This is a genomic window from Candidatus Mycalebacterium sp., from assembly GCF_977828045.1.
On the sequence record NZ_CDWCUL010000006.1, the window covers coordinates 1 to 55,937 of the forward strand.

Consider the following 55,937-nt stretch of genomic DNA (forward strand, 5'->3'; position numbering starts at 1 on the left):
AGACAACGGCGACAGGACAGACCGCAAACACGCGCGCATGAAATACGTTGTTGAGGAGTGGGGAATTGACAAAGTGCGCTCCGAGATTGAAAAACGGGTCGGTTTCAAGTTTGAACCCGTAACGGAGTTTTCCCTGCGCCAGCCCGAAAACCACCTCGGTTGGCACGCTCAGAGCGACCCCGAATTGATGTATGTCGGCATTTTTATTGAAAACGGCAGAATTAAAGACACTCCCGACGGCAAGGCGAAAACCTGCATAAGGGAAATTGTGAGGGACTACGGAGTGGGCGTCCGCTTGACCGCACTGCAAAACATCATTCTTTCCGGTATTCCGAAGGACAAAAAGGACGAAATCGCCGCGCGGCTTGAATCTGCGGGCGTTAAAACGGAGGACGAATACTCAAAAATCCGCCTGAACTCAATGGCTTGCCCCGCGCTGCCCACCTGCGGGCTCGCGCTTGCCGAAGCGGAAAGGTATATGCCGGACCTTCTTTCCGAACTTGAAAAAATGGGCTACGGCGATGAGAACATCAAAATCAGAATGAGCGGCTGCCCGAACTCATGCTCGCGCCCGCCCACTTCGGAAATCGGGCTGATAGGGGCGTCTCCGGGCAAATACAACATCTACCTCGGCGGCAATTTTGAAGGAACGCGCATGAACACGCTTTACGAGGAGCTGGTTTCCGAAAGCGAACTCGCGGCGGCAATAGCGGGGTTTATAGATTTTTACAGGAAAAACGGCAAACACGGCGAGGCGTTCGGGGATTTCTGCAACAGGGTGGGTTTTGATGAGATAAGAAAAGCAACGCGCCCGGAGGGAGTCGAACCCCCAACCTCCTGATCCGTAGTCAGACGCTCTGTCCAGTTGAGCTACGGGCGCTTGCAAGGTGTCATTTTAACAGAGTTGAGGAGATATGGAAAAGTTAGAGACACTTCTTGATGCCGAAATGGACGCTTTTTTGTCAAAAGCGCGCAAACTTGCCGAGGTTAAGGCGCTTATTTCGGGGAATTTGAGCAAACAGCAATATAAAAAACTGCTCAGAACCTTCTGTTTTGTTGAACAGATAAGCCACAGAGCGGTAAACACCGCCGCAATTTACGCCGGAGAAAAAGGAAACACCTATCTCGCGGGGCGGCTCGGCTCATGCGCGGCGGGAGAGTTGGGACACGCTGAACTTGCGCTGGAGGATTTGCGGGACTTGGGCGAAAAAAACGCGAAAATACCGACTGCGGAAAAGTGGGAAACCGAATTGCTTAAAAAAGCGCGCGAATTTCCACCCGCGATTGTGGGGCATTCATATCTGTTTGAAGGAGCGTCCGGAATTCTGTTTCAAAACGCGGTTGTCCCCAAAGGAATGCCGGAGCGGTTTGTTGTTGTCCACGCCAAGGAAGACCCGGCGCACGCAAGGGCGATTAAACGCACAATCCGCACAATGGTTAAAGATTTGTCACCGAAGAAAACCCGTGAAATCGCGGACTTCGCGCGAAAAAGCGGCGTGCGGTTGATGAAGATGTTTGAAGGGATGTAGAGGGATTGACAATATACCAATTTATGGGATATAATCACAGTCAAATGAGCAAGGAAATCAAAATTCACCATGACTTGGGCGATGTGGTTATTAAGCCCATCAGCAAAATTGATAGACTTAATACCGCACTTCTGAAAAGAATGATGATATCCACTTTGGATCAGTATCAGGACGAAGAATTAATTCCGGCAGAGGTAATTCTTCGACAAATAAAAGAGGAAGCGGGGGACTACTACGACACTCCGGGATTTAACCTTCGAGCATACCGCACACGTGCGGATTTAACTCAGGTGGCGTTGGCTAAAAAAACAAATATTCGCCAAACCCACTTGTCTGAAATGGAAAATAACAAACGCCCCATAGGGAAAGTTCTTGCGAAAAAACTCGCGAAAACGCTGAATTTTGATTATCGGAGATTGCTGTAATTCCCGCAAAAGCGACGTGCGGTTGATGAAGATGTTTGAAGGGATGTAGAGAGATAATTCAGACAACAAAAGAATTATTCTTCATCGTCAAAAATTTCTTCCTCGGTTATTTCGCCGTTTTCACTTGCAAACTTCTCGTACGAACCAATGCGGGCAAAGTCAATGTCATAAGTTTCACTATCAATTTTATAAATAACAACACTATCAAGTCCTATTGCCTGAAGTTTTTCATAGGTCAGCAATTCAAGATTTGGAAGATTGAGAATTTCGCGCAAAAGCCAATGACCAAGAGCGGAATTAGGATTGCTCATTAGGGCTTTGTCGTTGTCTTGGCATATTTTTGCTTTCATTACTTTTCTGTCTGGCAAAGTCAGATCAAATACTTCCTTACGTGAGGGAAAGAAATTTTGAAATTTGTTGTGTATCCATGCTGGTATTGGAATATAAATTTCGTCCGGATCACGAAGTCGCCCACTTGCGTTCCACTGATTAAGTCCGCTCTTTTTTGGAACAATTTTTTTATTTTCCCCCTTTGTTGAATATAGCGGAAGAAAAACATGGGGGTGGACTTTGGTAGGCGCAAAAATCAGATTGGTTTCATCTATTAGTTTCTCTATCTGGTTAAACGGGTCTTCAAGAATTCTCACAGGAAACTCCATCAAAATATTTTTAGGGGATATGAATCTTTTGTAAAGAGTGTTTTTTGTGACATTGAAAGAATATTCGGCGGATGGATCAGAAAATTGAATTGTATTACTTCTTTCTTTTAGGTTCTCAATCCCGTCAATCTGAATGAATGGAGCTGGAATTTCGTAAACAGTAATTTTCCCGACTTGGCGGGTTATGCAGTGATAAATAATTTCTTCAACCCCACAAATACGCTTCGTTGTTTCTATCCTGTCATTTCTTAATTCGGCAATTTTTCTGATTTTTTCCTCTGGCTTGAGCGGGTGAAGTAGGTGGTAGTCTTTGTTAAACTCGGCGATTTTTTCAAGAGTTTTTCCGTTCTTATGCAAAAATGTCTTGATGCCGAATCCAATTTTGCCTTTCGAGGCATCAGCAGAAACATCTGAACGCGAAAGATTCTTGGCTTCAAACGCTTTGCAAAATAAATTTTCCGCAACGCGGTAAGCAACATACGGCTCTGACGCTTCGGAAAACAACCTAGAGAGAGAACCTACTGCTTTAAGTAGCTTTTCATAATACTTACGCTGTTTTTCTGGCTGGTTCTGTAGAAACATATTTGTTGATTGATTGTAGGGCTTTCATCATTTGCTTCGCGACCCGTTCTATCACGGATACCGTGACAGAGTTGCCAAACTGCTTATACAACTTGGCATCTGACAAATCTTTCGGAAACTCATAATTTTCGGGAAATCCCTGCAATCTAGCACATTCCCTTGGTGTAAGTTTCCGAATTCCTTTTTTGTCCTTAATGAGAGGGACATTGTGTCCCCCCATTCCCATATTTGCGGTAAGTGTCGGACAAACTCCGCTTTTATTTTCACGGACATAAGCACGTCTCCACTGATAAACTGTATTCGAAGATTTTATTGCTTTTTTAAGTTGCTCATAAATTATACTGTCGTTGTAGTAATACTTGTCATCTACCCATTCCTCCAAAACATTGGAAATGTTTTTTGTAAGAGGTGTCAGATTAGGGAACTCAAAATCTTCGTGTGTTTCCTTTGACTTAAATCCGACAATGTATACACGCTCACGATTTTGCGGAACATTTCCGCACTCCATGCTATTGAGAACTTTCACTTGCACCTGATAGTCGAGATCAGCAAGAGCATCAGAAATAATTTTGAAAGTTTTTCCTTTGTCGTGAGATTTGAGATTTTTAACATTTTCAAGTAAAAAACCTGCGGGCTTTGTGTCTCGCAGAATCCTTACTATTTCAAAAAATAAATCACCCCTACCCGTGTCAAGGAACCCGCGCCGATAACCAGCAACAGAAAACGACTGACAAGGAAATCCACCAAGCAAAATATCAAAATCTGGCAGAGAGGAACTCTTTATTCTTTGAATATCTTCAACAACAAGCTGGGCTGTTTTGTAATTGAGATCGTATGTCGGTTTGCAGTACGGGTCAAAATCATTTGAAAAAACCGTTTCAAATCCAGCACGCTCAAATCCCATTCGCATCCCTCCAATACCAGCAAACAAATCTAAAGTCTTGTATGTTTTGTTATCCATAAAACACACCTCGGCTTGAGCGTTTTGACAATGCCAGATAACTATCATCCATGCTTCAATTTACTGCCATTATCAGAACAAAACAGCTAGTGTCTGACCTCCTACCTGTAGACTTTCACACTATCGTCATTTTAGCAACTTTTACCTGTTCTTACCATATCTCTTTTTTCTGTTTTCGCATTCATTCAGGTGAGCAGACAAAATTAGCGGAGGGCTAGGGATTTGAACCCACAAGCCCGTGAGGGTCTGATTCGCAAGACCAGAGCGCCCACCCGTTCGTCAAAAATACTGCCTTCCGTTTTATGCGTTACAGGCATTCGTTTCTTCAGACTGCCATACACTCAAACCGTTTTATTCTTCTTCGGTCTTTTCCTCATCCTCACCCTTGTATTCTTCGTGGTTTGGATTGAGTTGGTTTGAGTGATTGTCCGCATCAGACTGATGAGCGTCATTGTTCGGATTCATACTGTCGCTTCTGTCATCATTTGGTTCACGTTTCATTTCAATTCCTCCTTCTTGGCAAGTTGCCAATACAGAAAATTACTTTAACAGAGAGAACGAAATATCAAAAACCATTCAAAATCGCGGACAGCAAAACAACCTGCGGCAAGGCAATAAGCGGAATAAAGAGCGACAGTTTCCACGAGCGCGTTGTTTCCTTTACCGCCATAATTTCGGTGTAATCGGTCGCCGCGCCCGCCATTAAGAACGCAAACGCATTGCCCGGCGCGTTCGCGCGTGTAAGTAAATCAGCCGCAATCGGTGTTGAGCCCTCAGAGCAAACCTCAATCACGGTCGCGGCGACAACGGTCAATCCAAGCCCCACAAGCGTGGGACCGAAAAGGTCTTCATACCCGATATATGTCCCGAAAACCCTTATTACTGCGGCGAGAATTACACCGAAAAGAAGCCAGCGCAAAACGGGTTTTGAATCCCGAAATGCCGAGCGCAAAAGAAACATCGCCGTGTTCCGGTTCAGGCGCACAGAGCGAATAGACGCAAAAACCGCGCCAAAACCCCCTTCCGCCGGCTGAACCGCATTCGGATTGGACGGCAAAACCGCGTTTTTTTCAAGCCGTATAAAAATAAGCCCCGTAATAAACGCCACCACGGCGGAAAGAACGATAAAAACCACAGTCCACCAAACGCCCACAAGCGCGATAAGAACAAAAGTGAGCGAAAGCGAGTTCCACGGGCTTGCGAGCAGAAAAGCGGCAACCTGCCCCATGCTTGCGCCGCGCTCGTAAAGTTTCACTCCGAGCAAAACTATTCCGTGGTTGCAAACATCAAAAAACACACCCGCGAAAACCGCGCGCGCGATGCCGCCCGCACTGTGTCCCCCGCCGAGAACGGATGCAACCGCCTCGCGCGGCACAAGTGAGATAAAAGCGATTGAAACAACGCCAAGAGCAACTCCCGGCAGAACCGTGTTGGTTATTTCACGCGCGGCAAATGTTAAATCCGCGAACCATACGCTCTGTGCGGGCAGAAAATTCGCGCAGTAAAGCAAAACCACAACGGACAAAGACACCCAGAAAAACCAGTCAAAAGATTCAGAATTGTGGCAACCGCCGTGATCGTGTGCTTCGGGCATAAAACTTCCGCGGAGGGCGAGGGATTCGAACCCCCAAGTCCGTGAGGACGCCGGTTTTCAAGACCGGTGCATTAGCCGTTCTGCCAGCCCTCCGTTAATGGGGAAATTATACCGTATTTTAGACCGCAGCCCTGTCCGAAAGGGCCTCTTGTTTGAGCATCGGAAGAAACTTACCGCCGAGCATAACGTTTCCGCTCGCCGCGCCGTTTGACAGGCGGTCAACAAGGTATTTTCTGTCCGTGCCGACTATGTTCACCCCGTGGTCGCTCTCAACAAGGCACAGCAGTTTCATGTCGTGCCCCGCGGACGGAGTGTCCGCCACTTTATAGACCGCCGCGTAGTTCAAAAGCGCCGCCTCAACCGTTCCGCATGGCAGGGACGGGTTTTCCGCGCCTTCGCAGAACTCGCCGCTCTCAAACCACTGCGGAGACGGATAGCCGTGAAAATGCAGCACGGAAATGCCGTCTTTTTCAACCATTTCGGGCATATACATCGCGAACGAAAACGCCTGAGCGAGAATCACAAAAGTGTCAAAAGACGGCCTGATGTCGCGGCGGGACAGGTCCATTCCGGCCGGAATCTGCAGGTGGAGTTTGCCGTTGATAATCCCTATGCGCACAATGTCGGTCATGGGGTCAAGGTTCGTTTTGTCGCATCCCGAACGCGAGGTTACCGTCCACAGGTCGGGAATCTGCCTGAATTTTTCAGAACCCGCGACGCTGATTTTCACATACCATCTGCCGGACGGCGCTTCACGCACATCGGAAAGCCCCGAAACCGGGGTGAAGCCGTTCCACTCTTCGCTCGAAACCTCTTTGGCTCCCGTATATTCAGGCGGCTCAACAATGGCTATGAAGCCGTAGGAAACACCCGTTCTGCCATCAAGTATGTTGCTGAGAACATCACGGTGCGAAACGCGCCGAATGCGCTCGCTGAATTTGTATCCTGCGGGGAAAAGCCCCGTGGGCCTGACCGTTTTGCCGAGATTGGCAAGCGCCTCGGTGTTTTTGTTTTCCGCCGGATTGTATTCCTCTATTTTGAACCTGCTTAAAATCGGCGGTTTAATCGGAGCGTAAATCTTCGGAATAAGCGAGTTCAGAACAAAACCGTCAAGATGCCCGTGGGCGTAAACCGAATCGGACAGGTTCATGTTAATTATGGCGAAATTATCGTCCGAAACCCCGATTACAATCTCGGACATTGTGCCGATAAGATGGCTCAGCCCTATCTCTATTTTGATGTTGTATGTGGTCGCCGGGTCTTCAAACTCGCGCTCAAGCGGCACGATTGTTATGACCTGTGTGTTGAACGGGTCTTGAATGTATTTCTGCGTGAAGTCGTCCGCCCAACCGCTTATTTTGAGGATTTCCATGACCGACCTGCCGGGTTTGCGGATAAACCCGTAAATTATTTCGGCAAGCTCGCTCGCCGTCTTGCGCAGAATTGACGGGTTTCTTTTCACGTCCACAACGGCACTGATGTCTCTTTTGACCCGCCGGATTTTGAAAATGCGCGAAATAATGCCGAACGCGTTGTCCTGAACGGTCGCCTCCCGCCACGGCACAACCGTTACGCCGAGCCGCTCAAGGCTCGTTCTGAGTTTGCCTGAAAACGATTTGATGAGTTCGTCCGGATACCCGCCGGGAACGGGGCGGAACGCCACCCTCACACTGCCCGCCATCTCACGCGGGTCCATGGGATTGGCGGAGTTACGCAACTTCGGCATTCCCGTGAGGGAAACTATGGTCTTAATATCTATGTCGGCTATTTTGCAGCTCATTTCACCTTCCTTTTTTTATTGAACGGCGGACGCCTCTTCGTCTTGAAAACGCTCTTCCACCTTTGCGAGCATCGCGCCTCTGACCCCGCGCTCAAGTTTTTCAATCCTCTTCCTGCCCGCAAGCGATTTGTCGGGATAAAACGGCGGCAGAAACTCCACCGACATCCCTCCGCCGGGTTTGAACACCCAGCCGCTTTTCTTCTTGATGTCCTTTCCGCCCCAGATAATCACCGGAACAACCGGCGCGCCCGTGACTGACGCCAGCAGAAAACCGCCTTTTTTGAAATCAAGCAACCGCCCGGTCGCGCTGCGAGTGCCTTCGGGGGCGAGCGCAAGCGTTTGTTTTTTCTGACTTATTGCGCGCGACATAATTTTCAGTTGCTTTGAATCTCCGCCGCCGCCGTCTCTGGAAACAAAATAGTGCCCGCCGGCTTTTGAAAGCCATCCGATAAAAGGAATCATAAGAACCTCATTTTTCATAACCATTCTGTACTCCACGGGAAGCGAAGCGGTAAGGGCGGGAATGTCAAACGCGCTTTGATGATTGTACATTATAACTGACGGTTCGGACGGAATATTTTCAACCCCTTTAACACGCAGCCGTATGAAACAACCGGCGAGCACCGCTTTGCCCCACGGGCGAACGGCAAACCGTATTGCAAGATCTTGAGAGAAAAACGAAAGAACCAACCCCGTGCAACCGAACACAACAGTGGCGACGGAGGCAAAAAACATTGAGATGGCCGCTTTAAGCATACCAACGCAGATTACATACGCGAGCGCGGTGTTTCAAGAATCCCGTCCCGCGCCGCAGAGCAGGTTCAGCGCGCCCCGGCGGATTGAAATTTCGTGCCTGCCGGCGGACAGAACAAACGGCTCGCCGTCCATGTGGGCGGGGAGGTCTTTTGAGGTTTCAATCACCCCGCTTTGCGCTTGAAACCGCCCTATCCACCGTCCGCCGGGTTTTCCGGCGGCGACCAGCCCCAGAGCCGCGATTCTCTTGAGCGCGGACATATCCCTCACAAAGTGAAAATCAAGCAGTCCGTCATCCGTGCGAGCTGCGGGGGAAAGACTGAATCCGCCCTGAGTGGGGCCGTTTGAAACGCCCGTAAGTAAACAACCGCCCTCCGCCGCCGAGTCCGGCAGCGCAAGACGCGCGGAAAAACCTTCAAACTCAAACGCCTGCATAATCGCGGCGGCGAGATAGCCCGCAAAGCCGCCGAGAAATCTGTATTTTGGAAAACACCCGGCTATCGCGCCGTCCATTCCGATTCCAAACCCGTTTATAAACCCTTTGCCGTCAAGAACGCCCATGTCCACCTTGCGCGAGAAACTTGAAAAAACCGCGTCAAGCGCCTCCCCGCCGCGCGGCAGACCGCACGCGGAAGGAAAATCGTTTCCGCTCCCCGCCGCTATAACCCCGAACAGAACAGGGGTTCCCGCGAGCGCGCCAGCTATTTCGCTTGAAGTCCCGTCGCCGCCGACCGAGACAACGCGGGCAAAACCCTTTTTTACGCCGTCCGAAGCGAACTGTGCGGCGTCTCCGGGTGCGGTCGTGAAACGGATTTCGCACTGCGCGCCCTTTGAGCGGCATAAAGACGTTATTTCATCGGGCGAGACGGGCAAATCGCCCTTCCCGGCGGCGGGATTTACGATAAAAAGATGGGAAGCCGCTTTTGCCATTTCGGTGAAATATAACCTATCACACTTGATAAAAAGCCCGCGTTTGTGTAGAAAAATGGCTTGCGCTTGCACGTGGATGGCGTGAAAAAAGGAGAAATAAATGAGCGAAGAGACTCAAGAAATACCTTCGGGCGGCAATGAAGAGCTGAATATGAAACAGCTTCTTGAAGCCGGAGCCCATTTCGGACACCAGAAAAGTTACTGGAATCCGAAGATGAAAGACTACATTTTTGATGTGCGCAACGGCGTTCACATAATCAATCTGCAAAAAACCGTTGATCTTTTCAAAATCGCGTATCAGTTCATATTTGACCTCACTTCAAAAGGCGGAATCGTCCTGTTTGTGGGAACAAAACAGCAGGCGCGCGGCATAATCAAGGAAGAAAGCGAAAGGTGTTCAATGCCTTTTGTGAATGTACGGTGGCTCGGCGGAGCGCTCACGAATTTCAGCACAATCCGTTCACGGCTTCAATATATGGAGATGCTCAGAAAGTTGGAGGAAGAAAACAAAATGGACCTTCTTCCGAACAAGGAAGCCGTCAAACTGAGAAAGGAAGAAGCGAAACTTTCAAGCCTCATCGGCGGAATTGTCTCAATGAAACGGCTGCCCGACGCAATTTTCATCGTTGACACCAACAAGGAAACCAACGCTTTCAAAGAGGCGAAAAAACTCGGCATTCCGATTGTCGGTATGGTTGACACAAATTGCGACCCGACCGGAATTGACTATGTAATTCCGACCAACGATGACGCGATGAGGGCAATTAAACTGTTATCTTCAAAAATCGCCGATGCGTGCACAGAGGGCGCGAAAATCTACGCCGAAACCGTCAAAGATATTCCTGAAGAGCAACGCAGGGAGCAGAAAGAGGAAACGGGAGGCCCCATAGTTGAGAAAAAGGTTTATGTGTTCAAGAAATTCGACGAGGACGAAGACAACGCCAGACCCGCAGAAATCCCCGCGGCTGATGAAAGCGGACAAAAGCCGGAGCCGGAAACTCCCAAAGAACAGCCGGATTCGGACGGGGGCGGAGAGCAGAAATAATGGCGGAAGTTACTTCAAGCATGGTCAGAGAAGCCAGAGATCTCACGGGGGCCTCTTTTATTGACTGCAAAACCGCCCTGCAAGAAGCCGGCGGCGACATGGACAAGGCGATTGACCTTCTCAAAATCAAAGGCGCGTCCCGCGCTTCAAAGAAAGTCGGCAGAAACACACCCGAAGGCATCGTAACCTCATACATCCACCCGGGCGGAAAAATCGGAGTTATGCTTGAACTCAACTGTGAAACCGATTTTGTCGCCAGAAACGAGGAGTTTTCAAGCCTTTCAAAAGAGATAACAATGCAAATTGCGGCAACGGGCCCGCTCTACACTTCAAGGGACGAAATTCCCGCGAACATTCTTGAAAAAGAGAGAGAAATCATCACAGCCCGCGCCAAAGAGGAAGGCAAACCGGACAAAATTCTGAACAAAATAGTGGAAGGCGGAATTGAGAAATTCTGCAAAGAGGTCTGCCTTCTTGAGCAGGACTACATCAGGGAGCCGAAAACGAAAATCTCGGACCTCGTTTCGTCCGCGATATCCAAAACGGGCGAGAACATAGTAGTCAGAAGATTCACCAGATTTCAACTCGGAGAGTCTTAAAACTTGATTCCACCATGCCACCCAACCGGAAAAAACCTCTCTACAAAAGAATCCTTCTGAAGATAGGCGGCGAAGCGCTTCAGGGCAAAGATGAGTTTGGCATAGACACCAAAATGCTGGACAAGGTGTCAAAAGAGCTCAAAGATTTAACCCGGCTCGGCGTTGATGTCGCGCTTGTAATCGGCGGCGGGAACTTTTTCAGGGGCAGTTCGGACAGCGCGCGCGGAATGGACAGGTCAACGGCGGACTACATGGGAATGCTCGCGACCGTTATAAACGCCATCGCGCTCCAGGACTATCTGGAAAAACAGGGCGTTGACACGCGGGTTCAGAGCGGGCTTGAGATCAAACAGGTCGCCGAGCCGTTCATAAAGCGGCGCGCACTGCGGCACATTGAAAAAGGCAGGGTTGTGATTTTTGCCGCCGGAACGGGCAGCCCGTTTTTCACAACAGACACGGCGGCGAGCTTGCGCGCTCTTCAAATCGGCGCGGATATTGTTTTGAAAGGAACAAAGGTTGACGGCATTTACGACAAAGACCCGAAAAAACACAAAGGCACCAAAAGATTCACCGAGCTCACCTATATGGAAGTGATCCAGAAGGAACTGGACGTTATGGACACAACGGCGATTTCGCTGTGCATGGAGAGCGGAATTCCCATTGTGGTTTTCAATCTGTTCAAGGCGGGGAATATAAAAAAGATTGTGTGCGGCGAAAAAATCGGCACAAAGGTCTGGAGTGGCGCAAAATGAGCGGAACATCCGAGGACATAAGGAATCAGACGGCGGAAAGGATGGGGAAAACCATTTCCGCGTTGGAAGGCGAGTTGTCAAAACTGCGCACGGGAAAAGCGTCCACGGGTTTGCTTGAAGGACTGGAGGTTGATTATCACGGCTCTAAAATGCCGCTTAATCAGGTTGCGGGAATAAGCGCCCCCGACCCGCAAACGGTGATGATTCAGCCGTGGGACGAAACCATAATAGGCGAGATTGAAAAAGCGGTTAATCAATCAGACCTCGGTCTTTCCCCCGCGCGAGACGGAAAACTGATACGGATTTCAATTCCGCCGCTCAGCGAAGAACGGCGCAAGGAACTTGTAAAAGTTTCAAGCAGAATAGCCGAAGAACACCGCGTTTCCATACGGCAGGCAAGAAAGGACTTAAACACAAAAGTAAAAGCGATGGAAAAAGAGGGAATGTCCGAAGACGAAAGCAAAAAAGCGCTTGCCAACATTCAAAAATCAACCGATGAATTCATCGCCAAAATAAATTCGCTTGTAGAAAAGAAAGAAAAAGAGATTATGGAGATTTAGGCGGGGTTGTGCATGGAAAATAATTTTATGTGGGATTTCGAACGAACTCTATGGAGCGATTCTATTCACTCTGCTATCGGTCGCGCTCTCACCGTAGCAACTCGCTTTGAAAACAATTGCAAGGGCATTTCTATTTTGTTGGAATTAAAATCGCCAAAGGAAAAAACATCACCAGATGAAGATTTTATTTCTCTTGAATATGTTCAACAAATTGCAACAAAAACCTACGATGCCAAGTTAAATACAGTTATTTCATCGATAGCAAAATCTGAGTCTGATTTTTTCAAAATACTCAACAAGGCAAGAAAAGCCCGAAATGAAATAGCCCATGACCTTGCATCGGGAATGGAAAGCCAAGAATTAATTCAGTATTACAAAAAAAATTTTGTGGAGCAAATTCGTGAAAACTCTTTAGCAATTGCAGAAGCAGACAAAATTCTTTGTGTTTTATTGACTACCATACAAAAAGAACCTATGCCTAATGTTGATTTTGTAAAGAAATATCCCGACAGGATAGTAAACTGGGTGTGCGATATGAGTATTGATTAAAACTTGTTCAATCCTTCTTCCTCTCAATCCTCAACCCCATTCTTCTAAACAATACAAAACCCCCAACGGCAAGAAGTGCAATTATCAAGATTAACTTTTTATTGGAATTCCAAAAACTTTCCGGCGCGTAAGTAAGTTGTTTAATTCTCTCTTGGAGATAAGGAGGTAAAGACCGAAAACCGCCCATATCTATTGCTCTATGCCCGGAATTATTGATAATTTTGACATCGGCGCCGAGGTTAACAAGAGCAGAAATATTTTCAATCAAAATTGGTGTGAACGCGCTTGCGAAAGGATTAAGTAACTCCTTTTCTATTGAATACATGAGAGGGGTCCGTCCATCTTTATCTGTCGCATTCACATCTGCGCCGTGCTTAATAAGTGTAGTGACAACTTCAGGATTTTTATTCCCAATCGCCGCCCCATGCAAAGGGGTTTGGCCAGCATTATCTGTCGCACTCACATCTGCGCCGTAATTAATAAGTGTAGTGATAACTTCAGGATTTCCATTCCCATACGCCGCACTATGCAAGGGAGTTTCGCCACCCTCACCTTTAGCATTCACATCTGCGCCGTGCTTAATAAGTGTAGTGATAACTTCAGGGTTCTTATTCCTATACGCACTATACAAAGGGGTTTTGCCATTCTTATCTTTCGCATTTACATCTGCGCCATGCCTAATAAGAGTAATGATAACTTCAGGGTTCTTATTCCTATACGCCGCACTATGCAAGGGGGTTCCATCCTCATCTTTAGCATTCACATCTGCGCCGTGCTTAACAAGCGTAGTAATGACTTCAGGATTTCCATTCCAAGACGCCGCACTATGCAAAGGCGTTCTGTCATATTTATCTTTAGCATTCACATCTGCACCATGCTTAACAAGAGTAGTGACAACTTCAGGGTTTTTATTAGAACTCGCCGCCCAATGTAAAGGCGTTCTGTCAGATTTATCTTTAGCATTCACATCTGCGCCATGCTTAACAAGAGTAGTGACAACTTCAGGATTTTCACTTCTGCTCGCTACCCAATGCAAAGGCGTTCTGTCATATTTATCTTTAGCATTCACATCTGCACCATGCTTAACAAGAGTAGTGACAACTTCAGGGTTTTTATTAGAACTCGCCGCCCAATGTAAAGGCGTTCTGTCAGATTTATCTTTAGCATTCACATCTGCGCCATGCTTAACAAGAGTAGTGACAACTTCAGGATTTTCACTTCTGCTCGCTACCCAATGCAAAGGCGTTCTGTCATATTTATCTTTAGCATTCACATCTGCACCATGCTTAACAAGAGTAGTAATAACTTCAGGATTTTTATTATAACTCGCCGCCCAATGTAAAGGGGTACTGCCGTACTCATTTCTAGCATTCGCATATGCGCCGTTATCAATTTCCCTTTGGATATCTTCCACAGTTGCCGTTTTCATAAAGTCCCGATCAGTCAATTTATTCTCATCCGCATAAGCAAAATTTGCACTAAACGCAACCGCGATAATTACCAAAATTACAAACCTCTTTTTCATTTCCCCACCTCTACCCTCTCCACTCCCCCCATATACCCCACAAGCGCATCGGGGATTTTCACACTTCCGTCTTTCTGCTGGTAATTCTCAAGAATCGCCACAACCGTTCTTCCAATCGCAAGCCCTGAGCCGTTGAGCGTGTGAACAAAAGCCGTTTTTTTGCCGTCTTTGAATCTAATCCCCGCCCTTCTCGCTTGAAAATCCTCAAAATTACTGCACGAGGAAATTTCCCTGTATGCGCCCTCTCCCGGCAGCCAGACCTCAATGTCGTATGTTTTCGCGGCGGAAAAACCCATATCGCCCGCGCAAAGAGTTACAACGCGGTAATGAAGCCCCAACCTTTCCAAAATCCCGCAGGCGTCCGCAGTCAAACTCTCTAACTCATCGTGCGAATTCTCCGGACGCGCGAACTTGACCAACTCAACCTTGTTGAACTGATGCTGGCGCATAATGCCCTTTGTGTCTTTGCCGTATGAACCCGCCTCTTTGCGGAAACACGGCGTATAAGCGGCGTATTTAAGCGGCAAATTGCTTGAAATAATCTCATCGCGGTAAATGTTTGTAACCGGAACCTCGGCGGTCGGAATGAGAAAATAGTCCGTGTCTTTGAGTTTGAACAGATCGTCCTCAAACTTCGGCAGATTGCCCGTTCCGGTCAAACTCGCGGTGTTTACCGCAAACGGCGGAAGTGTTTCGGTGTAGCCGTTTTCCTTTGTGTGCACATCAAGCATGAAATTGGCGAGCGCGCGTTCAAGCCGCGCCCCCGCCCCGAAATAAAGCGCGAAACGCGAACCGGTGATTTTCGCCGCGCGCTCAAGGTCAAGAATTCCAAGTTTTGCCCCGATTTCGTCGTGAAGCAACGGCTCAAAATCAAATTCGGGCTTTTCGCCCCATTTTCTGACCTCAATGTTGTCGTCTTCGCCCGCGCCCGCAGGAACACTCTCGTGCGGAATGTTAGGAATTTCGAGCATTTCGGCCCGGATTTTCTCCTCAATGTCGGTCCGCCCGGCGTTGAGCAGTTTTACTTTTTCTGAAACGGCTTTGAGTTCATCTGAAAGTTTTTCAAACCCTTTGTCATCGCCCTTTTGTTTGAGAACCGCCACCGCGCGCGAACCCTCGTTGCGCTTGCGCTCCAGTTCCTCAACCTCGCCAATAACCCCGCGCCTTTTGCGCAAAAGATTGGAAAGCCCCGCGAAATCAAAGTCAAAACCGCGCGCGGACAGTTTCTCCTTCACTTCATCAAGATTTTGTTCAACAAATTTCCAGTCAAGCATGGAAGCAGTTCCGCCTGCAAATGAACATACAGGATAACACAAAACCGAACGGGAAAACCCCAACTCCGCCGCTTTGACAATGAAAAAACGCGCGGTTAGTTTGCTTTGACAACGCTCTTGTGAGGAGGAACAACGCTATGAGCAAACTTACCAACGGAACCGAAATAACATATTACGGGCACTCAACCTTTATGGTGAAAACGCCGAAAGGGAAAAACGTGCTGATTGACCCCTGGGTGAAAGGAAACCCCGCATGTCCGGAAAATCTGCACAATATTGAAAAAGTTGACATTATCGCGATAACGCACGGTCATTTTGACCACATCAGTGACGCCGTTGAAATCGCCAAAGAGCACAAACCGCAGGTGGTGGCGAACTGGGAAATCTGCGCGTGGCTCGGAACAAAAGGCGTTGAGAACTGCTGCCCGATGAACAAAGGCGGCGGGCAGACGGTTGAAGGCGTGAGGTTTGTGATGACGCACGCGCAGCACTCAAGCGGAATCGGCGAGGAAGACGGCACAACCTCAGACGGCGGCGAGCCGGGCGGTTTTGTGATTGAGCTGGAAGACGGATACCTCATGTATCACGCGGGCGACACGAACATCTTCAGCGACATGAAACTCATAAAAGAGATTTACGCGCCGAAACTCGCGTTTCTGCCCATCGGCGATCTGTTCACAATGGGACCGTTGGAAGCGTCATACGCCTGCAAGTTCATCGCTCCCGAAATTGTGATTCCGATGCACTACGCCACTTTCCCGCCGCTCACGGGCACGCCCGAAGAACTCAAAAAACTCACTTCGGGCATGAAAGGGCTGGAAGTGGTCGCGCTCAAACCCGGCGAGACCCTCTAATTAACGGCTATGAAAATAGGAATTCCCAAAGAAGTAAAAACTTCCGAATTCAGGGTCTCCCTGACTCCGCGCGCCATACGCACGCTTGCCGAAGCGGGACACGAAACAATCGTTGAAAAATCCGCCGGAAACGGAATAGGCATAACCGATGAACAATACTCCTCTGCGGGCGCGCGAATCGCCGGCTCTGCGGCGGAGGTGTTTGAAGAGGCGTCTCTGATTGTGAAGGTCAAAGAACCGCAAGAGAGCGAATATCCGCTTATCAACGAAAAACACACCCTTTTCTGCTATCTGCATCTTGCGGCGGAGCCGCGCCTGACCGAAGCCCTTATCGCTTCGGGCGCCAAAGCGGTCGCTTTTGAAACCGTGCAGACCGGAGACGGCGCGTTGCCGTTGTTAGAGCCGATGAGCCTGATAGCGGGAAGAATTTCCGCACAGATAGGCGCGGCGTATTTGCAGAAAGACAACGGAGGCAAAGGGATTCTGCTCGGCGGTGTTCCGGGTGTGAAACCCGCGAAAACGCTTGTGGTTGGGGGTGGAATAGTGGGCGGCGGCGCGGCTGAGGTTGCGCTTGGCATGGGCTCAGAGGTTACGGTCATAGACAAAAATCCGGCGAAACTCGCGCTTTTTCACGAGCGGTTCGGGGGCAGAATCAAAACGCTGCCGTCATACAACTCGCTCATAAACGAGGAGTGCGCGCGGTCTGACCTTGTCGTGGGCGCGGTTCTTATTCCCGGTCTCGCGGCGCCAAAAGTGATAACGGCCGAAGCAATCGCGGCGATGGAAGACGGCTCGGTTTTCGCCGATGTGGCAATAGACCAGGGAGGATGTTCGGAAACAAGCCGCCCCACTTCTCACACCGACCCCTTCTACAAAATAAGTGGTGTAACGCACTACTGCGTGACAAACATTCCCTCCCTTGCGGCGAGAACGGCGACCTACGCGCTTTCGGGCAAGATTATGCCGTATGTGCTGAAAATCGCGGATGGCGGCGAAGACGGGGCTCTCATAAAAGGCGTGAATATTGAAAACGGAAAACTGCTCATAGATTTGGGATTGTAAGGCGCGCCGGTCTTGACTGAGAACGCCAATAGTTGATATTTAGGACGGTCAAATGCTTCAAAAACGAATTTTTTTCACGCTCGCGGCCGCCGCGCTGATAATATCCTCATGCGGGGGCGGCTTTGACTACTCGTCAATGACGGCCGAGCAGATGTTCACCCAGTCGTCCGAACTTGAAAACAAAGGCTCATCTGCTTCGCACGAACGCGCACTCGAAATGCTTAAAGAGTTGCAGATAAGGCACGCTTTCAGCACTTATGCGCCGCTCGCTTCGTTGAAAACCGCCGACATCTACTTCGCCGGGGAAAAATTTGAGAGCGCCGCAGACCAATATCAGAAATTCATCACGGACAACCCCAAACACGCGGGGCGCGAACACGCGCTTTTTGGGCTTTCGGAGAGTTTTTACGGAATGAAGGAATCATACAAAAGGGATCAGGAACCGTGCAAAAAGGCTATTTACTGGTATCAGTCGCTACTGTCTTACCACCCCGAAACAGAGTACAAAGATGACGCGCTCGCGAAAATAGGCGTCTGCAACGAAGAACTGGCGAGAAGCGAACTGGAAATAGGCAAGTTCTACCTCAGGCGCAAACACTACAAAGCGGCGCGGCGCAGATTTACCTATCTGGCGAAAAACTTTCCGCAGACCGAATGGGCGGCGAAAGCCGCCAAGTTGCTCGCCTCACTCCCTCCCGATGATGAGAGTCCACAGGATGTCCAATAGAAGCAGTTTGCGATGTCTTTCAAAACAATTGAATGGAAAAACGGCGCGGCGGTCATTCTTGACCAGAGAAAATTGCCCGGAGAGAAAACCTATTTTGAGTGCAAAACTCACGAGCAGGTTGCCGAGGCAATACGCTCAATGGCGATAAGGGGCGCTCCCGCGATTGGCATCGCGGCGGCGATGGGATACGCCCTCGGCGCGGCGGAAAACAGGTCCGAAACAAAATCGGGTTTTGTGAAAAAAATGGCGCGAGTGCGTGAAACGCTGGCGCAAACACGCCCCACCGCGGTCAATCTTTTCTGGGCGCTTGAGAGAATGGGGAAACTGCTTTCGGCAAACCCCGAATCGGAGCCCGGAGAAATCGCTGAAATTCTGCGCGCCGAAGCAATCGCCATCTGCGATGAAGATTTGAATCTTTGCAAAAAAATCGGGAAAACCGGAGAGCCCCTCATAAAAAATGGCGCGACCGTTATGACTCACTGCAACGCAGGCGGCTTGGCGACTGCCGGATACGGAACGGCGCTTGGAGTTTTGAGAGCCGCACGGGACGCGGGCAAGGAAATAAGTGTCATCTCGTCTGAAACCCGTCCCCTGCTTCAAGGGGCGCGGCTTACGGCATGGGAACTTTCGGATGACGGCATACCGGTTCAAATCATAACGGACACCGCCGCGGGATATGTGATGAAAAACGGCGGCGTGGACGCGGTTATTGTCGGGGCGGACAGAATCGCCTCAAACGGAGATGTTGCGAATAAGATAGGAACCTATCAACTGTCCGTTCTGGCGAAACACCATAAAATCGCGTTTTATGTCGCCGCGCCGTGGTCAACGGTTGATATGAACTGCGCAAGCGGCAAAGACATTCCCATTGAGCAGAGACCCGAACGGGAGGTTTCCCACATCGGACAGACGCGCACCGCCGCGCAAGGCGCGAAAATCATAAATCCGGCGTTTGACATAACGCCCGCCGAAAATATTGACTGCATAATAACGGACAGGGGAATAGTGAAACCGCCGTGCAGAGAGAATATGGAGAAACTTCAGCCGACTTTTTCCATCTCTTCCTGAGCTTCAATCGTAAAACGGGCAAAAGGCATCACGCGCAAACGGTCCTGGCCAATTTTTTCGCCGGTCATCTCGCAAATTCCGTACGTTCCCTCATCAATGCGCTTCAGCGCGTCCTCAATCTGATTCAGTTTGTTGCGCTCACGCTCGGAAAAAGTTAATGACAGAATTCTCTCTCTGTCATCGGACGCCTTGTCGTAAAAGTCTCCCACATCAAGACTGGTTGCCTGTTGAGTAGAGCGTGAAACATCTTTCAGAAGCCTCTCTCTCATGAGTAGCAGCTCTTTTGTTATCTCGTCAAGAAATCGCTTTCCGTATTTGCCGGATTTCGCGGCGGTCGCGCCCTTTTTCGTCTGATTCGTCTGACCGGGGGAGGAGGGTTTTATCTTCGTGATTTTTTTCGTAGCGGGAGCCGCCTTATCCTTTGTTTTGGATTTTGGGGCTGTCTTCTTAACAACAGTTTTGTTCTTTTTCACCTTTTTTTCAGCCAAATTATGCCCTCTGTTTGTGTTTTTACGTGTTTGCAGAAGCACTTTAGTTATTTGAAAAACCCTCAATTGTCAAGCCCGCGCGGACTCAGATACTTGACTAAAAGTATTTATAATTATCCTGTATCTTACGATTCGTCTGTTTTTCCCGAAGGAAACCCGAATGTCATTATTCTCAAAATCGTTTCCAATACTTTCAGCGCTTTTCGCACTGTTTGTACCGCTCACGGCGCACGCGGACATTGACAAAACCATTGACCGGACAATCGCCCCGCTCGCGGAGATGTTGGGGAAATGGGTTTTCTTTTCGGTTCCACTTTTCGGAGGCGAAATCAAAATAGTGGTCGCGTTGCTCATAGGAGCGAGTGTTTTCTGTACGGTGTATTTCAAATTCATAAACATAAGAGGTTTTAAACACGCAATAGATATTGTGCGCGGAAAAACGGACGAGTCATCGCAACCAAACGCGCCCGGAGAAGTGAGCCACTTTCAGGCGCTCGCGACCGCATGCGGAGCGACTGTGGGACTCGGCAACATAGCCGGAGTTGCCATAGCAGTTTCAAAAGGCGGTCCCGGGGCGGCATTCTGGATGGTGGTGGCGGGTCTGCTTGGAATGTCGCTCAAATTTTGCGAATGCACCCTGGGAGTTAAATACCGTAAGGAAAATCCGGACGGTTCCGTGTCGGGAGGGCCGATGTATTACCTTTCGCGCGGCTTTGAAGAAATGGGAATGAAAAAATCCGGCAAGGTTCTCTCGGCTCTGTTCGCGGTGTTTTGCATAGGGGGAGCAATAGGCGCGGGATCCCTTTTTCAAGCAAACCAGTCTTTCACGCAGTTCAGTGAAATTTCAGGCGGAGGAGGCGCTGTTTCGGGTTGGATTTTCGGAGTGGTTACCGCCATAGTGCTTGGGCTTGTTATCATCGGCGGAATAAAACAGATAGCTCGCGTAACCTCAAAAATTGTTCCGTTTATGGCGATTATTTACGTGGGCACGGCGCTTGTGGTTATCGGGCTTAGGTTTGACCAGATACCCGAAGCGGTGTCGCTGATATTTCGGGGCGCCTTCACCCCCGAAGGGGTTGAAGGCGGAGTGCTGGGAGTAATGATATGGGGATTTCAACGAGCCGCTTTCTCCAACGAAGCGGGGCTTGGCTCGGCGGCAATCGCCCACAGCGCCGTAAAGACAAACTATCCCGCAACCGAAGGTCTGGTTTCACTTCTTGAGCCGTTTCTGGATACCGTCGTCATCTGCTCGATGACCGCTCTCGTGATAGTCCTGACCGGAGCCTATCAGCTTACAAACGGAGGAATGGGCGGGATTGAGATAACATCTGCGGCGTTTGCGTCTACAATATCGTGGTTTCCATATGTTCTGGCTTTCGCCGCGATGCTTTTCGCTTTTTCCACAATGATATCGTGGAGTTATTACGGGCTTAAATCCTGGACATTTCTGTTCGGCGAGACCAAAAACAACAAACTGACCTTCAACGCCATATTCTGTGTCAGCGCGGCAATAGGCTCGGCTATCAGCCTGTCATCGATTATTGACTTATCCGATTCTCTTATTTTTCTTATGGCGTTTGTGAATATGATAGGGATTTTCGCGATGATTAACAAAGTCAAAGGCGAATTGAAAGCCTACAAAGACAGTACGGGCGGTTTTTAGGACTCTTTGCGGGGAATCCGCCCCCGGATCCTGAAAATGTCCTCAAGTTGGTGAAGGAAGATTCCGACAAGTCCCATTGTTGTAACAACCAGAACCCACGGATAGCCGCCGACCGCCGCGAAAAGCAGAAAAGCCAGCGAGTAAAAGTTTCTCCTCATTACCGGGCGCAGGAAAGCCATGAGGCGCCTGACCGGTGAAAGAGAAGCGTCACCTACAAGTTCGTCAATGCGGTGGTATGAAACCAGACTGCCGGACTTCGTGTAGCGAACCATGAAAATGAAAGACCACACAAGAAAGAAAAGAAAAATGGACAGATTCAAAAAGCCCAGCCAAAACGCCAAATACTCGTTGTTTCCGTGAAGGTAGTAGCCGACCGGAACGCTGATGACAAAACCCCCGATTGTCAATTGGTCGCTTATTGTGTCAACCCATTCGCCTCTTTTCGTTTCAAGCAGTTTGAGGCGCGCCACCTCGCCGTCGCAACGGTCAAGAATCGCGGCGATTTGCATAAAAACCGCCCCATAAACCGGATGTCCCGTCAAATACGCGATTATGCACGGCACTCCCGCCACAATATTGGTCAGAACGCTTATCTGGTTAGGGGTAAGTGAAGTGCCGCGGGCAAGCCACAAACTTATAGGCAGTGATAACTTGCCGTTTAGATTTTTCGCTATCCACCCGGTTGAGGTCTTACCCACGGTTGAAGCAATAAGCCGCCGCGCTTCTGAAAGAGGCTCAATACCGAGATCTATGGCGTAAAGATCTTTGGGGGGTTCATACTCAGTGATGCCCTCCATTCTGTAACGCCCCACCCATCTGGACAGATTGCAGTCTTCAAGAAGGTCTGCCACGGCTTCGGGCTCAACAATCGCCGCGCCGAGCGGTTTTGTGATTTTTTCGCTCGCGGAGTCATCCTCGGAGGTTTTCATCAAAACCGCCCCGCCGGTGGAAGGATTTTCTTTGATGAATTTTTCCAGAAGAGGCATCTGAAAAAACAGGTTTGACTGCAATATCAGGACTTTGCCCCTCCGGTCACGTTCGGCAAAAACGGTGCCGGGAACTGTAAAAGTTATCTTTGCCTCGCCTGAAACGGATTCGGGAAGCATACGTCTGAGTGTGGATTCCGGAGCGGTTGAAACAACGGTGATGTCATCAATGCCGCTCTTCAGACACGAGCGCACAAGCCTGCGGACCTGCGTGAGTCCGCTCACGGGAACTTCAAGAAAATCTTCAAGGGACTCGCCTTGGAATCCTGTCCCGCAAGCCACAATCAGGGCGTCCGTCATTGCAGGTTTAGCCCGAAGAAACTATTTTTAGAGGGCTGCCGACTGCAGCGCGGCGTTCGCCACTGAACACAAATTTGTCAAAGTTATTTTTGGCGACAAACAGGTCTTTGGGATAATCAACATCCATCCAGAACATATCGCCTATGTCGAAAGGTTTTATTTTATAGCCCTTGTTCAAAAGCCTCTGTATGCATGACACATACCATTTCTGGCGCACGCTTCCACACCTCATCTCCTCTTCAGAAGCCCGCTTTATCATCTCAACGCCGGTACCTCTGAAAAGACGCAATCCCACCGACTCATAATGGATATGGTCTTTAATATCTTTTGTTACAAGCGACACGCAACCGTTTTCCATCCTTATCTTCATGTCTTCCTCATCGTAGTTCTCTTTCTTTTTGACCGGAAGCACAATGTTTTCCTTCCTCATGTTTATCATATTGTCCAGAATGTCTATCTCAAAGATGTCATCGCCGTTCATTATGACTAGGTCATCGTTCATCTCGCCCCGCGCCAGACAAAGAGACACAAGACTGTTGGTCGTTTTGTAGAACGGGTTGTAAATGGTTTTTATCCTTATGCCGAGGCTGTCATAATTGCGCAAAAACGCCTCAACTTTGTTGAAACCGAAGCCGACCACAATAACAACATCGTTGATTCCGCAGTCTCTTATGTGGTTTATCTGGCTCTTAAGAATTGAAGTGCCGCCTACGTCAAGCAAGCACTTGGGAACATATTCCGTATAGGGGCGCAACCTGCTCCCCAGACCTGCAGCAAGAATAATCGCTTTCATAAAACCATCTCTCCCAGAACAAACAGATAAATAAAATCGGAAGTCTATATAAAAAATCAACGGCCAAACAACGCCAGCCGTCAATTACCTTGTATTATCCCCCGTAAGAGAGGAAAATTCAAGAATTATTATTGTTTCTGGCCGACCTCCGGTATTGTGAAGGGGCTCACCTCGTGTTTTACCGCCGTGATGTTGTTGCGCTCATCAACATAAACAAACTTGGGCTTGTGGTTCTTGCATTCGCTCTCATCGTATGAGCCGAAACTCACGATAATCAACGAATCGCCCTCACGTGCCAGATGGGCGGCCGCGCCGTTCACGCACACCGCATTTGTGCCTCTTTCACCCTCTATCACGTATGTAAAGAACCTGTGACCGTTGGTAACGTTGAATATGGAGACCTTCTCGTGGACGAGCAAACCCGCCGCCTCGATGAGAACCGGATCAAGAGTCAAACTCCCTTCGTATTCAAGATCGGCTTCTGTAACAGTCGCCTTGTGAATCTTCGATTTTAGCAGACTTACTTTCACGGCAATATACCCCCTTTCTCCCCTTCAAAACCTTATGTTGTCTATCAGCCTGGCTTTTCCGACCCTCGCGGCAATTGCCGCCAAACTCCCTTTGGACGCCTTTTCAACCGGAACAAGCGTCTCGGGGTCACAAATCTCAAGATAATCCACCTCAACAATCCCCTCACCGGCGAGAAACTGCCCGCCGTCCTTCAAAATCTCCGCGCTCTCACGCATACCCGACTCAAAAAGCCGCTTCATTTTAAATAAAACGCGCGGAATAGCAACCGCCGTTTCCCTTTCCTGTTTGGAAAGATATTCATTTCGTGAGCTCATGGCAAGACCGGACGGCTCTCTCACAGTGGGAACGGCGACTATGCGAATATCAAGATTGAGGTCCCTGACGACTCTTTTGATTATCGCAAGTTGCTGAAAATCCTTCTCGCCAAACCCCGCCACCTCCGGGCTGACGATGTTAAAAAGTTTCACTACAACAGTCGCCACCCCTTTGAAATGACCGAGCCTTGAAGCGCCGCAAAGAAAATTCTGCAACTCGCCCACATCAACGGAGGTCTGAAACCCGGGCGGGTATATCTCGTCCGCAGACGGTAGAAAAACAGCATCAATTCCGGCGGCGGAAAGTTTCTCAACATCGCCCTCTTCGTCCCTTTTGTAACTTCCGTAGTCCTCTCCGGCCGAGAACTGAAACGGATTGACAAATATGCTCGCCACGCACACATCGGCATGGGGGGAAGTCTCCCGCACAACACTCAAATGCCCCTCGTGAATGGATCCCATGGTCGGAACAAGCCCGACTTTGCGCCCGTTCCGCGCGGCGGCGGACGAAAACCTCTTCATCTCGTCAACCGTTCTGATGATGGCCGGGGTTTTCACCGTTTTTTCCCGTCCGGAGAGGGAAAAACGCCTTGCCTGACTTCGCGGATGTATTCTTTGGTCGCAACGGAAAAGATTTCTCTTGCTGCGGCGTATTTCTTCACAAAACCCGGCAGCGGACCCTTTGTGAGACCCACCATGTCGTCAAAAACAAGAACCTGTCCGTCACATCCGCCGCCCGAACCGATGCCTATGACCGGTATGTCAACTGCGGAGGTTATTTTTTCCGTAAGAGAATGCTCAACACGCTCAAGAAGAAGCGCAAACGCCCCCTCGCCGGCGCATTCAAGGGCAAGGTCGTATATCAACTGTGCGGATTCGGAAGTTTTCCCCTGAACTCCGTATCCGCCGAGCATGTTGACCGACTGCGGACACAGTCCCACATGCGCTATAACGGGAACTCCTGAGTCTGTAACGGCGCGAACGGTTTTTGTGTAGCGCCTCGCGCCGACCTCTATTTTTACGGATTCCGCGCCGCCGAGTTTCATAAGATTTCCCGCATTCTTTATGGCGTCACGGTTGCTTGCCTGATACGAAAGAAACGGCATGTCCGCACACAGGTGCGCCGTTTTGACGCCGCGCGCCACATTTTGCGTGTGGTAAATCATTTCGCTCATGCGCACCGGAATTGTGCTCTCAAGCCCCTGAACAACATTGCCCAGCGAATCGCCCACCAGAACAATATCAACGCCGCACTCATCAACGATTGAAGCAACAGACCAGTCGTAAGCCGTGATGGCGACAATCTTGCGCCCGTCTTTCTTCATGCGCTTGAGATGGGTGGTTCGCACCTTTTTTGTCCGCTTTTTTTCCATTGAAAATAAATCTAACAGGCAAAAGCGGACGGGAAAAGTCCGAAGCGGCAAGTTGAAATTCAAGGGCGTTAAAATATAATCGCTTTATCATGAAAGGTTCGGGCGGGCGATGGAAGTCGCCTCTTATACAAAGCCTTCCGGAATACGTCTTCAGCACGGTTGACAAACTCAAGAAAGACGCACGGATAAAAGGGGAAGACATAATTGATTTGGGTATGGGAAATCCGGACCGCCCAACCCCCGGTCATATCGTTGAGAAACTGATTGAGTCTTCCGGCAACCCGCGCAACCACCGTTATTCGGCGTCCGCCGGAATACCGAACTTGAGAAAAGCGGTTTGCGACTGGTACGAGCGAAAGTTTAACGTAACGCTCAACCCCGAAAGAGAAGCGGTCGCCACAATGGGCATCAAAGAGGGAATTTCACACCTTATGCCGTGCCTCATCTCCGCCGGAGACAGCGTAATCGTTCCGGTTCCGGCGTATCCAATCCACCACTATTCGGTAACCATAGCCGGAGGCAAACCGGTTTCGGTTCCGCTTGTCTCTGACACGGACACACTTATCGGCTCAATAGAGAGAGCGGTGCGCAAGGGCGGAAAAAAGGTGAAGGCGATTCTGGTGTCGTTTCCGAACAACCCGACCACTCAAACGGTCGGCATTGATTTTTTTGAAAAGATTGTGGATTTGGCGCGTGAGGCGGGGATTTTGATTATTCACGATTTCGCCTACGCGGAGTTGTGTTTTAACGGTACGCCTCCGAGCATAATGCAGGTCAAGGGGGCAAGGGAAGTCGCCGTTGAGTTCTACTCACTTTCAAAAACTTACAATATGCCGGGCTGGAGGGTCGGCTTTATGGTGGGCAATCCGGAGATTGTGGCTCATTTGAAAAAGATTAAAAGTTATCTTGACTACGGAATCTTCCAGCCCATACAAATCGCGTCCATTCTGGCGATGAACGGTCCGCAGAAATGCGTTGACGAAATAAGAGAAACCTACCGCTTGAGGCGCGACAAACTCATAAAATCGTTTGCCAAAGCCGGTTGGAAGATTGAGCCCCCGTCCGCAACCATGTTCGTCTGGGCGGAAATTCCCGAACAGTTTAAAAAAATGGGCTCGCTTGAGTTTTCAAAAATGCTCATAAAAAAAGCGGGTGTTGTCTCGTCTCCGGGGGTGGGATTTGGCAAACACGGTGAAGGGTTTGTGCGTTTCGCTCTTGTGGAAAACGAAAAACGCATAGGGCAGGCGGCGCGAAATCTAAACAGAACGCTTGGCAAACGCTAAAAGGCGTGTCCCACGTCCAGAAAGAACTGATACCGTTTCAGGCGCGGGTCGTGGTTGAGGGCGTAGCCGAAATCAAAAGCAATCGGAATTCCCGCAATCTTATAACGCATCCCCGCGCCAATGGCGTATCGCAGGTCATCAAGCGGATAGTCAAAACTTTTCGGAAAAACATTTCCGTAATCAAGAAAAGCCACTCCGCCAAATTTCTGCCATATGGGAAAGCGCATCTCAAACGCTCCGGTTACGAGCGAGTTTCCGCCAACGGGGTCGCCCCGTGAATCAAGCGGGCCCAACTCCTGAAACGGAAAACCCCTCATGCTTTTGTTACCGCCCGCGAACAGTCTTACAAACGGCGGAACGTCATCGCGGCCCGTATGTCCGAACGGAGACAGAAACCCCAACTGAAACTTCTTGGCGAATACAACCCCGCCTGCGGGGCTGAAATATCCGGCGACCTCAAAAACGGTCTTCACATACTCCTCATCGGAGCCCAGAAACGCGGGCGAAATCTCAACATCGGCGTTCATTGTGAAGCCGCCGGACGGATCCACCGGATTGTCGGTCGCCGTTATATCAAAACCGCCCGTAAGCGTGGATAGAAAGATGTCATGAAGTCCGCGCGCAAGATTTGTGTCCCCCGCTTGCGATCTTATTTCAGACCTGATTGCGGCGGGATTGAAATGGACGGAAAACAAGCCGTGCGCAAAGTCCTTTCTGATTTCGGGAGAAAATATGAGAAAATCCGCCTCATAACTCGGAAAATCGTCTCTGCGGATGTCAAAAAGCAACGAGAGGTTTGAGTTCGCCCCCAGAAATCCGGTCTGCTGAATACTAACGGCGGCGCCCTGAGACGCGAAAGAAGCCCGCGCGGAAAGTTCCAAAGTTCTGTTCAGATTCAAAAAATCGCGGTTTATCAGTTTCACGCGGCCGCGCAGTTTGTCCACCGACCCGGCCCCGACTCCGAACTGGAAGGTCATGGTTTTTCTTCGCACGGGAGTAACAACCGTGGAAACCACCGCCGCCTCGCTGTCAATCTCCGAAGTTATGGAAACGGACTCAAAATACCCCAGTGCGACAAGCCGCCTTTTTGATTCAAAAAGCTTTGACGGCGAACTGGGCTCTCCGGTGCGGTAGGTAAGGTTTTCTATCACAAGGTTGCGCAGGGTTTCATCTTCGGTGCGAATCCCTATGTTGCCGAAAATGTGCGGCGGACCCGGCTCAATGGCAAACATCACCTCCGCACGCCTCTCTTTGCGCCTGACCTCTCCTTTTGAATCCACCGACGCCGAGGCGTAGCCCATCTCAAGCAGGGTGTTCTTCACAACCCCTTTGGCTTTTTGAAAACGCTGTACGGAAAACCTCTCGCCCTCTTTGAGCGGCACGCCGTAAATGGCTTCCCTGATAAGCGCTATCTGTTCGGGCGCGAGCGCTCCCTTGATGTCAATCTTCACCTCAGACACAACCACGTGCTTGCCGAGTTGAATATTTATCTCTATGGCAACCCTTTTTTTGTTTTTTTCATAAACCGGACGCCATGTTACTGAAGAGCGGTAATACCCGTTGCCCACAAGAAACTGCCGCAGGTATTCCATATTTCTCTCAACCTTGAATCTGTCGAATTCGGGATAGGTTCTGCGTAAGAATTTGCCGCTCGGAACAATCTCCGAGATAACGCTTTTCATCTCGGAGTGGTCAATCTCTCCGCCACCTCTTATGGAAACTTCCGAGATTGCCAGCGACTGACTTTCCTGAGCCGCTCCCTGTGCGGGGAACGAAACCAGCAGAAAAGCGAGAACCAGTGGAACTGCGAGTAGGCGCATGTTTGCCCGTTAAAAACAACGGCTACGGGCGGATAATGCCCGGATTACCGCCCTTTCAATATATTGTATCCGGTAATTGACATGCTTTTTTCAGCCATTGTTTCAACGTATGCTGATCAATCATTCCGGCGTTCAGGGCTTTTGAAATGCGCATAAGCGCGATTTTCGCGGTCGCTTCGTCAACCATCTGCCCGGTTTCGGGTCAAACATGCTGCCGCCGCCCTGTTCATGGTAGAAATCAAGCTGGTGCCTGGCATCTTCTATTTGCTTGTCGGTCGGAGAGAATGCCGTGTTGGATATCAGAGCCTGTTGCGGATGGATAACCCAGGTTCCGTCCATTCCAATATCCGCGGAGCCCGCACATTTTTTCTCAAGACCCTTCTCAATCTCTTTTATGGTTTCGGGCTTGGCATCTTTTCTCCAGATTCTGAGATAGACGTTGTCTATCGCGTGAAGCCCCGCCGCTTTCGCCGCCGTAACAACGGCTTTTTTCTCGTAGTAAAAAACCTCGTTCTGCCTTTCCAGAAGAAGGTCGGGGTCAAGACCGAGTTCGGCCGCGTAATCGGCTATTCCGAAAACAAGTCCCGCCATTCTCGGAGACGCAGTCGCTATCTCGTAGGCGTATTTCACGGCGCGCGGGCGCTCAATCAGCGCCTCTATGCCGACCTTTGTTTTCCAGCCGTGCTTCTTCTCCAACTTGTCCAGCAGGTCCGAGACGATTTTAATGTCTTCGGGGCCGTTTGACTTGGGAACGATAACGCCGTGAAACCTGTCCACGGCACCGCTCATAACCGCCTCAATGTCGCCTTTGAAGAAATCTGAACGCACGTTGTTGGGACGAACCGTTACAACCTTTTTGCCGAAATCAAGCGTGTTGAGCGCTTCAACCATAACCGCCCTGCTTTTGTCGCCTTTGAACTCATACGGGCAGGCGTCTTCAAGATCCGCCATCACGTGATCAACAGGCGCCTTTACGGGGTCGGCGGCGTTTGAGTGAAGTTTCATATTGTGCCCTGGATAGGTGAGCTCCGTTCTCGGAACCACAACTCTTGAACCGTTGTCTAATACAAACATTTTTTCCTCCTTGTTTTTTTCGTCCTGAAAGGTTTGTCAATAAATCTCAAGAAGCCGTCTGGCGATTACTTCATGCTGAATTTCGCTTGTGCCTTCGAAGATGCTGAACACGCGCGCGTCCCGCCAGAATCTCTCCATGGGATATTCCGAGGAATATCCGTAACTGCCGAATATCTGCATCGCCTCTCTGGTCACGAACTCCGCCATTTCCGCCCCTTTGGCTTTGGCGATTCCGGCTTCAAGGTCGCAACGTTTGCCGCTGTCTTTCTTCTCCGCGGCAACATAGGTCAAATTGCGCGCGGATTTCCAATCTCAACCCACATTTCGGACAGTTTGTGACGTATAATCTGAAAATCGCTTATCGGTTGCCCGAACTGCACACGTTCTTTGGCGTATTTAATTCCCTCCTCAAAAGCCGCTTGCGCGACCCCGACCGCCCTTGCCGCGGTCTGTATCCTCGCCGCCTCAAAAGTGGTCATAAGGTGGTAAAACCCCTGGCCTTCCTCAAGCCCCAGAAGGTTTTCCGCCGGAACCCTGCATTCATCAAAACTGACGGTGAAAGACTTCATTCCGTGATAGCCAATCGTGGGAATGGGACCGCCCGCGATGTTGGGGTGGTCAAGATGCTCTGACGGCTCCTTCTCAACCAGGAATATGCTCAAGCCCTTGTGCCTTTTGGACGCATCCGGATCCGTTCGCGCGAGCACGGCGAGAACATTCGCCCTGTTGGCGAATGTACACCATGTCTTTTCTCCGTGCAGTATGTAGTGGTCACCGTCTTTTGTGGCGGTAACTTTGACTCCCGCAAGGTCTGACCCGTTGTCGGGCTCAGTGAAAGCCGCGGCGGACATCAGTTCCCCACTTGCGAGACCCGGAAGAAACTTCTTTCTCTGCTCCTCCGTCCCGCCGTTTTGCAGAAGCGTTCCGGTGATGATGTTGCGCGTCATAATGCTTCCGGCGCTGAGCAACCCGCGGCTGAGTTCTTCGGTAACTATCGCCATGCTAACGTAGTCCAGCCCGACCCCGCCGTATTCTTCGGGGAAAATCATCCCGAAATATCCGAGTTTCCCCATCTCCCTGATTATCTCCGGCGGAATTTCCTTGTTTTCATTGTGGATTTCCGCCGCAATGGGAACAATTCTTTCCTCGGTAAATTTGCGCACCGACTGTCTTATCTCTTCATGCTCGCTTGTGCATAGGGGCATAACCGCTTTCTCCTGTTTCCTACTCTTTTACGAAACCGCAGTGTTTCCACTGCTCACTCTGAAACAAAAACCGCAAGTATGAAACCTGAACGGCTCGCTTTGTCAATACGCGCCGCCCGCTTCGTATATCAGGTATTTAATCTCCGCCCCCTGTTCCCTGAATATCTTTTCAAATCTGGTCTGCGGTCTGTCGCCCGGATACGAAAGCGGCGCCTCGCCGCCCGAAATCCTCCGGAACATTTTTGAGCGCGTGAAAACCTCCGTGCACCGCTCAATGTATTCATCATGGTCGCTCACGATTTCAAAGCGCCCGCCCCCGGTTATCACGCGGGCAAGAACGGACGCAAAATCGGCATTCACAATTCTGTGCTTGCGATGGCGGTCTTTGGGCCAGGGATCGGGGAAATTTATGTAAACGCGGTCAAAGGTCGCAAAGGCGAAAAGCCCCACCGCAAGCAAGCCGTCAAGATGGATGTATTTGAGGTTTTGTGCGCCGCTTTTTTCCGCGTTTCTCACGGCTTTGACGAATCTGCCCGCTTTAACCTCAACCCCGACGTGATTAAAATCCGGCATCAGCCGCGCAAGTTCAAGCAGAAACTCGCCGTCGCCACACCCGATGTCCAGAGTTACGGGTTTTGAGTCGCCAAAGAGGGTCTGTTTTGAAATGGGCGGCAGGTGCTCCGAAACATCAAATGCCGCGCTCCGCAGGTTCATAAAACGCTCTCATCAACGGCGATGCAGTGGCTCCCGCCCACGGTCGCCATTTCGCCTATCGCACGCGGCAAAGCCATTTCCACGTTGCCCGCGCGGACTTTTTTGTCAAGTTTCATCGCCTCAAAAAGCCGCGCCCCGTCCATTCCAGAGGGAATCTCAAACGGAAGACCCGCGGACTTAATCAGATCTTCAATCCTCCGGGTTTCACTTTCGGGCAGAAGCCCCATCGCCTGTGATATTCGCGCTTCGGCAACCATTCCAATCGCGACCGCGCCGCCGTGCGGTATTGAGTAACCCGAAAGGTTTTCAACTGCGTGCCCGACCGTGTGTCCGAAATTGAGGATTTTCCTCAAATCCGCCTCCTTTTCGTCCTCTTCCACAACGCGCGCTTTGATTGAACAACCTCTCTCAATTATATGAAGCAGCGCCCGCTCGTTACTGTTGAGAACCGCGTCCATATTTTCTTCAAGAAACGCGAACAGTTCCGGATCTTTGATGACTCCGTATTTTATGACTTCGGCAACCCCTTCAACAATGTGCGCGGGCTCAAGAGTGGAAAGAAGCTCCACGTCCGCATAAACGGCTATTGGCTGATGAAACGCCCCTATGAGGTTTTTTCCGGAGGGGGTGTCAACGCCGGTTTTTCCGCCAACCGAACTGTCCACGCAGGCAACAAGGGTTGTGGGAACCTGAACATAAGGCACGCCTCTGCAATATGTCGCCGCGACAAATCCCGCAATATCCCCCACAACGCCGCCTCCAAGCGCTATGACGGCGCAGTCCCTTCCGAGAAGGGATTTCTGCATCATATCCTCAATGCTCTGTTTTGTTTCCCTTGTTTTGCTGCTTTCCCCCGCCGGAAATTCAAAAATTTCGGCGCGGGAGACGCTCTTTTTCAATTCTGAAATAAGCGCCGGAGCGTGAAGGCGCGCAACATTGGAATCGGTTATAACCGCCCAACAGTCCACGCCGGGTATTTCCGCGAGTTCCGAAGCGATGAGCGTAAAAAGCCCGTCGCCGATTTTAATCTGATACGGGCTGCTTGTCCGGGATTTTACTTGTGATTTTACGGGCGTTTTTCAGCACCTCAAACTTTAAACTGGATAACGGAGAACACCGGCTCTTCCAGTTTGGACGCGCCATCCAAACCGGTGAGCTCAATAAGGAAAAGATAGCCCGCGACCCGCCCCCCGATGCTTCTCACAAGCCGACCGGACGCCTCCGCCGTGCCTCCGGTGGCAAGCAGGTCGTCCACCACGAGAACCTTTTCACCTTTGCCAACCGCATCCTTGTGTATTTCAAGGGAGTCCGTTCCGTATTCAAGATCGTAGGATTCCGCTTGCGTGGAGTGCGGCAGTTTTCCCATTTTTCTTACCAAAACCATGCCCTTGTCCATCTTTGAGCACAGAGCGGATGCGAAAATAAAACCGCGCGATTCTACGGCGACGATTTTGTCAAAATCAACGCCTTCCACCATTTCCAACATTCTGCCAACGGTTTGTGAAAATGCCTCGCCGTCCTGAAGCAAAGGTGTGATGTCGTGAAAGCATATGCCCTCGCGCGGAAAATCAGGCACATCTCGTATGCGGCTCTTGATGTCAATCACAGTTTTTGTATTATAACACGGATGATTGAGTTTTCTCTGAGTCGGTACGGGGGACAAAAAACAGGAGGTTTCGCGGCTGTTTTCGCCGTATTCTTCTGCCTTGCGTTTACCGCCCCGGCGGCATCCGGTGAGCCGCTTCTGGGTTTTGATTTGATGACTCCCTCAAAACACGCTTTTAAGAGAGCGGCCGATATGGGTCTCCAAACGCTTGAAAAAGGCAAAACCAAGAACGCGAGAAAAGAGGTGGTTTTCTCCGGTTCGGCGGCTCAAATTCCGGTCGGCACAGAGGAAACAATAACGAGGCTTTCCTTCTACAAAGACAAAATTGAGGCGGTTACCTTGCTCGGCAACGGCGCGGATGAGAAAGACGCGCTTGCGGTTGAAACGGCGATTAGAGAACGATACGGCGAGCCTGACGCCGAAGAGGAGATTTTTTCTTACAGAGTCAAATCGTGGGACCTCCCGGACTCCAAACTTGTTTTCAGTTATTCGGGCGACACGCTGAAAATCTCGCAGACCCATCTCCAAACCAGAAAGAAAAGGTATGAAAGGGATTTCGCCAGAGAAAAACTCAAAGATAAACGGCATCCCGTGCAAAAGATGCTTGACGGCGATTTTTCAAAGCCGGAATACAAGTGATCTACGACCTGCTTTCAAGAACAAGTTCCGCGATGTCATTCATTATGTTGGTCAGGGAAAAATCTTTCGGCGTGTAAACCTTTCTCACCCCTGACTTCATAAGTCTTTTCGCGTCTTTATCGGGAATAATGCCGCCCATGATGACGGGGATATCGGACATTCCCCTGTTTTTGAGCATCTTCATTATCTTTGGAACCACCGTATTGTGCGAGCCCGAAAGTATGCTCAAGCCTATCAAGTCAACATTTTCCTGCTCCGCCGCGCTCACTATCTGTTCGGGCGTGAGGCGGATTCCCTGATACAAAACCTCCATTCCCATGTCTCTTGCGCGAACGGCTATTTGTTCGGCGCCGTTGGAATGTCCGTCAAGCCCGGGTTTGCCTATGAGAATTTTTGGCGGCCTGCCGAGTTTGTCGCGTATTTTTTTGACGGAAACCCTGACGCGCTTGTCCTCATCGTGTTTTATACCGCGCGATAACTCAACGGACGCTCCCGTGGGAGCCCTGTATTCACCGAACTCTTTTCTCAAAGCGTCCGCCCACTCGCCGGTGGTAACGCCCGCGCGAGCGCACTCTATTGATACGGGCATTATGTTTTTTCCATTGCGCGCCGCAGAGGTAAGTGCGGACAGCGATTTTTTCACTTTCGCGGCTTTCCTTTTCTTTTTGAACGCAGCGAGCCTGTTTATCTGATCTCTAATGAGTGCGGGCGAAGATTTGTGAATTGAGGTTTCGAGCGACTTCGTGAGAGGAGACTCTTCGGTTTCGGTAAAGCAGTTCACACCAACCCGCATAATGTCGCCCGATTCAATGGCGGCAACGCGCAAAGCATTTGAAGCAACAAGACTCTCCTTCATATACCCGATACTCTCAAGCGCGCCGCCCATGTCCGCGATCTTGCCGGCTTCGGCAAGCGCGGCTTTTTTGAGTTCGCGCGATTTGGCGTTAATCACCTTTGAACCGTCAAGGATGTCGGGGTATTCAAGAATGTCGGTCTCAAAAGCGAGAATTTGCTGAAACCGCAGAGACCACTGCTGGTCCCACGGGCGGGGAAGCCCGAGCGCTTCATTCCATGCGGGCAACTGAATGGCGCGGGCGCGGGCGTTTTTTGAAAGCGTAACGTCAAGCATTTGCAGTATGATTCGCGCCACATTGTTTTCGGGCTGGTCTGCGGCAAGCCCCAGAGAGTTGACCTGAACACCGTAGCGAAACCGGCGAAAATTTTCATTTTTGACACCGTATCTGTTTTTGGTCAAATCGTTCCAGATTTCCGTGAACGCGCGAAGCTTGGAAACCTCTTCCACAAAACGGATTCCCGCATTCACAAAAAACGACACCCTGCCGACCACGCCCGGAAAATCTTTTTCCGAAATAGCGCCGCTGTCTCTCACGGCGTCAAGCACGGCAACCGCATTTGATATTGTGTAGGCAATTTCCTGAACGGGAGTCGCTCCGGCTTCCTGCAAGTGGTAACTGCATATGTTGATGGGGTTCCATCTCGGAACGTTGCGATAGCAGTGCACCACCATGTCGGAAGTAAGACGCATTGAGTGCGCGGGCGGGAAAATGTAAGTGCCGCGCGAAAGGTATTCCTTGATTATGTCGTTCTGGGTGGTGCCTTGGAGCAGAGACGAGTCCGTGCCGCGCTTTTCGGCGACCGCTATGTAAAGCGCCAGCAGCCATGCGGCGGTCGCGTTTATCGTCATTGAGGTGTTCATCTTTTCAAGCGGTATGCGGTCAAAAAGGGTTTCCATATCCTCAATGTGGCAAACGGGAACGCCCACCTTGCCGACTTCGCCCTCGGCAAGCGGGCTGTCGCTGTCGTATCCGGTCTGGGTGGGCAAATCAAAGGCGACGCTGAGCCCCGTCTGCCCTTTTTTAAGATTTTTTCTGTAAAGCTCGTTGGACGCCTTCGCCGTTGAATGCCCGGCGTAAGTGCGCATTATCCACGGGCGGTCTTTCGTTTGCGGCGCTTTTCCGTTTGTCCGTTTAGTGCTTGGCGGCATCACTCTTCCCCTTATCGGTAATTGTAAAAGTGCCAAAGGGCAAGTCAAGGAAAACGGGGACAAGTTTTCAGGTTGTGATATAGTGTTTGCCCGTATTAAAGGAAGAAATTAGAAAATGATAATTGTAATGAAGAACTCCGCGACTGCGGGGGAAATCAACAAAGTTATATCCGTTATTGAGGATTTGGGCTACAAAGCGCAACCCATAGAAGGGGTTTTGCGCACGGTCATCGGGGTTGTCGGAGACGACAGAGACAAAACCGCCCACAGGGAAAACCTTGCTCTACTCAGTGGGGTGGAGAAGGTTGTGCCGATTCTCCAACCCTACAAACTTGCGAGCCGCGAAGTAAAGGATATGACTTCCGAAGTAACGGTTGGCAACACAAAAATCGGCGGCACGGAGATCGGCGTAATCGCGGGGCCGTGCTCGGTTGAGAGCGAAAACCAGATTATGGAAATTGCAAAAGCCGTCAAGGCGGCGGGCGCAACGATGCTTCGGGGCGGAGCTTATAAACCGCGCACTTCGCCCTACTCGTTTCAGGGTCTCGGACGGGAAGGGCTTGATCTTATGCTTCAGGCGAAAAAGGAAACGGGGCTTATGCTTGTTACCGAGATAATGGACGTCGGCGACATTGATGAACTTGAGCAATACGCCGATGTGCTTCAGATAGGAGCGAGAAACTCGCAAAACTACTCTCTGCTGAAGGTTGTCGGCAAAACCAGAAAGCCGGTTCTGCTCAAAAGAGGGCTTTCAACCACCATAAACGAGTTCCTCATGTGCGCCGAATACATACTTTCCGAAGGCAACCCCGACGTTATGCTGTGCGAAAGGGGAATACGAACTTTTGAAACGGCGACCAGAAACACATTTGACCTGAACGCCATACCGGTTTTGAAGGAAAAAACCCATCTTCCGGTTATTGCCGACCCAAGCCACGGAACCGGATACTGGAACTACGTTACACCCGTTGCACTGGCGGCGGTTGCCGCAGGAGCGGACGGACTGATGGTGGAAGTCCACAACGAGCCGGAAAAGGCTTTCAGCGACGGCGGGCAGTCTTTAAAACCCGAAAAGTTTGAAGACCTGATGAAAAGAACCGCCATGGTCGCAAAAGCGGTCGGCAGAACGATGAAATCGTCCGCTAACTGACGACAACCTTTCCGCCGTCAAGTTTTATTCGCCCTTCGGCAAAAAGCGCTATTACTTCGGGATAGATGCGGTGCTCCTGAGCGTGTATTTTCTCAGTGAGCGTCTCTTCGGTGTCATCGGGTGCGATTGAAACATCCGCCTGTTTTATCACCGGACCCGTGTCAACGCCTTCATCAACGAAGTGCACCGTGCACCCCGTCCGCCGCGCTCCGGAATCAAGAGCGCGTTTTACCGCCCGCATTCCCGGAAAATCCGGCAGTAAAGACGGATGTATGTTGATTATTCTCCCTTCAAACCGCTTTATAAAATCGGGAGACAGTATCCTCATAAAACCCGCAAGCGCTATCAAATCGGGGCTGTGCTTGTCAAAACGCGAGATTATTTCCGCCTCGAAATCCTCACGGGAGGAAAACCCCGTGCGGTCAACAACCTCAATCGGCAAACCGGCGGCGCGCGCGCGCTCAATGGCGCGGGCGTGTGGATTGTCGCACACAACGGGAGCGATGCGCAACCCCGCGATTTTGGCGTCCATAATTGCCTGGAGATTGCCGCCGCTGCCAGAAACAAAAACAGATATTTTGCAGACGGCTGACATGGGAAATGTTGTCAGTATATGGAAAGAACCAAGGCGGCAACCTACTTTCCCACCCCCGCAGGGGGCAGTATCATCGGCCCAAAAGAACTTAACTTCCGGGTTCGGAATGGAGCCGGGTGTTTCCTCTCTGGTATAGCCACCCAGATTCAAGCCTCAATTTATCACGGGGATGAAAAACTGTCAATCCGCATAGAGGCGGATTTGCGATTTTCTGCTGCTTCTCTTCAGTTTGGCAAGCGATTCAACCTCTATCTGCCTGACTCTTTCCTTTGTAATTCCAATCTGCCGCCCTATTTCCTCAAGGGTGTGCTCCTTCTTTTCTTCACCGATACCGAAGCGCATGCAAATCACCTTCTGTTCATTTGGTTTGAGCACCTTAAGCGCCTTGTGAACAATCTCCCGAAACTCTTCTTTCTCAAAAATCTCAGACGAACAACTGTCCGGACTTTCGTCCTCCACAAAATCCATTATCGTGCTACTGTAATCCTCGTTTCCAACCGTGACATCAAGCGAGAGAGTGCCGTTTGCAAGACGCATCGTTTTTGAAACCTCGCCGGGAGTCTGCTCAAGTTTGCGTGCTATGTCGTCAATAGATGGCGACTTCCTCATTTTTTGAGACAAAGCCCTCTTTGTTTTGTATATCTTGCTGACATTTTCCACCACATTGACGGGAATCTTTATCACCCTTGACTGCTCGGCAATGGCGCGCGTTACCGCCTGCATTATCCACCAACTCGCGTGAGTGGAAAACTTGTTGCCCCTGCGGTATTCAAACACGTCAACTGAATGCCTGAGCCCAATGTTGCCCTCCTGGACCAGGTCAAGAAGCGGCAACCCCCTGTTTTTGTATTTGTTCGCTATGCTCACGACAAGACGCAGGTTTGCTTCAACAAGCTTTTTTCTGTTCTCTGAAACATCATTGCATGAGGTGCGCAGTGCGGACAGAGAAGCGGCAACCTCGTCTTCTTTCTGCGGAACATACCGCTTGCGGAGTTTTGCCAGAATTTTCTCACACTCGTCTTTGCGTTTGCGCGAGCGTGTGGATTTATACAGCGCGGATTTCTCATCAATTTCGGAAAGAACGTCCGCCACCGCCTGCTCAACAGCGTCAAGGCGGCGCTTGAACAAAAGGTTGTTCTGGCGGTTCATATCCTTGATGATTTCCATTTTTTTCTTCATATTGCGTGATTTCCTACGCGAGAACGCCCTGAGTTTCTCGCCGGATTGTTTCATTTTGCCAATTTTTTTCCCAATCTCCACGCCTTGCTCAATATATCCGGCAAGCGTGACAAACATTGTTTTGTAACGGTTCTTCTCCACCTCTTTTTTGCCGGGCACGGCGAGGTCGGCCTTTTCATCGGAGCAAAATTCGTGCTTCATAAAATTGCAACTCAGAATCGCCTGTGCGACCCTTTCTTTGGATTTTTCAAGGTCTTTGGCAACCCTGATTTCCTGCTCTCTTGTCAGGAGGGGATGCATACAGATATCCTGCAGATAGGTCCGCATCGGGTCTTTCTCCGCTGACCCTCTGACATCGGGCACGGTCTCCGATGTTTCCTCCCCGTAAAACTCTTCCTCTTCACGTGTCGTGTCTTTTACTTTGGACTCTATGATAAATCCCCCCGTGTAAGTTTTTTCCGCTCATCAAGCAAATCCCTGTAACGTTTCATAAGCTCGCCGCCACGGGCATCATCATGAGAGTCGGTCTCAAGAACCCGCAAACTTTCGCGCACGGATTTGAGTTCCCTGCCTATTGCGTCCAGTTTGAGTTTTACAAAACACTTTTCAACCTCGCGCCTAACATTGCTTTCGTCCATAAAGTCAATCTCTTCAAGTGTGAAATACGCGCGGGAAAGCAGTCCGCCCGCCGCCCCCTCGGAAGCATGCTCCGAGCCTGCAATACCGGAAGCACGGATTGAAGATATGATGTCTCTCACTTCGCCCCGGGGAATGTATTTCATAATCTCTTCGGCGCACAGAAATTCAGCCATTTCGGGAAACTTGAGCGCAATCTTCAGCAACATCATCTCCGCCGAACCAACCTCCGGGACCGATGGCGCGGCCGGCAAATCACGAACCGGAGTGCGCGGCTTGCCGGCGGACGAAGCCAGTGAATAGAGGTCGGCTTCCCTGAAGCCGAATCTGCATGAAACCTCTCTCACATAGGGACCCACTTCTGTGCTGTCTCCGAGAATTGGAACAATCGCCATAAGTTTTTTCGCCGCCGCTGACTGTGAAATCCGTTTTTCCGCAAGCACCGCCGCTATGTCTTCCATAAGAACCTCGGTAAGCGGAAGGGCGCTGTCAAGAACCGCACACAGAGCATCCGTGCCATTGTTCCTCACAAACCCGTCCGGATCAAGCCCTTCGGGAACCCGCGCCACACGCGGAACAACACCGCTCGCCATAAAAACCTCTCCCGCGGAAAAAGAGGCGTCCATTCCGGCGCGGTCACCGTCATACAAAATCACAATGTCGTCCGCGTAGCCTTTAAGAATGCCCACCTGCTCTCTTGTGAGAGATGTGCCGAGAGACGCCGCAACGTTTTTAACGCCGCCCGCGTAAACTGACAAAAGATCGGTGTATCCCTCAACCAGCACGGCAACGCCCTGTTTTCTAATCTCCTGCCTTGTTTTGTTCAGTCCGTAAAGAGAGCGTCTTTTTTTGTAAACCGGCGACTCCGCGGAATTCAGATACTTCGGCGCGCGCACGTTTTCGTCAATTATCCTGCCGCCGAAACCGATAACTTTGGAATCCGGGCTGAATATCGGAAACATAATGCGGGCGCGAAACTTGCAGTAAAGGTCGGACGAGCCCTCTTTGGAATCCACGAGTCCCAGTTCCTTCGCGCGGCGAAGCGGCAAGCCGAGTTTTGATAGAAACTCCGGAACAGCGGAGCCCGAAGCCGGAGCATAGCCGATTGAAAACTGCTCAATGATTTCGGAATTAATTCCCCTCCGCCGGAGATAGGAAAGCGCCTTTTTGGACTCTTCGGTTCCGTTTCGAAGGGATTTGTGGAAGAAATCGCAGACCGACCTGTTAATCGTGAAAAATTCGTCGTTGGAGGTTTTGCGCCCCGCGAAACGCTCTACACTGACACCCGCCTTGTCCGCGACTTCGTGAAGAGCCTCTTTAAAGTCGCACCCCTTGACGCGCTGGAGAAACGCGAAAACATCTCCGCCCGCCCTGCAACTGAAGCAGTAGAACATCCTCTTTTCATCACTTACGTGAAGGGACGGATTTTTGTCATCATGGAAAGGGCATAGCCCCGTATGGGACCTGCCCGCCTTTCTCAGGGACACATAGTTGCTTACGACATCAACTATGCTAACCCTGCTCTTCAGTTCCTCTGTAGAAACTTCCGCCATTTTTCCGCAAAACGGGGAACAAATCCCCTGTTAGCACTCAAAACCCCGCGCCGCATGATAAGCAACCCGCTCATCATCGTGACTTCTTCACACGTTTTATAGCAGCCAAAACCTTTTTTTTCCTTTTCTGACTGGGTTTTTCGTAGAACTGCCGCCTGCGAATCTCCGAAACAACACCCGCTCTTTCAACCTGTTTTTTGAAACGCTTGAGAGCGCTGTCTATGCTCTCGCTGGAACCTACAATTATGCCGGGCATAAGCTTTTAGCCCTCTGCATACTGTTTGGCGAAAAAATCATTACGTTCCAATGGTAAGGAAAAAGCCCTCAATGTCAATGGATTTTTAATTATTCCGGTTTGCCCCCGTTAAAAACTTTCCCGAACATTTCCCGCTTTTTGCGAACCTCTTCATTTTCATTTTCGGGCTCGTTCGGACTGTCGGAGTCATCACTTTCCTTTCTCTGCTCCTCAAGCCGGACGCTCCACGGGTCCCTGACGTCTCTGATTTTGCGTATTAATCCCAACAGTTTTTCCCTTCCGCTCTGCGTTGCGTGAGGTTGTTTAGCCCCCCGCAAGCATATAGATTTAGCGCCAAATGGCAAAACTTATCGCGGATGTCATAGAAAACTATCTAGACATCCTTTCAAACACAATACCCCGCATGGTTTCAGGAGCGAACGCCGAGGCGCGCTTCGGCATTTACTGCGCGGCGGTGGTGATTTACCCCCTTGCGCTTTTGGTTCTTTTAGTCCTCGTAACGGTTGCGGTGAGCGCCGTTTTCATTGTTCATCCTCTAATCGCCGGGAGTGGCAAAACTCCCTCTCCATGAGCAAAACCAACCTGACTCCCCGCCATGTTGCCATCATAATGGACGGCAACGGAAGGTGGGCGCGCAGCCGTGGAATGCGCAGAATAGCCGGACATCTTGCCGGAATGAAATCGGTTCGGGCAATTGTTGAAGCGGCCGGCGAAATGGGCGTTACGCATTTGAGTCTTTACGCATTTTCGCTCCAAAACTGGGGGCGCCCGAAGGACGAAGTGCGGGGGCTTATGGAGTTGCTCGCACAGTATCTTGAAAAAGAAACCGCCACACTTGTAAAAAACGGCATACGGCTCAACCCCATCGGGCGGCTTGACCGCCTTCCCGCGGGCACGCGCGCCGCGCTTGAAGAAACGGTCAAAAAAACGCGGGGCGGAAAAAAACTCACTCTAACGCTGGCGATTAGTTACGGAGCGCGCGAGGAGATTGTGGAAGCGATGAAAAAAATCGCCGCGGCGGGAACAAAACCCGAACGCATAACAAAGAAAACCGTTGAGGCGAACCTGCACACCGCCGGGCTTCCCGAACCCGACCTGCTCATACGAACGGGCGGGGAGATGCGGCTGTCAAACTTTTTTCTGTGGCAGTCCGCCTACACCGAAATCTATGTTGCCAAAACCCTTTGGCCGGATTTCAGAAGACGGCATCTGAAAAAAGCTGTTGAAACCTACATGAGCCGCGAAAGGCGTTTCGGGCTCACAAAACCCTCAGGCGGCGAACACAAAAAGAGGCGCGAAAGTTGAAAAAAATCTCCATTCTCGGCTCAACGGGCTCAATAGGCAGGCAGGCGCTTGAAGTAATTGAGTGCTTCCCCGACCGCTTTGAGGTGTGCTCCCTGTGCGCGGGCTCAAACATCGCTTTGCTCAAAGAGCAGATTGAAAAATTTTCCCCGTCCGCCGTGTGCGTGAGCGATGAGGAAAAAGCGCGCGAACTGGAAAAAACCGCGCGCGGCAAAACAGACATCGTCTTCGGCAAAAAGGGGCTTTGCGAACTCGCGGCGGACGAGTCCGAAACGGTGATTTCCGCGATAGTGGGGGTCGCGGGGCTTGAGCCGACCCTTGCCGCCGTGCGAAAAGGCAAGCGGATAGCACTCGCCAACAAAGAAATTATCGCGGCGGCGGGGAAGATTGTGATGGACGAGGTGCGCGCGAGCGGAGCGGAAATTGTTCCGGTTGACAGCGAGCACAGCGCGGTGTTTCAGTCAATACGCGCAGGCGGAAAGGTGAGGCGGCTCATAATAACCGCTTCGGGCGGACCCTTCCGCAACGCTCCGCAAGACACGCTTGAAAAGGTCGCGCCCGCGCAAGCGCTTGCCCATCCCACATGGGATATGGGAGACAAAATCACGATAGATTCGGCGACAATGATGAACAAGGCGTTTGAGGTGATTGAGGCGCGGTGGCTTTTTGATGTTCCGCCTGAAAAAATCGGGGTCTGGATTCATCCGCAGAGCATCGTCCACTCAATAGTGGAGTTTGAGGACGGCTCGGCGGTGTGCCAGATGAGCGAGCCCGATATGCGCGTGCCGATAGCGTTCGCGCTGTCATACCCCGAACGCCTCGCGCTTCAAACTGAAAGATTAAATCCCGCGCGGCTTTCGCAGACCTCTTTCGAAGAGGCGGACATGCGGAAAATCATCCCGCTCGCGCTCGCCTTAAGGGCGCTTGACGAAGAAGGAACAATGCCTGCGGTAATGAATGCCGCGAACGAGGAAGCGGTGAAATTTTTTCTGGACAACCGTATAAAATTCACCGATATAGTTAAGATTGTGGAAACCGTCATGGACGGCCATAATACCTCACCCGCCGAAACGGTGGAGCAGGTTCTGCAAGCGGACGCGCGTGCGCGCGAGGAAGCCGGACGCGCCGCCGAAATGAATGAAAAATGAATTCCCTAACGGCTTTTCTTCTGCTCATAGCTCTGCTCGTATTCGTCCACGAGCTGGGGCATTTTCTGGTTGCTAAATGGTGCGGAGTCCGGGTTGAGCAATTTTCTCTCGGCTTCGGGCCCGCCATTTTGAGTTTCACTCGCGGCGAGACCACATACAAAATCTGCCTCCTACCGCTCGGCGGCTATGTGAAAATGACCGGAGAATCGGACGAGGGGGGCGCGTTTGTGGAAAATGTCCCCGGCGGAGCGGAAACGCCGTTTGAAAAAGGCGACATGATTCTCTCAATTGACGGCGCAGACATTGCGCCGGGGGTGCGCTGGAAAGAAATAATGAATTCTCTGCGCGGCAAGGATGCGCCGGGCGAAACCGTTGTCAGAAGAAACGACTCCGAGATGCTCATCAAAGCCTCCGGCGAGGATTTTGAGCGCATTGAGGCATACTCCGGGGGCGAATACCCCCGCTCTTTTTCCAAGAAAAGCGTCTCGCGCAGAATGGCGATTGTAACGGCGGGGCCTCTGATGAATTTCCTGTTGCCGTTTGTTCTCATACCCCTGGCTTTTCTTGCGGGGGTGTATGTTCCGGCTTACACGGAATCCGAACCCGTTGTGGCACGGATTGTGGACGGCGCGGACAAAGCGGTTCGCAAGGGCGACAGGATAGTTTCGGTGAACGGCGGAACGGTGAAAAAATGGAGAGATGTGTCTTCGGCGCTGAGCGGCGCGGATGGCGTTGTGCGCGTTGAAATTGAGAGGGGAGGCGCGATTTTTCCGCTTGAAGTCAGCGCGCGCGGCATAGCCCCCGAACTTATCGCCGAAGAGCGCAAGGCGGTGGTCGGCGGTGTGGCGGAGGGTTCGCCCGCCCGCAGTGCGGGCATAAAAACCGGCGACAAAATAGTGTCAATCAACGGGCGGAAAATCAGCGGCTGGGACCACATGGCGCGCGTCATAAGGGAAAGCGCGGGACGCGAAATTGATTTGACGCTTAAAAGAAACGGCAAAACTGTAAAAACATCCGTAGTCCCCATAACGATGCCCGGCAGTAAGCACGTGGCGATAGGCATAATCCTCAAAAGAGAGGAAACCTTGAAAAAGTTCGGGGTCGTTGAGTCCGCGACCGGCGGAATAAAAAGGGCGGCGGAAATAACCGTTCAGGTGGTTTCGGCTTTTTTCCTCCTGCTCTTTTCGCTCATCGGAGGCGAGATGTCTCTGGGACAGATAGGCAAAACGGTTGCGGGACCGCTTTTCATAGCAAAAATGTCCGGCGCGATGGCGGAGCAGGGAATCGCGAGTTTACTGATGTTCGCATCTTTTATAAGCGTGAACCTCGCGGTGATAAACCTTCTGCCAATCCCCGTGCTTGACGGCGGGCATATGGTCTATCTGACCATAGAGGCGGTAAGAAAAAAACCGCTCTCCCGCGCCACCCTTGAAACGGCACAGAGAATAGGATTTTCTTTCCTCATAGTTATAATGCTGGTTGCCACCTACAACGACTTTACAAACCTGTGGGGCGACATCGCCGGGTGGCTGAAAAGTTTGACCGGCACGGTGGGAGGAAACTGAAATGTCCGACAAAGAGGAAATCCTCAAAGCAAATGACGACTTCTACTCGGCTCTCGCCACAAGAGACCTGAAAGCGATGGAAAAGGTGTGGCAAACCGATGAAAAGGCGGGTTGCGTCCACCCCGGCTGGACGATAATGCGGAACTGGGAAACCATAATGCAGAGTTGGGAAAGCATCTTTGATCCTCATGACCAGGCGGACATCAAACTATCTCACGTTTCGCTTGAAATAAGCAGCGATATGGCATGGGTAACCTGCGTACAGGAAATGACCTACATAAAAAGGGAGCCGGTAACCTTCAACATCTCACAGTCAACAAACATCTTCAAAAAAAACGCGGGTCGCTGGGTGATGCTGATTCACCACGCTTCGCCCATAATCGTAAGCGGTTACCGCCCGCAGGTGTCAAGCATTCAGTAATGTCTTTTCAACCCAAAAAGCGTTTATTCGTGATATAGTTTCAAGCACGCACCCGGAGGGGCGAAAAATGAGCGAACAGGAAACCTATATTTATGAGCCTTTTGCCGAGACCGAAGAATACAAAAAGGTCAACGGCGAAATAATCACCGAGTGGGTCGATCTGATGATTGACCGCGGCACTGAGCGTGTTGACAAGATAGTTGACATCGCGACCGGAGTCGGCACGATGGTGCAGTTGTTTGTGTCAAAACTTCCCGAACAGTTCAAATATTCTGAAATCGTGTGTCTTGACCAGTCCGCCGAAGCGCTCAAAAGAGCGGCGGAAAAACTTGGAAATATCGTCCCCGCGATGAGTTTCATCAACGCGAAGGTTCAGGACGCGGAATTGGAGAAACAGTCCATTGACGTTGTCATCTGGGGCAACGGCATACACTACCTCACGCAAGAGGAACAGATAGAGAGCCTGATAAACATAAGAAAGGGAATGAAGGAAGGCGGCTGGCTTTTCTTCAACACGGCCTTCTATGAGGGTTCCAGACCGCAGGACACCCTCTCGTTCTACCGGACGCAGGTTAAAAAGGCGGTTCAAAGCCTGCGGGCGCGCGGCATACAAAGGGAAAAAGAGCACAAAAGAGCCGAAGCCGCGAGTTTCCACCCCAGAGGCCATTACGAAGATCTTGTCTCGTCCGCGGGTTTTAAATTCGTAGAGGCAAAAGAATACGCCGCAAGTTTGAGCAAAGAGGCATGGGAATACATCAGTTCTTTCCAGCAATACGCCTCGGGCGCGCTCGGCGGCTATCCGGTTGAAGAAGCATCCATCGCCATGAGAAACGCCGTGGAACCGGCGATAATGGAGCACGGCCGCAAGGAAAACGGCACGTTTGTCGTAACAAGAAACTGGCTGTCGGTCTGCGCGAGCGCTTAAGAGTTCGTCCGTAACCGGACCGTCGCCCCGGCGACAAGCAGATACGCTTCATCACATAAAGACACAATGCGTCTGTTAAACGCGGCAAGTTCGTTTGCGTAGGCGCGGGTCTGTTTTTCCGGCGGAATAACGCCCATTCCCGTCTCGTTGGTTACCGCGATGACAAGTCCCCGGAAGTTCTCAAACTGTTCGCAAAATTTCTCCTTCTCACGTCGCGATTGCTCTTCTCCGGTTTGCGAAAGATTGGCAAGCCAGACGGTCAGACAGTCAACAACGGCGAGGCAACGCGGGTCGCTCGCGAACCGCTCAAGCGCGCCGCCGGGAGAAAGCGGTTCCTCCACGGTTTTGAACCTCTCGCCGCGCTCAAGTTGATGCAGCCGTATTTTCTCCCTCATCTCATCGTCAAACGGGATCGCGGTCGCGATGAAAACGCGCTCGGGAAACTCCGCACTCTGCTCGGCTATTTCAAGGGCGCGGAGACTTTTCCCGCTTCCAACCCCGCCCGTGAGCACTATCTTTTTTCCCATTTTTCAATCTCCGAATCCACAATCTTTTTTGACGGGAAAAAGTCCTCTTCGCCAAACATCTCAATCGTCAAAACCCCTTCATATCCGCTTGACAGAAGTTCGCCCGTAACACCGGACACAAAATCCGGCGGCGCATCCTGAAAACCCAGATGCCTGCCCGAATCGGGGTCGTGCATATAGAAATGAACAATCCCCGTTTTGTCGCCGGACGCGAGGTATATCTCCTTCCAGTCATCACCCGCCTTGTGCGCGTGCGCGATGTCAAGGCAGAGCCGCGCGGGCGAACACTCAAAAACCGGTTCAAGCCGGTTGAAGGGATATGACGCGAGATTTTCAACAAAAAGGTTTCCGCCACACGCGGCGAAAATCTTGGACGCGGCGGCGCAGGCGGCGTCAGTCCAACCGGTTTCCGCAGTTTCCCCTCCGGGAAGGTGTAAAACATACCCATAGGGGCTCAAAGGCGCGGTCAAATCCGCTATCTGTGCGGCGCGGCGAAGCGAAAAACTTCTGAAATTCCGGTCTTTTGAGCAAACATCAATATCAAGCGGAAGGTGAACCGTGTATGAAAAACCGCCGCTTCGGGAAATCTCTCCGAGGCGGTCAATTTCCCCGGCCGAAGGCAGAGAGTCATCACATGCACCTTCAAATATCAGCAGTTCTATGTCGTCAACAAGACCGGCGAGTTTTTCAACATTTGACACAATGTCCGCCGGATATACATACGAGGTGCATCCGAGCTTCAAAGCATCTTACCCGCGACCATAAAACCAAAGACCTCACATATTTCAATCACCGCTCCGTGAACATCTCCGTTCGGTTCGCCGAATGCGGTTTTGAAAAACCTTGTGAGAAAAAACGCCGCCGCGAACACCACAAGTGCGATGCCAATTCCCCCGAATCCGCAGAGAACAAATGCAATGGCAAAGGCGACAATTGCGGCTCTGAAAGCAATTTCCGAGTCTCCGCTGAAGTTGAATCTGCGGGCGAGCCCCCTTGAGTCCGACCATTCACCGTTCGACATATACGACACAATCACCGGTCCGAAACGCGAAATGGCGGGAATCGCCACAAGCGCGGCGGTGAAAGAGTCGGGCGAAACCGAGCCGAGCGCAAGAATTTTCGCGGCAATAACAAAAGCAACCGCCGAGACGCCGAAACTCCCGAGTCTTTTGTCTTTCATCACCGCAAGCGCCCTGTCCCTGTCACCAAAGTAGTGAAGAGCGTCAAAACAGTCTCCCACGCCGTCAAGATGCAAACCCCGGGTTACAACCGCGAGCCCGGCTACCGCGATAGCCGCGAGAACAAAGGACGACTCCACAAAAACAGACAGAACAATCACAGCCGTCGCACTGACCGCTCCGGCGACAACCCCCGCAACCGGAAAAAATGGCAAAGCCGCGGCGGCCTTTTCCTTCGTTAAATCACATGAAGAACCCCACGGATTGAATATGGTGAGAAAGCGAACGGCGGTCTTAACCCCGCCAAAGTTGTAACCCTTCATGGCAGGAAGGATAACAAAAAGAAGTTTGGATTGCGAAAGACCCTAATGAGACGCGCCGCTGACTTTTCCTTTCTCAAAAGTCGCCATGCGGTTAAAAAGATCCAGCGCCGCCTCAATAACGGAAATCATTATGAGCCCGCCCGTGCCTTCGCCGAGGCACATTCCAAAATCCATGGGAGCTTTCACTCCGAGCGCCTTGAGAACTCCGGCGTGCCCTTTCTCCGCGCTTTTGTGCGAAAAAAACAGATAGTCCGCGACTGCGGGCGCGATTGTGCGCGCAAGCACCGTTCCGGCGGTTGCCACAAAGCCGTCAACAACAACGGGAATCCGGCGCGCGGCAAGCCCGATAGTCATTCCCGCTATCGCGCCGATTTCGTATCCGCCCACTTTGCGCAGTATGTCAATCGGGTCCTTCGCACGCGAAGGAAAATGTTTTTTCAGCGCCGCAGACACAACGGCGGTTTTCTTCTTTAATCCGGCAGAATCAACCCCTGTTCCGGAACCGACAATATCTGTGGGCGAAAGCCCTAAACAGGCGCACATAACCGCAGACGCCGAAGTGGTGTTCGCTATGCCCATGTCGCCCGGCACGGCAAGCGAGTATCCTTTTTCCGCGAGTTCAAATGCAGTCCCAATCCCCGCTTCAACGCTCATCACGGCTTGTGCGCGCGTCATCGCCGCGCCGCGCGCGAAGTTTCGCGTTCCCTTTGAAACTTTTTTTGAAATAACCCCGCTGCGGACGGGGAAATCAAAATCCACCCCGACATCAACCGCGAAAACATCCGCGCCGACCCTGCGGGCGAGAACGTTCACCGCCGCACCGCCGTCAAGAAAGTTTTGAACCATTTGCCGCGTAACCTCTTTGGGAAATGCGCTCACGCCCTCGGCGGCGACTCCGTGGTCCGCGGCAAAAACCACAACCGCCTTTTTGCCGACCCCCGGACGGGGTTTGCTCGAAATTGCCGCCATTCTCGCGGCGATGTCTTCAAGAATTCCGAGACTGCCGGGCGGCTTGATTAGCGAATCGCATCTCGCGAGCGCCTTGTCATAAATGGCACGGTCGGGAGGAGATATTGTGGAAACTGCCTTTTCAAGCAGACCCATCTATCAAAATCCGGCGCCGAAGCGGTTAAGTGCGTTTGGCGTGCGATTCCGTAACAACAAAAAGATTTTTACCGTGGCGAACACAATTGCGGTTGCCACAAACACCTGCGGCACAATGGTTTCATAAGTTGGATAGATGCCCAGTGTGCTCAAACGCGGCACAAAACTCGCGACCGTTTCCGATATAATTCCAACTTCCTGCAACTCGTGAATTCCCTTGCCGACAAGTATAAAACTCAATCCGTAGAGGACAAGGCCCGTGATTGAAAACATGTATTTAACGGGCAGACGCACGGAAAGTTTGAATATCGCAATCGACAAAACCGCGACCGACACAACACCTACGATGAGCCCCCACATCACAAAATTTTTGAACACTTCGGCTTGAAAAAGAAGCGCCTGATAGAAAAGCACGGTTTCAAGCGCCTCGCGGTAAACGGCGAGAAAGGAAACGCCCGTTATCGCCATCATGTTTTTCGCGCCCATCGCCTCTCTGATTTTGGAGTCTATGTATTGCTTCCACTTCTCAACTTCAATTTTTGATATGAGCCAGTAACTGACATAAAACAGCACCAGCGCGGCAAGCAAAGAGGTTACGCCTTCTATAATTTCCGCCTGCGCACCTGAAATTCTTATCACGGTAACGCTCGCCCACCACGTTAACAGACCGGCGGCGATCGCCGCAATCCAGCCAAAATGCACAAACCTGACCGAATTCCGCGCGCCCATCGCGTATAGAGCGGAAATCATCGCGGCTATAATGAAGACGGCTTCAAGCGATTCCCTGACTATGATTGAAAAAGAACTGATAAAGGCGACCGTTCCCGATGTGGTCATGGCGGGGGTTACCGAATCGGCAAACGCCGCAGCCGGCAATGCCGTAAAAGCAAACACAAGCAAACATTGAAACCGCTTCTTAGACATCTCTCATCCTCCGTGTTTGGTGTAACAGCGGCAAAGTCTATATTAAAGACCTAAAATGTAAAGAATAAAAACCGGCGCTTGAGTTTTTTGCAAAAAGAAACCGCTATATTTATGTTTAACCGCTATGAAACAGTTTTCGCAAAGCACAAAAGCGGGGGGAAAAAAGTTCTTCGGAAATTTTTCTCCCGTGTCCGCCGGGCAATGGAAACGCGCGATAGAGAAAGACCTCAACGGCGCGGACTATGAGAAAAAACTTGTCTGGAAGCCCGGAGACGAAATGTCCGTCAATCCGTTCTACTCCGCCGGGCAGACAAAAAATCTAAAACTTTTCCCCGCTCCGGCGCCGGGCAATTTCCCCTTCACGCGCGAACTGTCCAAATGGAAAATATGTGAGGACGTCCCTCCCCTTTCCACGCCGCGCGCCGCCGCAATGGCGGCCAAGGGAGTGGACGGCGGAGCGGACTGGGTTTTATTCAGAAATCTGAAAATCCGAACCGCGAAAGACTTCGCGAAACTTCTCTCTAAAACGGATCTCGCGAAAACGGGGGTCTGTTTCGCTCCCGCGCGCGGTTCGGTCAGGCAGGCCGAACTGTTTGAAAAGTCCGTATCGGGCAAAAAGTCCGCTGACCTCGCGGGGTTTTTCCTTTGCGACCCCATCGGGTCGGGCGAAAAAGACGAAACGGAACGGCTCGCGAAACTCATCAAACGGTTTGACAAACGCACAAATGGCTACGGTTGCGTGGGAGTGAACGGCGCGGAGTTTCACAACTCCGGCGCGACCGCCGCCCAGGAAGCGGCGTTTGCCCTCGCGCTCGGCGCGGAATATCTGGTCGCGCTCGGCAAACACGGCGTACCTGCCCGGGTTGCCTCACAATCCATGGTTTTTCATTTCGCCGTGGGCTCGGTTTTCTTTATGGAGATAGCGAAACTCCGCGCCGCGCGCGCGGTTTGGGCACACATCGTTGAGCGTTTTGACCCTCGCGCGAACGGGCGAATGAGAATTCACGCTTCGGTGTCCGCGCTCAATAAATCCATTTGCGACCCGGAGGTGAACATACTGCGGGCGACCGGCGAAGCAATGGCGGCGATTGTGGGCGGATGCAATTCGCTTTCAATACCCGCTTTTGACGGCAGATACCGCAATGCGGAGAAGTCCCAAGCGGTGGCGCGCAACACCCAGCTCATACTTAAAGAGGAGTGCGGGCTGCACAGGGTCGCCGACCCGGGCGCGGGCTCGTATTATATTGACGCGCTGACGGACAAACTCGCGGACGCGGTTTTGAGGTTATTTCTTGAGATTGAGAAGCGCGGCGGATTTGCCAAATGCCTTGCGGACGGCTTTATAAAACAACGGCTCTCAGATAGCGCGAAAGAAAGGGCGCGGAAAATCGCGGAGGGAAAAGAATCTCTTATCGGCGTGAACAGATACCCCATTGAGAACGAGCGCGTGGCGGACAGGATAAAGGTCAAACCCGGCGGCGCGGGCGGGGAGTTTGAGATTTTGAGAGCCGAAACCGAGCGGGGTTCGCGCGGGAGAGGGGCGAAGTTTCCGTCCGTTTTTCTGGTTCAGACCGGAGACCCCGCAATGCGCAGCGCGAGGACGGTTTTCTCAACCAACTTCTTCGCGGCGGCGGGTTTTGAAATCACCGATGGCGGAGTGTTCTCCTCGCCCCGGAGCGCGGCGGCGGCGGCGGTGAAAAGCCGCGCCGATGTTTTTGTTGTCTGCTCGGAGGACAGCGCCTACGCGGATTTTGTTCCACCGTTTGCGCGCGCGCTTAAAAGGAAAATGAAAAACGCCTTTGTTACAGTCGCGGGAAACCTCGCGGAAAATGACAGACGGGCGTGTGAAAAAGCGGGAGTGGACGAATTCATACATATTCGCTCAAACATTCTTGAGACCTTGAAAAAAACGCAGAAAGCCATCGGAATCGGCGGGGCGGAAAAGTGATGAAACGCCCGGATTTCTCATCAATCAAACTGCGCAATTCCAAAGGGCTTTCAAAAAAAGCCGCTAACGGAGAAAACTGGGAAACGCCTGAAGGCATAGCGGTCAAAAGCATTTTTACTGAAAAAGACTCGTCCCGCCTGTCCCACACAAACGGGGCCGCCGCAGGCGCGCCGCCATTTTTGAGGGGTCCCTATTCCACTATGTACGCCTCACGCCCGTGGACGGTGAGGCAATACGCGGGATTTTCAACGGCGGAGGAATCAAACAGATTTTACAGAAAAAACCTCGCGGCGGGGCAGAAGGGGCTTTCCGTCGCGTTTGATTTGCCAACCCACCGGGGATACGACTCGGACCACGAAAGGGTTGTCGGAGACGTGGGCAAAGCCGGAGTCGCGGTGGATTCGGTGCTTGATATGAAAAAACTTTTTGACGGCATACCGCTTGATGAAATATCGGTCTCAATGACGATGAACGGCGCGGTTTTGCCCGTTATGGCATTCTACATTGTGGCGGCGCGGGAACAGGGAGCGGACGAGAGCAAACTCAGCGGCACCATTCAAAACGACATTCTCAAAGAGTTTATGGTTAGAAACACCTATATCTACCCGCCGGAATTCTCAATGAAAATCATCGCGGACATCTTCAAATACACCTCTAAAAACATGCCCAGATTCAACTCAATAAGCGTGAGCGGCTACCACATGCAGGAAGCGGGCGCGACCGCCGATATTGAACTCGCCTACACTCTCGCCGACGGTGTTGACTACGTGCGCGCGGGCATCAAAGCCGGGTTGAGTGTTGACGACTTCGCGCCGCGAATTTCGTTTTTCTGGGGAATCGGAATGAATCACTTTATGGAGATAGCAAAGATGAGAGCCGGGCGGATGCTCTGGGCGAAACTTATGAGCGGCTTCAAGCCCGAAAACCCTAAATCGCTCGCGCTCAGAACTCACTGCCAGACTTCCGGATGGAGTTTGACCGAGCAGTTTCCCTACAACAATATCGTTCGCACCTGCACCGAAGCAATCGCGGCGGTAATGGGCGGAACACAGTCGCTCCATACAAATGCGCTTGACGAGGCAATCGCGCTACCGACCGATTTTTCCGCGAGAATCGCGCGCAACACCCAGCTTTACATACAGGAGGAAACCGAAGTGTGCAGGGCGATAGACCCGTGGGGCGGCTCGTTCTATATTGAGTGGCTAACGGACGCCATTGCGCGCAAGGCGTGGAGTTTGATTGAAGAAGTTGAGAAACTCGGCGGAATGGCGGCGGCGATTGAAACGGGCATTCCGAAGATGAGAATAGAGGAAGCCGCCGCGAAAAAACAGGCGAGAATAGATTCGCGGCGTGAAACCATCGTGGGCGTGAACAAGTTCGCGCAAAACGATAGCGACCAGATTGAACTGCTTGAAATTAACAACACGCAAGTCCGCCGTTCACAGATAAGAAGCATTGAGAAGGTCAAAAAGGAGCGAAACTCAAAAGCCGTCCAAGCCGCGCTTGAAAAAATCACAAAATGCGCAAAAACAGGGCGCGGAAACCTGCTCTCGCTCGCGGTTGAGGCGGCTGAACTGAGAGCCACCCTCGGAGAGATTTCAGATGCGTGCGAAAAAGTCTGCGGGCGTTACAAACCCGTTACGCGCACAATTTCAGGCGTTTATTCATCTGAAATCACGGCGGATAACGACTCTTTCGCGCACGCGCGCGAACTCACCGGGGAGTTTGAGAAAATTGAAGGACGGCGCCCAAGAATTCTTATCGCGAAAACCGGACAGGACGGGCACGACAGGGGCGCGAAGGTGATCGCGACAAGTTTTTCAGATATGGGGTTTGAGGTCGGCATAGGTCCCCTTTTCAGCACTCCGGAAGAGGTCGCGATGCAGGCGCTTGATGAAGATGCGCACATAGTCGGCATATCAAGCCTCGCCGCCGGACACAAAACCCTGATACCCCGCATAGTGTCCAAACTGCACGAATACGACCGCGAAGACATAGTCGTGGTGGCGGGCGGAGTGATACCGCGAAAAGACTACGGGTTTCTCAAAAAAGCCGGTGTCTCGCACATATTCGGGCCCGGAACGGTCATCTCGTCCGCCGCGGTGGAGATAATGAAACCGCTCATCAGGAAAGCGGCAAAGCGGCAAATTACAAATGGTTGAAGAAGCGTTGAAAGAAGACGCGGGCTCCATCGTTGAGATGGAAAAAATATGCTTTGACCGGGACGCGTGGCCCCGCAAGGTGTTTGATGAGGAACTCTCTGGCGGCGCGGCGCGGCGCGCGACCGTTGTGAGAGACACCGGCGGCGGTGTCATCGCCTACTGCTTTTCGCGCATTTTCATTGACGCGATGGAAATATTCAAAATCGCCGTTCATCCGGTTCACAGAAGAAAAGGTCTCGCGAAACTGCTTCTGCGGGACGCGCTGGAACATCTGGGAAGGGGAACCATCTCGCTTGAAGTGGCAACCGACAACAAAGAGGCAATTATGCTATATTGCGAACTCGGTTTCAGGCGGGTCGCCATGCGCAGAAAATACTATCACGGCAGCGGAAGGGACGCGCTTGTGATGGAAATGAAAGTCGGCTGATAAAAATAAATGGGCGCGGGCAAATCAAAAAGCAAAATCGGGATATGGATTGTTGCCGTAATTGCCGTTTATATGTCGTTTGCGGGACTTGGAAACGTTGAGTTCTGGGATGACGAGGTTGAGACGGCGTGGATGTCAAAATCCATCATTGAAAACGGGAAACCGTTCGCGTGGAACGGGCGCAACATTCACGACTACGGAAGCGGGCTGTATCTGAACGAAAAAGTTGAAAGCACCTTTCCGCCGGTGAGTTTTATCACGGGCGCACTGTCGTTCAAGATGTTTGGAGTGTCCGAGGGCGGCGGCAGAACGCTTTTCGCGCTTATGGGGGTGGCGTGTCTTGGAGTTTTCCTCCTGCTTCTGCGGCGCGAAGTTCCGAACGGCGGCGTGCGGCTCGCCGCATTCGCCCTGTTCTCTCTCTCGCCCGTCTATCTGCTTCACATAAGAACCATGCGTTACTTCGCTCCGGCGCTTCTGTTAACACTTCTGGCTTTCTATTTTTACCGTCTGTATGTAACAAAACACCGCCCTCAAAACGCTTTTCCATGGAGCATCTGGGCGGCGGCCGTGTGCGCGGGGCTGCTGTTTTTCA

At 51.2% G+C, this 55,937-nt stretch carries 58 protein-coding genes, 2 tRNA genes, 1 rRNA gene and 1 pseudogene (1 of these 62 running past the window's edge); 26 read left to right on the forward strand and 36 right to left on the reverse strand.

Translation table 11 applies throughout. The features are described 5' to 3' along the window. Positions 1-841 (forward strand): assimilatory sulfite reductase (NADPH) hemoprotein subunit (locus tag ACY430_RS00775; RefSeq protein WP_462137007.1); only part of this gene is annotated, 841 nt, incomplete at its 5' end. Here the strand turns inward: ACY430_RS00775 and ACY430_RS00780 are convergent. Then, a tRNA-Arg gene (locus tag ACY430_RS00780) sits at positions 807-880 on the reverse strand. The two genes, ACY430_RS00775 and ACY430_RS00780, sit on opposite strands and share 35 nt — an antisense overlap. 34 nt (positions 881-914) lie before the next feature. On the opposite strand from ACY430_RS00780, the gene ACY430_RS00785 reads away from it, so the two are divergent. Both ACY430_RS00785 and ACY430_RS00790 read left to right on the forward strand, forming a co-directional pair. Next, a complete protein-coding gene (locus ACY430_RS00785; RefSeq protein WP_462137008.1) occupies positions 915-1,529 on the forward strand; it encodes an iron-containing redox enzyme family protein in 615 nt (204 codons plus the stop codon). Between the two features lie 44 nt (positions 1,530-1,573). Further along, positions 1,574-1,954 carry a helix-turn-helix transcriptional regulator gene (locus tag ACY430_RS00790; protein WP_462137009.1) on the forward strand — a complete coding sequence of 127 codons (381 nt, stop codon included), beginning with the start codon at positions 1,574-1,576 and terminating at the stop codon, positions 1,952-1,954. A gap of 74 nt (positions 1,955-2,028) precedes the next feature. On the opposite strand, the gene ACY430_RS00795 is transcribed toward ACY430_RS00790, so the two are convergent. The 8 genes from ACY430_RS00795 to ACY430_RS00830 all read right to left on the reverse strand — a co-directional run bounded on the left by ACY430_RS00795 (position 2,029) and on the right by ACY430_RS00830 (position 9,213). After that, positions 2,029-3,195: an NgoFVII family restriction endonuclease gene (locus ACY430_RS00795; protein WP_462137010.1), complete on the reverse strand. Its 1,167-nt coding sequence runs from the start codon at positions 3,193-3,195 to the stop codon at positions 2,029-2,031. Next, positions 3,161-4,156 carry a DNA (cytosine-5-)-methyltransferase gene (gene dcm / locus ACY430_RS00800; protein ID WP_462137011.1) on the reverse strand — a complete coding sequence of 332 codons (996 nt, stop codon included), beginning with the start codon at positions 4,154-4,156 and terminating at the stop codon, positions 3,161-3,163. Before dcm ends, ACY430_RS00795 begins: the two co-directional genes overlap by 35 nt. Before the next feature lie 351 nt (positions 4,157-4,507). Continuing rightward, positions 4,508-4,657, reverse strand: a complete 150-nt coding sequence (locus tag ACY430_RS00805) for a hypothetical protein (protein WP_462137012.1) — start codon at positions 4,655-4,657, stop codon at positions 4,508-4,510. Positions 4,658-4,721: 64 nt separating this feature from the next. Beyond that, on the reverse strand, positions 4,722-5,750 hold the full coding sequence (locus tag ACY430_RS00810) for a permease (protein WP_462137013.1): 1,029 nt from the start codon (positions 5,748-5,750) through the stop codon (positions 4,722-4,724). Between the two features lie 10 nt (positions 5,751-5,760). Then, a tRNA-Ser gene (locus ACY430_RS00815) sits at positions 5,761-5,843 on the reverse strand. Positions 5,844-5,868: 25 nt separating this feature from the next. After that, positions 5,869-7,530, reverse strand: a complete 1,662-nt coding sequence (locus tag ACY430_RS00820) for a TubC N-terminal docking domain-related protein (RefSeq protein WP_462137014.1) — start codon at positions 7,528-7,530, stop codon at positions 5,869-5,871. 15 nt (positions 7,531-7,545) lie between these two features. Continuing rightward, positions 7,546-8,265, reverse strand: coding sequence for a lysophospholipid acyltransferase family protein (locus ACY430_RS00825; protein WP_462137015.1), 720 nt, complete (start codon positions 8,263-8,265; stop codon positions 7,546-7,548). Between the two features lie 54 nt (positions 8,266-8,319). Next, positions 8,320-9,213, reverse strand: a complete 894-nt coding sequence (locus ACY430_RS00830) for a diacylglycerol/lipid kinase family protein (RefSeq protein ID WP_462137016.1) — start codon at positions 9,211-9,213, stop codon at positions 8,320-8,322. Between the two features lie 100 nt (positions 9,214-9,313). On the opposite strand from ACY430_RS00830, the pseudogene rpsB reads away from it, so the two are divergent. The 5 genes and pseudogenes from rpsB to ACY430_RS00855 all read left to right on the forward strand — a co-directional run. Further along, positions 9,314-10,018, forward strand: a pseudogene (gene rpsB, locus ACY430_RS00835) (30S ribosomal protein S2); the annotation flags it as partial. Between the two features lie 239 nt (positions 10,019-10,257). After that, positions 10,258-10,857 carry a translation elongation factor Ts gene (tsf, locus tag ACY430_RS00840; RefSeq protein WP_462137017.1) on the forward strand — a complete coding sequence of 200 codons (600 nt, stop codon included), beginning with the start codon at positions 10,258-10,260 and terminating at the stop codon, positions 10,855-10,857. A gap of 14 nt (positions 10,858-10,871) precedes the next feature. Then, positions 10,872-11,609: a UMP kinase gene (pyrH, locus tag ACY430_RS00845; protein WP_462137018.1), complete on the forward strand. Its 738-nt coding sequence runs from the start codon at positions 10,872-10,874 to the stop codon at positions 11,607-11,609. Next, positions 11,606-12,169, forward strand: coding sequence for a ribosome recycling factor (gene frr / locus ACY430_RS00850; RefSeq protein WP_462137019.1), 564 nt, complete (start codon positions 11,606-11,608; stop codon positions 12,167-12,169). Before pyrH ends, frr begins: the two co-directional genes overlap by 4 nt. Before the next feature lie 12 nt (positions 12,170-12,181). Further along, positions 12,182-12,718 carry a hypothetical protein gene (locus tag ACY430_RS00855; RefSeq protein ID WP_462137020.1) on the forward strand — a complete coding sequence of 179 codons (537 nt, stop codon included), beginning with the start codon at positions 12,182-12,184 and terminating at the stop codon, positions 12,716-12,718. A gap of 7 nt (positions 12,719-12,725) precedes the next feature. Here the strand turns inward: ACY430_RS00855 and ACY430_RS00860 are convergent, their stop codons facing one another. Both ACY430_RS00860 and serS read right to left on the reverse strand, forming a co-directional pair. Then, a complete protein-coding gene (locus ACY430_RS00860; RefSeq protein ID WP_462137021.1) occupies positions 12,726-14,243 on the reverse strand; it encodes an ankyrin repeat domain-containing protein in 1,518 nt (505 codons plus the stop codon). Continuing rightward, positions 14,240-15,517, reverse strand: a complete 1,278-nt coding sequence (gene serS / locus ACY430_RS00865; protein WP_462137022.1) for a serine--tRNA ligase — start codon at positions 15,515-15,517, stop codon at positions 14,240-14,242. The genes ACY430_RS00860 and serS overlap by 4 nt, the downstream gene beginning before the upstream one ends. A 137-nt stretch (positions 15,518-15,654) precedes the next feature. Here serS and ACY430_RS00870 point away from each other — a divergent pair, with 137 nt between their 5' ends. Genes ACY430_RS00870 through mtnA form a run of 4 tightly spaced genes read left to right on the forward strand, consistent with a single transcriptional unit; the run spans position 15,655 to position 19,228 of the window. Next, positions 15,655-16,371, forward strand: a complete 717-nt coding sequence (locus ACY430_RS00870) for a metal-dependent hydrolase (protein WP_462137023.1) — start codon at positions 15,655-15,657, stop codon at positions 16,369-16,371. Between the two features lie 9 nt (positions 16,372-16,380). Next, the gene (gene ald, locus ACY430_RS00875; protein WP_462137024.1) at positions 16,381-17,433 is read left to right on the forward strand and encodes an alanine dehydrogenase; all 1,053 of its coding nucleotides are present in this window, start codon (positions 16,381-16,383) and stop codon (positions 17,431-17,433) included. Positions 17,434-17,485: 52 nt separating this feature from the next. Continuing rightward, positions 17,486-18,160, forward strand: a complete 675-nt coding sequence (locus ACY430_RS00880) for an outer membrane protein assembly factor BamD (RefSeq protein ID WP_462137025.1) — start codon at positions 17,486-17,488, stop codon at positions 18,158-18,160. A gap of 12 nt (positions 18,161-18,172) precedes the next feature. Further along, on the forward strand, positions 18,173-19,228 hold the full coding sequence (gene mtnA, locus ACY430_RS00885) for an S-methyl-5-thioribose-1-phosphate isomerase (protein ID WP_462137026.1): 1,056 nt from the start codon (positions 18,173-18,175) through the stop codon (positions 19,226-19,228). On the opposite strand, the gene ACY430_RS00890 is transcribed toward mtnA, so the two are convergent. Next, positions 19,201-19,716 (reverse strand): TraR/DksA family transcriptional regulator, encoded by a 516-nt coding sequence (locus ACY430_RS00890; RefSeq protein WP_462137027.1) that lies wholly within the window; start codon positions 19,714-19,716, stop codon positions 19,201-19,203. The genes mtnA and ACY430_RS00890 overlap by 28 nt on opposite strands. 160 nt (positions 19,717-19,876) lie before the next feature. Between ACY430_RS00890 and ACY430_RS00895 the strand changes: the two genes are divergently transcribed. After that, positions 19,877-21,379, forward strand: coding sequence for an alanine/glycine:cation symporter family protein (locus tag ACY430_RS00895; protein WP_462137028.1), 1,503 nt, complete (start codon positions 19,877-19,879; stop codon positions 21,377-21,379). On the opposite strand, the gene ACY430_RS00900 is transcribed toward ACY430_RS00895, so the two are convergent. The 5 genes from ACY430_RS00900 to panB all read right to left on the reverse strand — a co-directional run bounded on the left by ACY430_RS00900 (position 21,376) and on the right by panB (position 25,676). Further along, positions 21,376-22,665 carry a CDP-alcohol phosphatidyltransferase family protein gene (locus ACY430_RS00900; RefSeq protein WP_462137029.1) on the reverse strand — a complete coding sequence of 430 codons (1,290 nt, stop codon included), beginning with the start codon at positions 22,663-22,665 and terminating at the stop codon, positions 21,376-21,378. The genes ACY430_RS00895 and ACY430_RS00900 overlap by 4 nt on opposite strands. A 7-nt stretch (positions 22,666-22,672) precedes the next feature. Continuing rightward, positions 22,673-23,458, reverse strand: coding sequence for a phosphocholine cytidylyltransferase family protein (locus ACY430_RS00905; RefSeq protein WP_462137030.1), 786 nt, complete (start codon positions 23,456-23,458; stop codon positions 22,673-22,675). 128 nt (positions 23,459-23,586) lie between these two features. Next, positions 23,587-23,988: an aspartate 1-decarboxylase gene (gene panD, locus ACY430_RS00910; protein ID WP_462137031.1), complete on the reverse strand. Its 402-nt coding sequence runs from the start codon at positions 23,986-23,988 to the stop codon at positions 23,587-23,589. A gap of 24 nt (positions 23,989-24,012) precedes the next feature. Then, positions 24,013-24,861: a pantoate--beta-alanine ligase gene (gene panC / locus ACY430_RS00915; protein WP_462137032.1), complete on the reverse strand. Its 849-nt coding sequence runs from the start codon at positions 24,859-24,861 to the stop codon at positions 24,013-24,015. Then, on the reverse strand, positions 24,858-25,676 hold the full coding sequence (gene panB, locus ACY430_RS00920) for a 3-methyl-2-oxobutanoate hydroxymethyltransferase (RefSeq protein WP_462137033.1): 819 nt from the start codon (positions 25,674-25,676) through the stop codon (positions 24,858-24,860). The genes panC and panB overlap by 4 nt, the downstream gene beginning before the upstream one ends. A gap of 89 nt (positions 25,677-25,765) precedes the next feature. On the opposite strand from panB, the gene ACY430_RS00925 reads away from it, so the two are divergent. Next, complete coding sequence (locus tag ACY430_RS00925; protein ID WP_462137034.1) at positions 25,766-26,959, forward strand: aminotransferase class I/II-fold pyridoxal phosphate-dependent enzyme; 1,194 nt, start codon at positions 25,766-25,768, stop codon at positions 26,957-26,959. Here ACY430_RS00925 and ACY430_RS00930 read toward each other — a convergent pair. The 7 genes from ACY430_RS00930 to ACY430_RS00960 form a co-directional block, all read right to left on the reverse strand. Next, entirely contained in the window at positions 26,956-28,779 is a 1,824-nt protein-coding gene (locus tag ACY430_RS00930; RefSeq protein ID WP_462137035.1) for a BamA/OMP85 family outer membrane protein, read from the reverse strand. The two genes, ACY430_RS00925 and ACY430_RS00930, sit on opposite strands and share 4 nt — an antisense overlap. Before the next feature lie 132 nt (positions 28,780-28,911). Continuing rightward, positions 28,912-29,853, reverse strand: a complete 942-nt coding sequence (locus ACY430_RS00935; RefSeq protein ID WP_462137036.1) for an HpcH/HpaI aldolase/citrate lyase family protein — start codon at positions 29,851-29,853, stop codon at positions 28,912-28,914. 36 nt (positions 29,854-29,889) lie between these two features. Further along, entirely contained in the window at positions 29,890-30,144 is a 255-nt protein-coding gene (locus tag ACY430_RS00940; RefSeq protein ID WP_462137037.1) for an acyl-CoA dehydrogenase family protein, read from the reverse strand. Next, entirely contained in the window at positions 30,141-31,058 is a 918-nt protein-coding gene (locus ACY430_RS00945) for an acyl-CoA dehydrogenase family protein (protein WP_462137038.1), read from the reverse strand. Before ACY430_RS00945 ends, ACY430_RS00940 begins: the two co-directional genes overlap by 4 nt. A 102-nt stretch (positions 31,059-31,160) precedes the next feature. Next, positions 31,161-31,772: a tRNA (guanosine(46)-N7)-methyltransferase TrmB gene (gene trmB / locus ACY430_RS00950; protein ID WP_462137039.1), complete on the reverse strand. Its 612-nt coding sequence runs from the start codon at positions 31,770-31,772 to the stop codon at positions 31,161-31,163. Continuing rightward, on the reverse strand, positions 31,769-32,800 hold the full coding sequence (aroB, locus tag ACY430_RS00955) for a 3-dehydroquinate synthase (RefSeq protein WP_462137141.1): 1,032 nt from the start codon (positions 32,798-32,800) through the stop codon (positions 31,769-31,771). Before aroB ends, trmB begins: the two co-directional genes overlap by 4 nt. Before the next feature lie 59 nt (positions 32,801-32,859). After that, a complete protein-coding gene (locus ACY430_RS00960; protein ID WP_462137142.1) occupies positions 32,860-33,375 on the reverse strand; it encodes an adenine phosphoribosyltransferase in 516 nt (171 codons plus the stop codon). 24 nt (positions 33,376-33,399) lie between these two features. Between ACY430_RS00960 and ACY430_RS00965 the strand changes: the two genes are divergently transcribed. Beyond that, positions 33,400-34,017 (forward strand): hypothetical protein, encoded by a 618-nt coding sequence (locus ACY430_RS00965; RefSeq protein WP_462137040.1) that lies wholly within the window; start codon positions 33,400-33,402, stop codon positions 34,015-34,017. A gap of 1 nt (position 34,018) precedes the next feature. Here ACY430_RS00965 and ACY430_RS00970 read toward each other — a convergent pair whose 3' ends face one another. Then, complete coding sequence (locus ACY430_RS00970; protein WP_462137041.1) at positions 34,019-36,022, reverse strand: methylmalonyl-CoA mutase family protein; 2,004 nt, start codon at positions 36,020-36,022, stop codon at positions 34,019-34,021. Between the two features lie 115 nt (positions 36,023-36,137). Between ACY430_RS00970 and aroF the strand changes: the two genes are divergently transcribed. After that, positions 36,138-37,172: a 3-deoxy-7-phosphoheptulonate synthase gene (gene aroF / locus ACY430_RS00975; RefSeq protein WP_462137042.1), complete on the forward strand. Its 1,035-nt coding sequence runs from the start codon at positions 36,138-36,140 to the stop codon at positions 37,170-37,172. Here the strand turns inward: aroF and purN are convergent. From purN to ACY430_RS01005, 6 genes are all read right to left on the reverse strand, one after another. Continuing rightward, positions 37,165-37,767, reverse strand: a complete 603-nt coding sequence (gene purN / locus ACY430_RS00980) for a phosphoribosylglycinamide formyltransferase (protein ID WP_462137043.1) — start codon at positions 37,765-37,767, stop codon at positions 37,165-37,167. The two genes, aroF and purN, sit on opposite strands and share 8 nt — an antisense overlap. Positions 37,768-37,795: 28 nt before the next feature. Next, positions 37,796-37,911, reverse strand: a 5S ribosomal RNA gene (gene rrf, locus ACY430_RS00985). 36 nt (positions 37,912-37,947) lie between these two features. Continuing rightward, positions 37,948-39,309 carry a sigma-70 family RNA polymerase sigma factor gene (locus tag ACY430_RS00990; RefSeq protein WP_462137044.1) on the reverse strand — a complete coding sequence of 454 codons (1,362 nt, stop codon included), beginning with the start codon at positions 39,307-39,309 and terminating at the stop codon, positions 37,948-37,950. Positions 39,310-39,374: 65 nt separating this feature from the next. Further along, entirely contained in the window at positions 39,375-41,135 is a 1,761-nt protein-coding gene (dnaG, locus tag ACY430_RS00995; RefSeq protein ID WP_462137045.1) for a DNA primase, read from the reverse strand. Between the two features lie 73 nt (positions 41,136-41,208). Next, positions 41,209-41,391, reverse strand: coding sequence for a 30S ribosomal protein S21 (gene rpsU, locus ACY430_RS01000; protein ID WP_462137046.1), 183 nt, complete (start codon positions 41,389-41,391; stop codon positions 41,209-41,211). An 89-nt stretch (positions 41,392-41,480) separates the two neighbouring features. Beyond that, complete coding sequence (locus ACY430_RS01005) at positions 41,481-41,657, reverse strand: hypothetical protein (protein WP_462137047.1); 177 nt, start codon at positions 41,655-41,657, stop codon at positions 41,481-41,483. A gap of 71 nt (positions 41,658-41,728) precedes the next feature. On the opposite strand from ACY430_RS01005, the gene ACY430_RS01010 reads away from it, so the two are divergent. The 6 genes from ACY430_RS01010 to ACY430_RS01035 all read left to right on the forward strand — a co-directional run bounded on the left by ACY430_RS01010 (position 41,729) and on the right by ACY430_RS01035 (position 46,752). Further along, positions 41,729-41,962 (forward strand): hypothetical protein, encoded by a 234-nt coding sequence (locus tag ACY430_RS01010; protein ID WP_462137048.1) that lies wholly within the window; start codon positions 41,729-41,731, stop codon positions 41,960-41,962. Beyond that, a complete protein-coding gene (gene uppS / locus ACY430_RS01015; protein WP_462137049.1) occupies positions 41,959-42,696 on the forward strand; it encodes a polyprenyl diphosphate synthase in 738 nt (245 codons plus the stop codon). The genes ACY430_RS01010 and uppS overlap by 4 nt, the downstream gene beginning before the upstream one ends. Then, entirely contained in the window at positions 42,693-43,841 is a 1,149-nt protein-coding gene (locus ACY430_RS01020; RefSeq protein WP_462137050.1) for a 1-deoxy-D-xylulose-5-phosphate reductoisomerase, read from the forward strand. Before uppS ends, ACY430_RS01020 begins: the two co-directional genes overlap by 4 nt. After that, a complete protein-coding gene (gene rseP / locus ACY430_RS01025; RefSeq protein ID WP_462137051.1) occupies positions 43,838-45,406 on the forward strand; it encodes an RIP metalloprotease RseP in 1,569 nt (522 codons plus the stop codon). Before ACY430_RS01020 ends, rseP begins: the two co-directional genes overlap by 4 nt. A 1-nt stretch (position 45,407) precedes the next feature. Then, positions 45,408-45,827 carry a YybH family protein gene (locus ACY430_RS01030; protein WP_462137052.1) on the forward strand — a complete coding sequence of 140 codons (420 nt, stop codon included), beginning with the start codon at positions 45,408-45,410 and terminating at the stop codon, positions 45,825-45,827. A gap of 67 nt (positions 45,828-45,894) precedes the next feature. Next, entirely contained in the window at positions 45,895-46,752 is an 858-nt protein-coding gene (locus tag ACY430_RS01035) for a class I SAM-dependent methyltransferase (RefSeq protein WP_462137053.1), read from the forward strand. Here the strand turns inward: ACY430_RS01035 and ACY430_RS01040 are convergent. From ACY430_RS01040 to ACY430_RS01060, 5 genes are read right to left on the reverse strand one after another with little or no spacing between them, the layout of a single operon-like run. After that, a complete protein-coding gene (locus tag ACY430_RS01040) occupies positions 46,749-47,279 on the reverse strand; it encodes a bifunctional adenosylcobinamide kinase/adenosylcobinamide-phosphate guanylyltransferase (RefSeq protein WP_462137054.1) in 531 nt (176 codons plus the stop codon). The two genes, ACY430_RS01035 and ACY430_RS01040, sit on opposite strands and share 4 nt — an antisense overlap. Next, positions 47,264-48,022 (reverse strand): cobamide remodeling phosphodiesterase CbiR, encoded by a 759-nt coding sequence (gene cbiR, locus ACY430_RS01045; RefSeq protein WP_462137055.1) that lies wholly within the window; start codon positions 48,020-48,022, stop codon positions 47,264-47,266. Before cbiR ends, ACY430_RS01040 begins: the two co-directional genes overlap by 16 nt. Next, positions 48,019-48,780 carry an adenosylcobinamide-GDP ribazoletransferase gene (locus ACY430_RS01050; protein WP_462137056.1) on the reverse strand — a complete coding sequence of 254 codons (762 nt, stop codon included), beginning with the start codon at positions 48,778-48,780 and terminating at the stop codon, positions 48,019-48,021. The genes cbiR and ACY430_RS01050 overlap by 4 nt, the downstream gene beginning before the upstream one ends. Before the next feature lie 42 nt (positions 48,781-48,822). Beyond that, entirely contained in the window at positions 48,823-49,884 is a 1,062-nt protein-coding gene (gene cobT, locus ACY430_RS01055) for a nicotinate-nucleotide--dimethylbenzimidazole phosphoribosyltransferase (RefSeq protein WP_462137057.1), read from the reverse strand. A gap of 3 nt (positions 49,885-49,887) precedes the next feature. Further along, the gene (locus tag ACY430_RS01060) at positions 49,888-50,808 is read right to left on the reverse strand and encodes an FTR1 family iron permease (protein ID WP_462137058.1); all 921 of its coding nucleotides are present in this window, start codon (positions 50,806-50,808) and stop codon (positions 49,888-49,890) included. A 124-nt stretch (positions 50,809-50,932) separates the two neighbouring features. Between ACY430_RS01060 and ACY430_RS01065 the strand changes: the two genes are divergently transcribed. The 4 genes in view from ACY430_RS01065 to ACY430_RS01080 are tightly spaced (at most 9 nt apart) and all read left to right on the forward strand, a layout consistent with a single transcriptional unit that may run on beyond the window. Next, positions 50,933-52,756 (forward strand): methylmalonyl-CoA mutase family protein, encoded by a 1,824-nt coding sequence (locus ACY430_RS01065; RefSeq protein ID WP_462137059.1) that lies wholly within the window; start codon positions 50,933-50,935, stop codon positions 52,754-52,756. Next, a complete protein-coding gene (scpA, locus tag ACY430_RS01070) occupies positions 52,756-54,918 on the forward strand; it encodes a methylmalonyl-CoA mutase (protein ID WP_462137060.1) in 2,163 nt (720 codons plus the stop codon). The genes ACY430_RS01065 and scpA overlap by 1 nt, the downstream gene beginning before the upstream one ends. After that, on the forward strand, positions 54,911-55,345 hold the full coding sequence (rimI, locus tag ACY430_RS01075) for a ribosomal protein S18-alanine N-acetyltransferase (protein ID WP_462137061.1): 435 nt from the start codon (positions 54,911-54,913) through the stop codon (positions 55,343-55,345). Before scpA ends, rimI begins: the two co-directional genes overlap by 8 nt. A 9-nt stretch (positions 55,346-55,354) precedes the next feature. After that, positions 55,355-55,937, forward strand: partial view of an ArnT family glycosyltransferase gene (locus ACY430_RS01080; protein ID WP_462137062.1) — the start only. The gene runs 1,208 nt beyond the window's last position; only the first 583 of its 1,791 coding nucleotides appear in the window; it begins with the start codon at positions 55,355-55,357; the stop codon falls past the right edge of the window.

Excerpts from the sequence above, each read along its gene's own strand:
- ACY430_RS00785 (WP_462137008.1), top strand. The coding sequence starts at position 915 with ATGGAAAAGTTAGAGACACTTCTTGATGCCGAAATGGACGCTTTTTTG.
- ACY430_RS00790 (WP_462137009.1), top strand. The coding sequence starts at position 1,574 with ATGAGCAAGGAAATCAAAATTCACCATGACTTGGGCGATGTGGTTATT.
- ACY430_RS00795 (WP_462137010.1), bottom strand. The coding sequence starts at position 3,195 with ATGTTTCTACAGAACCAGCCAGAAAAACAGCGTAAGTATTATGAAAAG.
- dcm (WP_462137011.1), bottom strand. The coding sequence starts at position 4,156 with ATGGATAACAAAACATACAAGACTTTAGATTTGTTTGCTGGTATTGGA.
- ACY430_RS00805 (WP_462137012.1), bottom strand. The coding sequence starts at position 4,657 with ATGAAACGTGAACCAAATGATGACAGAAGCGACAGTATGAATCCGAAC.
- ACY430_RS00810 (WP_462137013.1), bottom strand. The coding sequence starts at position 5,750 with ATGCCCGAAGCACACGATCACGGCGGTTGCCACAATTCTGAATCTTTT.
- ACY430_RS00820 (WP_462137014.1), bottom strand. The coding sequence starts at position 7,530 with ATGAGCTGCAAAATAGCCGACATAGATATTAAGACCATAGTTTCCCTC.
- ACY430_RS00825 (WP_462137015.1), bottom strand. The coding sequence starts at position 8,265 with ATGTTTTTTGCCTCCGTCGCCACTGTTGTGTTCGGTTGCACGGGGTTG.
- ACY430_RS00830 (WP_462137016.1), bottom strand. The coding sequence starts at position 9,213 with ATGGCAAAAGCGGCTTCCCATCTTTTTATCGTAAATCCCGCCGCCGGG.
- tsf (WP_462137017.1), top strand. The coding sequence starts at position 10,258 with ATGGCGGAAGTTACTTCAAGCATGGTCAGAGAAGCCAGAGATCTCACG.
- pyrH (WP_462137018.1), top strand. The coding sequence starts at position 10,872 with ATGCCACCCAACCGGAAAAAACCTCTCTACAAAAGAATCCTTCTGAAG.
- frr (WP_462137019.1), top strand. The coding sequence starts at position 11,606 with ATGAGCGGAACATCCGAGGACATAAGGAATCAGACGGCGGAAAGGATG.
- ACY430_RS00855 (WP_462137020.1), top strand. The coding sequence starts at position 12,182 with ATGGAAAATAATTTTATGTGGGATTTCGAACGAACTCTATGGAGCGAT.
- ACY430_RS00860 (WP_462137021.1), bottom strand. The coding sequence starts at position 14,243 with ATGAAAAAGAGGTTTGTAATTTTGGTAATTATCGCGGTTGCGTTTAGT.
- serS (WP_462137022.1), bottom strand. The coding sequence starts at position 15,517 with ATGCTTGACTGGAAATTTGTTGAACAAAATCTTGATGAAGTGAAGGAG.
- ACY430_RS00870 (WP_462137023.1), top strand. The coding sequence starts at position 15,655 with ATGAGCAAACTTACCAACGGAACCGAAATAACATATTACGGGCACTCA.
- ald (WP_462137024.1), top strand. The coding sequence starts at position 16,381 with ATGAAAATAGGAATTCCCAAAGAAGTAAAAACTTCCGAATTCAGGGTC.
- ACY430_RS00880 (WP_462137025.1), top strand. The coding sequence starts at position 17,486 with ATGCTTCAAAAACGAATTTTTTTCACGCTCGCGGCCGCCGCGCTGATA.
- mtnA (WP_462137026.1), top strand. The coding sequence starts at position 18,173 with ATGTCTTTCAAAACAATTGAATGGAAAAACGGCGCGGCGGTCATTCTT.
- ACY430_RS00895 (WP_462137028.1), top strand. The coding sequence starts at position 19,877 with ATGTCATTATTCTCAAAATCGTTTCCAATACTTTCAGCGCTTTTCGCA.
- ACY430_RS00900 (WP_462137029.1), bottom strand. The coding sequence starts at position 22,665 with ATGACGGACGCCCTGATTGTGGCTTGCGGGACAGGATTCCAAGGCGAG.
- ACY430_RS00905 (WP_462137030.1), bottom strand. The coding sequence starts at position 23,458 with ATGAAAGCGATTATTCTTGCTGCAGGTCTGGGGAGCAGGTTGCGCCCC.
- panB (WP_462137033.1), bottom strand. The coding sequence starts at position 25,676 with ATGGAAAAAAAGCGGACAAAAAAGGTGCGAACCACCCATCTCAAGCGC.
- ACY430_RS00925 (WP_462137034.1), top strand. The coding sequence starts at position 25,766 with ATGAAAGGTTCGGGCGGGCGATGGAAGTCGCCTCTTATACAAAGCCTT.
- ACY430_RS00930 (WP_462137035.1), bottom strand. The coding sequence starts at position 28,779 with ATGCGCCTACTCGCAGTTCCACTGGTTCTCGCTTTTCTGCTGGTTTCG.
- ACY430_RS00935 (WP_462137036.1), bottom strand. The coding sequence starts at position 29,853 with ATGTTTGTATTAGACAACGGTTCAAGAGTTGTGGTTCCGAGAACGGAG.
- ACY430_RS00945 (WP_462137038.1), bottom strand. The coding sequence starts at position 31,058 with ATGCCCCTATGCACAAGCGAGCATGAAGAGATAAGACAGTCGGTGCGC.
- trmB (WP_462137039.1), bottom strand. The coding sequence starts at position 31,772 with ATGAACCTGCGGAGCGCGGCATTTGATGTTTCGGAGCACCTGCCGCCC.
- ACY430_RS00965 (WP_462137040.1), top strand. The coding sequence starts at position 33,400 with ATGATTGAGTTTTCTCTGAGTCGGTACGGGGGACAAAAAACAGGAGGT.
- ACY430_RS00970 (WP_462137041.1), bottom strand. The coding sequence starts at position 36,022 with ATGCCGCCAAGCACTAAACGGACAAACGGAAAAGCGCCGCAAACGAAA.
- aroF (WP_462137042.1), top strand. The coding sequence starts at position 36,138 with ATGATAATTGTAATGAAGAACTCCGCGACTGCGGGGGAAATCAACAAA.
- purN (WP_462137043.1), bottom strand. The coding sequence starts at position 37,767 with ATGTCAGCCGTCTGCAAAATATCTGTTTTTGTTTCTGGCAGCGGCGGC.
- dnaG (WP_462137045.1), bottom strand. The coding sequence starts at position 41,135 with ATGGCGGAAGTTTCTACAGAGGAACTGAAGAGCAGGGTTAGCATAGTT.
- rpsU (WP_462137046.1), bottom strand. The coding sequence starts at position 41,391 with ATGCCCGGCATAATTGTAGGTTCCAGCGAGAGCATAGACAGCGCTCTC.
- ACY430_RS01010 (WP_462137048.1), top strand. The coding sequence starts at position 41,729 with ATGGCAAAACTTATCGCGGATGTCATAGAAAACTATCTAGACATCCTT.
- uppS (WP_462137049.1), top strand. The coding sequence starts at position 41,959 with ATGAGCAAAACCAACCTGACTCCCCGCCATGTTGCCATCATAATGGAC.
- rseP (WP_462137051.1), top strand. The coding sequence starts at position 43,838 with ATGAATTCCCTAACGGCTTTTCTTCTGCTCATAGCTCTGCTCGTATTC.
- ACY430_RS01030 (WP_462137052.1), top strand. The coding sequence starts at position 45,408 with ATGTCCGACAAAGAGGAAATCCTCAAAGCAAATGACGACTTCTACTCG.
- ACY430_RS01035 (WP_462137053.1), top strand. The coding sequence starts at position 45,895 with ATGAGCGAACAGGAAACCTATATTTATGAGCCTTTTGCCGAGACCGAA.
- ACY430_RS01040 (WP_462137054.1), bottom strand. The coding sequence starts at position 47,279 with ATGGGAAAAAAGATAGTGCTCACGGGCGGGGTTGGAAGCGGGAAAAGT.
- ACY430_RS01050 (WP_462137056.1), bottom strand. The coding sequence starts at position 48,780 with ATGAAGGGTTACAACTTTGGCGGGGTTAAGACCGCCGTTCGCTTTCTC.
- cobT (WP_462137057.1), bottom strand. The coding sequence starts at position 49,884 with ATGGGTCTGCTTGAAAAGGCAGTTTCCACAATATCTCCTCCCGACCGT.
- ACY430_RS01060 (WP_462137058.1), bottom strand. The coding sequence starts at position 50,808 with ATGTCTAAGAAGCGGTTTCAATGTTTGCTTGTGTTTGCTTTTACGGCA.
- ACY430_RS01065 (WP_462137059.1), top strand. The coding sequence starts at position 50,933 with ATGAAACAGTTTTCGCAAAGCACAAAAGCGGGGGGAAAAAAGTTCTTC.
- scpA (WP_462137060.1), top strand. The coding sequence starts at position 52,756 with ATGAAACGCCCGGATTTCTCATCAATCAAACTGCGCAATTCCAAAGGG.
- rimI (WP_462137061.1), top strand. The coding sequence starts at position 54,911 with ATGGTTGAAGAAGCGTTGAAAGAAGACGCGGGCTCCATCGTTGAGATG.